This is a genomic window from Pelatocladus sp. (assembly GCF_059505505.1).
On the sequence record NZ_JCACKS010000119.1, the window covers coordinates 1 to 57671 of the forward strand.

Annotated in this window: 56 protein-coding genes, 1 tRNA gene and 1 other annotated feature (1 of these 58 running past the window's edge); of the genes, 32 read left to right on the plus strand and 25 right to left on the minus strand. The window is 40.3% G+C overall.

Features of this window, described 5'->3' with window-relative positions:
• Positions 1 to 542: 542 nt before the first annotated feature.
• Complete coding sequence (locus AC5JMK_RS10815) at positions 543 to 1964, plus strand: NADP-dependent isocitrate dehydrogenase (protein ID WP_096673993.1); 1422 nt, start codon at positions 543 to 545, stop codon at positions 1962 to 1964.
• A gap of 156 nt (positions 1965 to 2120) precedes the next feature.
• On the opposite strand, the gene AC5JMK_RS10820 is transcribed toward AC5JMK_RS10815, so the two are convergent.
• Entirely contained in the window at positions 2121 to 2378 is a 258-nt protein-coding gene (locus tag AC5JMK_RS10820; RefSeq protein WP_096673995.1) for a type II toxin-antitoxin system RelE family toxin, read from the minus strand.
• A complete protein-coding gene (locus AC5JMK_RS10825; RefSeq protein WP_096673997.1) occupies positions 2371 to 2601 on the minus strand; it encodes a hypothetical protein in 231 nt (76 codons plus the stop codon). The genes AC5JMK_RS10820 and AC5JMK_RS10825 overlap by 8 nt, the downstream gene beginning before the upstream one ends.
• A gap of 957 nt (positions 2602 to 3558) precedes the next feature.
• Here AC5JMK_RS10825 and AC5JMK_RS10830 point away from each other — a divergent pair.
• Positions 3559 to 3924 (plus strand): response regulator, encoded by a 366-nt coding sequence (locus tag AC5JMK_RS10830; protein ID WP_495910067.1) that lies wholly within the window; start codon positions 3559 to 3561, stop codon positions 3922 to 3924.
• Between the two features lie 93 nt (positions 3925 to 4017).
• On the opposite strand, the gene AC5JMK_RS10835 is transcribed toward AC5JMK_RS10830, so the two are convergent.
• The gene (locus tag AC5JMK_RS10835; protein ID WP_495910068.1) at positions 4018 to 4995 is read right to left on the minus strand and encodes a tetratricopeptide repeat protein; all 978 of its coding nucleotides are present in this window, start codon (positions 4993 to 4995) and stop codon (positions 4018 to 4020) included.
• Positions 4996 to 5272: 277 nt separating this feature from the next.
• On the opposite strand from AC5JMK_RS10835, the gene AC5JMK_RS10840 reads away from it, so the two are divergent.
• The 6 genes from AC5JMK_RS10840 (at position 5273) to AC5JMK_RS10865 (ending at position 10366) form a co-directional block, all read left to right on the plus strand.
• Positions 5273 to 7321 (plus strand): elongation factor G, encoded by a 2049-nt coding sequence (locus tag AC5JMK_RS10840; protein ID WP_096674001.1) that lies wholly within the window; start codon positions 5273 to 5275, stop codon positions 7319 to 7321.
• A 183-nt stretch (positions 7322 to 7504) separates the two neighbouring features.
• Positions 7505 to 7918 (plus strand): secondary thiamine-phosphate synthase enzyme YjbQ, encoded by a 414-nt coding sequence (locus tag AC5JMK_RS10845; protein WP_096674003.1) that lies wholly within the window; start codon positions 7505 to 7507, stop codon positions 7916 to 7918.
• Between the two features lie 232 nt (positions 7919 to 8150).
• The gene (locus AC5JMK_RS10850; RefSeq protein WP_096674005.1) at positions 8151 to 8954 is read left to right on the plus strand and encodes a Nif3-like dinuclear metal center hexameric protein; all 804 of its coding nucleotides are present in this window, start codon (positions 8151 to 8153) and stop codon (positions 8952 to 8954) included.
• Between the two features lie 355 nt (positions 8955 to 9309).
• On the plus strand, positions 9310 to 9525 hold the full coding sequence (locus AC5JMK_RS10855; protein WP_096674007.1) for a hypothetical protein: 216 nt from the start codon (positions 9310 to 9312) through the stop codon (positions 9523 to 9525).
• Between the two features lie 489 nt (positions 9526 to 10014).
• Positions 10015 to 10137 carry a hypothetical protein gene (locus AC5JMK_RS10860; RefSeq protein WP_268743774.1) on the plus strand — a complete coding sequence of 41 codons (123 nt, stop codon included), beginning with the start codon at positions 10015 to 10017 and terminating at the stop codon, positions 10135 to 10137.
• Complete coding sequence (locus AC5JMK_RS10865; RefSeq protein WP_374869404.1) at positions 10106 to 10366, plus strand: DUF6679 family protein; 261 nt, start codon at positions 10106 to 10108, stop codon at positions 10364 to 10366. Before AC5JMK_RS10860 ends, AC5JMK_RS10865 begins: the two co-directional genes overlap by 32 nt.
• A 60-nt stretch (positions 10367 to 10426) precedes the next feature.
• Here AC5JMK_RS10865 and AC5JMK_RS10870 read toward each other — a convergent pair whose 3' ends face one another.
• The 3 genes from AC5JMK_RS10870 to aroA form a co-directional block, all read right to left on the minus strand.
• On the minus strand, positions 10427 to 12106 hold the full coding sequence (locus AC5JMK_RS10870; RefSeq protein ID WP_495910069.1) for an MBL fold metallo-hydrolase: 1680 nt from the start codon (positions 12104 to 12106) through the stop codon (positions 10427 to 10429).
• A 359-nt stretch (positions 12107 to 12465) separates the two neighbouring features.
• Entirely contained in the window at positions 12466 to 12588 is a 123-nt protein-coding gene (locus tag AC5JMK_RS10875; RefSeq protein ID WP_033377436.1) for a DUF8629 family protein, read from the minus strand.
• 205 nt (positions 12589 to 12793) lie between these two features.
• The gene (aroA, locus tag AC5JMK_RS10880) at positions 12794 to 14146 is read right to left on the minus strand and encodes a 3-phosphoshikimate 1-carboxyvinyltransferase (protein WP_495910070.1); all 1353 of its coding nucleotides are present in this window, start codon (positions 14144 to 14146) and stop codon (positions 12794 to 12796) included.
• Positions 14147 to 14677: 531 nt separating this feature from the next.
• Between aroA and AC5JMK_RS10885 the strand changes: the two genes are divergently transcribed.
• Positions 14678 to 15142 (plus strand): hypothetical protein, encoded by a 465-nt coding sequence (locus tag AC5JMK_RS10885; protein ID WP_096674015.1) that lies wholly within the window; start codon positions 14678 to 14680, stop codon positions 15140 to 15142.
• A gap of 119 nt (positions 15143 to 15261) precedes the next feature.
• Here the strand turns inward: AC5JMK_RS10885 and AC5JMK_RS10890 are convergent, their stop codons facing one another.
• The 4 genes from AC5JMK_RS10890 to AC5JMK_RS10905 form a co-directional block, all read right to left on the minus strand.
• A complete protein-coding gene (locus AC5JMK_RS10890; protein ID WP_096678722.1) occupies positions 15262 to 15933 on the minus strand; it encodes a response regulator transcription factor in 672 nt (223 codons plus the stop codon).
• A gap of 171 nt (positions 15934 to 16104) precedes the next feature.
• Complete coding sequence (era, locus tag AC5JMK_RS10895; protein ID WP_096674017.1) at positions 16105 to 17016, minus strand: GTPase Era; 912 nt, start codon at positions 17014 to 17016, stop codon at positions 16105 to 16107.
• Positions 17017 to 17449: 433 nt separating this feature from the next.
• On the minus strand, positions 17450 to 18577 hold the full coding sequence (locus tag AC5JMK_RS10900; RefSeq protein WP_495910071.1) for a succinylglutamate desuccinylase/aspartoacylase family protein: 1128 nt from the start codon (positions 18575 to 18577) through the stop codon (positions 17450 to 17452).
• A 115-nt stretch (positions 18578 to 18692) separates the two neighbouring features.
• The gene (locus AC5JMK_RS10905) at positions 18693 to 18914 is read right to left on the minus strand and encodes a hypothetical protein (protein WP_495910072.1); all 222 of its coding nucleotides are present in this window, start codon (positions 18912 to 18914) and stop codon (positions 18693 to 18695) included.
• A gap of 491 nt (positions 18915 to 19405) precedes the next feature.
• Here AC5JMK_RS10905 and AC5JMK_RS10910 point away from each other — a divergent pair, with 491 nt between their 5' ends.
• Together AC5JMK_RS10910 and AC5JMK_RS10915 are read left to right on the plus strand one after the other, a co-directional pair.
• Positions 19406 to 20365 carry a S66 peptidase family protein gene (locus tag AC5JMK_RS10910; protein ID WP_495910073.1) on the plus strand — a complete coding sequence of 320 codons (960 nt, stop codon included), beginning with the start codon at positions 19406 to 19408 and terminating at the stop codon, positions 20363 to 20365.
• Positions 20366 to 20446: 81 nt separating this feature from the next.
• Positions 20447 to 21553 (plus strand): methyltransferase domain-containing protein, encoded by a 1107-nt coding sequence (locus AC5JMK_RS10915; RefSeq protein WP_096674025.1) that lies wholly within the window; start codon positions 20447 to 20449, stop codon positions 21551 to 21553.
• A 2-nt stretch (positions 21554 to 21555) separates the two neighbouring features.
• Here AC5JMK_RS10915 and AC5JMK_RS10920 read toward each other — a convergent pair whose 3' ends face one another.
• Complete coding sequence (locus tag AC5JMK_RS10920; protein WP_096674027.1) at positions 21556 to 22299, minus strand: class I SAM-dependent methyltransferase; 744 nt, start codon at positions 22297 to 22299, stop codon at positions 21556 to 21558.
• 160 nt (positions 22300 to 22459) lie between these two features.
• Between AC5JMK_RS10920 and AC5JMK_RS10925 the strand changes: the two genes are divergently transcribed.
• Positions 22460 to 22876 (plus strand): element excision factor XisH family protein, encoded by a 417-nt coding sequence (locus tag AC5JMK_RS10925; protein ID WP_096674029.1) that lies wholly within the window; start codon positions 22460 to 22462, stop codon positions 22874 to 22876.
• The gene (locus AC5JMK_RS10930; protein ID WP_096674031.1) at positions 22864 to 23199 is read left to right on the plus strand and encodes a XisI protein; all 336 of its coding nucleotides are present in this window, start codon (positions 22864 to 22866) and stop codon (positions 23197 to 23199) included. The genes AC5JMK_RS10925 and AC5JMK_RS10930 overlap by 13 nt, the downstream gene beginning before the upstream one ends.
• Before the next feature lie 8 nt (positions 23200 to 23207).
• Here the strand turns inward: AC5JMK_RS10930 and AC5JMK_RS10935 are convergent, their stop codons facing one another.
• Positions 23208 to 24464, minus strand: a complete 1257-nt coding sequence (locus AC5JMK_RS10935) for a glycosyltransferase (protein ID WP_096674033.1) — start codon at positions 24462 to 24464, stop codon at positions 23208 to 23210.
• A 273-nt stretch (positions 24465 to 24737) separates the two neighbouring features.
• Between AC5JMK_RS10935 and AC5JMK_RS10940 the strand changes: the two genes are divergently transcribed.
• Together AC5JMK_RS10940 and AC5JMK_RS10945 are read left to right on the plus strand one after the other, a co-directional pair.
• Entirely contained in the window at positions 24738 to 25400 is a 663-nt protein-coding gene (locus tag AC5JMK_RS10940) for a glycosyltransferase family 2 protein (RefSeq protein ID WP_096674036.1), read from the plus strand.
• A 199-nt stretch (positions 25401 to 25599) separates the two neighbouring features.
• Entirely contained in the window at positions 25600 to 26913 is a 1314-nt protein-coding gene (locus AC5JMK_RS10945; protein WP_096674038.1) for an ABC transporter substrate-binding protein, read from the plus strand.
• Positions 26914 to 27032: 119 nt separating this feature from the next.
• Here AC5JMK_RS10945 and AC5JMK_RS10950 read toward each other — a convergent pair whose 3' ends face one another.
• Positions 27033 to 29102, minus strand: coding sequence for a S9 family peptidase (locus AC5JMK_RS10950; protein WP_495910074.1), 2070 nt, complete (start codon positions 29100 to 29102; stop codon positions 27033 to 27035).
• Positions 29103 to 29217: 115 nt separating this feature from the next.
• A complete protein-coding gene (locus AC5JMK_RS10955; RefSeq protein WP_096678724.1) occupies positions 29218 to 29853 on the minus strand; it encodes a hypothetical protein in 636 nt (211 codons plus the stop codon).
• A 342-nt stretch (positions 29854 to 30195) separates the two neighbouring features.
• Between AC5JMK_RS10955 and hemE the strand changes: the two genes are divergently transcribed.
• The 4 genes from hemE (at position 30196) to mtnA (ending at position 35640) form a co-directional block, all read left to right on the plus strand.
• Entirely contained in the window at positions 30196 to 31251 is a 1056-nt protein-coding gene (gene hemE / locus AC5JMK_RS10960) for a uroporphyrinogen decarboxylase (RefSeq protein ID WP_096674042.1), read from the plus strand.
• Between the two features lie 134 nt (positions 31252 to 31385).
• The gene (locus AC5JMK_RS10965) at positions 31386 to 32342 is read left to right on the plus strand and encodes an NAD-dependent epimerase/dehydratase family protein (RefSeq protein WP_096674044.1); all 957 of its coding nucleotides are present in this window, start codon (positions 31386 to 31388) and stop codon (positions 32340 to 32342) included.
• Positions 32343 to 32552: 210 nt separating this feature from the next.
• Positions 32553 to 34460: a 1-deoxy-D-xylulose-5-phosphate synthase gene (gene dxs, locus AC5JMK_RS10970; protein WP_096674046.1), complete on the plus strand. Its 1908-nt coding sequence runs from the start codon at positions 32553 to 32555 to the stop codon at positions 34458 to 34460.
• 121 nt (positions 34461 to 34581) lie between these two features.
• Positions 34582 to 35640 (plus strand): S-methyl-5-thioribose-1-phosphate isomerase, encoded by a 1059-nt coding sequence (gene mtnA, locus AC5JMK_RS10975; RefSeq protein WP_096674048.1) that lies wholly within the window; start codon positions 34582 to 34584, stop codon positions 35638 to 35640.
• 404 nt (positions 35641 to 36044) lie between these two features.
• Here the strand turns inward: mtnA and AC5JMK_RS10980 are convergent, their stop codons facing one another.
• The 3 genes from AC5JMK_RS10980 to AC5JMK_RS10990 are packed head-to-tail and all read right to left on the minus strand — an operon-like array spanning position 36045 to position 37155.
• A complete protein-coding gene (locus AC5JMK_RS10980) occupies positions 36045 to 36386 on the minus strand; it encodes a HepT-like ribonuclease domain-containing protein (protein WP_096674050.1) in 342 nt (113 codons plus the stop codon).
• Positions 36383 to 36676 (minus strand): nucleotidyltransferase family protein, encoded by a 294-nt coding sequence (locus AC5JMK_RS10985; protein ID WP_495910085.1) that lies wholly within the window; start codon positions 36674 to 36676, stop codon positions 36383 to 36385. Before AC5JMK_RS10985 ends, AC5JMK_RS10980 begins: the two co-directional genes overlap by 4 nt.
• 14 nt (positions 36677 to 36690) lie before the next feature.
• On the minus strand, positions 36691 to 37155 hold the full coding sequence (locus tag AC5JMK_RS10990; RefSeq protein ID WP_495910075.1) for a GNAT family N-acetyltransferase: 465 nt from the start codon (positions 37153 to 37155) through the stop codon (positions 36691 to 36693).
• Positions 37156 to 37361: 206 nt separating this feature from the next.
• On the opposite strand from AC5JMK_RS10990, the gene AC5JMK_RS10995 reads away from it, so the two are divergent.
• Complete coding sequence (locus AC5JMK_RS10995; RefSeq protein WP_495910076.1) at positions 37362 to 39194, plus strand: protein kinase domain-containing protein; 1833 nt, start codon at positions 37362 to 37364, stop codon at positions 39192 to 39194.
• 269 nt (positions 39195 to 39463) lie between these two features.
• The gene (locus AC5JMK_RS11000) at positions 39464 to 41248 is read left to right on the plus strand and encodes a serine/threonine protein kinase (protein ID WP_495910077.1); all 1785 of its coding nucleotides are present in this window, start codon (positions 39464 to 39466) and stop codon (positions 41246 to 41248) included.
• An 84-nt stretch (positions 41249 to 41332) separates the two neighbouring features.
• Here the strand turns inward: AC5JMK_RS11000 and rplL are convergent, their stop codons facing one another.
• The 8 genes from rplL to rplS all read right to left on the minus strand — a co-directional run bounded on the left by rplL (position 41333) and on the right by rplS (position 45710).
• Positions 41333 to 41728: a 50S ribosomal protein L7/L12 gene (gene rplL / locus AC5JMK_RS11005; RefSeq protein WP_096674056.1), complete on the minus strand. Its 396-nt coding sequence runs from the start codon at positions 41726 to 41728 to the stop codon at positions 41333 to 41335.
• A gap of 56 nt (positions 41729 to 41784) precedes the next feature.
• Positions 41785 to 42330 carry a 50S ribosomal protein L10 gene (rplJ, locus tag AC5JMK_RS11010; RefSeq protein WP_096674058.1) on the minus strand — a complete coding sequence of 182 codons (546 nt, stop codon included), beginning with the start codon at positions 42328 to 42330 and terminating at the stop codon, positions 41785 to 41787.
• A gap of 186 nt (positions 42331 to 42516) precedes the next feature.
• Positions 42517 to 42703, minus strand: a sequence feature (ribosomal protein L10 leader region).
• Between the two features lie 118 nt (positions 42704 to 42821).
• Positions 42822 to 43535 carry a 50S ribosomal protein L1 gene (gene rplA / locus AC5JMK_RS11015; protein ID WP_096674060.1) on the minus strand — a complete coding sequence of 238 codons (714 nt, stop codon included), beginning with the start codon at positions 43533 to 43535 and terminating at the stop codon, positions 42822 to 42824.
• 105 nt (positions 43536 to 43640) lie between these two features.
• Entirely contained in the window at positions 43641 to 44066 is a 426-nt protein-coding gene (gene rplK, locus AC5JMK_RS11020) for a 50S ribosomal protein L11 (protein ID WP_096674062.1), read from the minus strand.
• Positions 44067 to 44072: 6 nt separating this feature from the next.
• Positions 44073 to 44711: a transcription termination/antitermination protein NusG gene (gene nusG, locus AC5JMK_RS11025; RefSeq protein WP_096674064.1), complete on the minus strand. Its 639-nt coding sequence runs from the start codon at positions 44709 to 44711 to the stop codon at positions 44073 to 44075.
• Entirely contained in the window at positions 44708 to 44932 is a 225-nt protein-coding gene (secE, locus tag AC5JMK_RS11030; protein ID WP_096674065.1) for a preprotein translocase subunit SecE, read from the minus strand. The genes nusG and secE overlap by 4 nt, the downstream gene beginning before the upstream one ends.
• Positions 44933 to 45127: 195 nt before the next feature.
• Positions 45128 to 45200 (minus strand) — tRNA-Trp (locus AC5JMK_RS11035).
• 147 nt (positions 45201 to 45347) lie between these two features.
• Positions 45348 to 45710, minus strand: coding sequence for a 50S ribosomal protein L19 (gene rplS, locus AC5JMK_RS11040; RefSeq protein WP_096674067.1), 363 nt, complete (start codon positions 45708 to 45710; stop codon positions 45348 to 45350).
• A 258-nt stretch (positions 45711 to 45968) separates the two neighbouring features.
• On the opposite strand from rplS, the gene AC5JMK_RS11045 reads away from it, so the two are divergent.
• The 11 genes from AC5JMK_RS11045 to AC5JMK_RS11095 form a co-directional block, all read left to right on the plus strand.
• The gene (locus AC5JMK_RS11045; RefSeq protein WP_096674070.1) at positions 45969 to 46937 is read left to right on the plus strand and encodes a glycosyltransferase family 2 protein; all 969 of its coding nucleotides are present in this window, start codon (positions 45969 to 45971) and stop codon (positions 46935 to 46937) included.
• Between the two features lie 90 nt (positions 46938 to 47027).
• On the plus strand, positions 47028 to 48098 hold the full coding sequence (locus AC5JMK_RS11050; protein WP_495910078.1) for a glycosyltransferase family 4 protein: 1071 nt from the start codon (positions 47028 to 47030) through the stop codon (positions 48096 to 48098).
• A 161-nt stretch (positions 48099 to 48259) separates the two neighbouring features.
• Positions 48260 to 50050 (plus strand): translational GTPase TypA, encoded by a 1791-nt coding sequence (typA, locus tag AC5JMK_RS11055; RefSeq protein ID WP_096674074.1) that lies wholly within the window; start codon positions 48260 to 48262, stop codon positions 50048 to 50050.
• A gap of 98 nt (positions 50051 to 50148) precedes the next feature.
• Positions 50149 to 50277, plus strand: coding sequence for a Uma2 family endonuclease (locus AC5JMK_RS11060; protein WP_495910079.1), 129 nt, complete (start codon positions 50149 to 50151; stop codon positions 50275 to 50277).
• 173 nt (positions 50278 to 50450) lie between these two features.
• Positions 50451 to 51155 carry a serine/threonine protein kinase gene (locus tag AC5JMK_RS11065; protein ID WP_495910086.1) on the plus strand — a complete coding sequence of 235 codons (705 nt, stop codon included), beginning with the start codon at positions 50451 to 50453 and terminating at the stop codon, positions 51153 to 51155.
• A gap of 158 nt (positions 51156 to 51313) precedes the next feature.
• Positions 51314 to 51526: an NAD(P)H-quinone oxidoreductase subunit L gene (gene ndhL, locus AC5JMK_RS11070; protein ID WP_495910087.1), complete on the plus strand. Its 213-nt coding sequence runs from the start codon at positions 51314 to 51316 to the stop codon at positions 51524 to 51526.
• A 23-nt stretch (positions 51527 to 51549) separates the two neighbouring features.
• Entirely contained in the window at positions 51550 to 51861 is a 312-nt protein-coding gene (locus AC5JMK_RS11075) for a DUF3007 family protein (protein ID WP_096674078.1), read from the plus strand.
• 93 nt (positions 51862 to 51954) lie between these two features.
• Positions 51955 to 52755: a tryptophan synthase subunit alpha gene (trpA, locus tag AC5JMK_RS11080; protein WP_096674080.1), complete on the plus strand. Its 801-nt coding sequence runs from the start codon at positions 51955 to 51957 to the stop codon at positions 52753 to 52755.
• Positions 52756 to 53426: 671 nt separating this feature from the next.
• Positions 53427 to 54080, plus strand: coding sequence for a heterocyst differentiation related protein (locus AC5JMK_RS11085; protein WP_096674082.1), 654 nt, complete (start codon positions 53427 to 53429; stop codon positions 54078 to 54080).
• A 1663-nt stretch (positions 54081 to 55743) separates the two neighbouring features.
• Positions 55744 to 56682, plus strand: a complete 939-nt coding sequence (locus AC5JMK_RS11090) for a CLIPPER-2 domain-containing protein (protein ID WP_096674084.1) — start codon at positions 55744 to 55746, stop codon at positions 56680 to 56682.
• On the plus strand, positions 56679 to 57671 hold the 5' end (the start) of the coding sequence (locus AC5JMK_RS11095; RefSeq protein ID WP_495910080.1) for a hypothetical protein. 2619 nt of this gene lie beyond the right edge of the window; 993 of the gene's 3612 nt are visible here — the first part of the coding sequence; it begins with the start codon at positions 56679 to 56681; its stop codon lies off the right edge, out of view. Before AC5JMK_RS11090 ends, AC5JMK_RS11095 begins: the two co-directional genes overlap by 4 nt.

Genomic DNA, 57671 nt, shown 5'->3' on the forward strand with positions numbered 1-57671 from the left:
CCTCTCACCACTGACCTTTCAGGTACAGTGGGAGCCTCCTTGCGGCAATAGGTGATCTCTGTTTTATTCTTCATTCCTAGCTTTTTGCTGTATATTCCCAGAGTATACCAATTACGCCTCTAGGCGGTAAGATAGCATCGAAAGGGATTGGGAATTGGGGATCTGGAATCGGGGATTGGGGATTGGGAATCGGGGAACGGGGATTGGGGATTGGGAATCGGGGAACGGGGATCAGGGATTGGGGACAACATGGACAAATAAAGTAATTTTTCTCCCTACACTCCCTACACTCCCCACACTTCCCACACTCCCCACAAAGTACGGAAAATAATTTGGTTCCTCGTCTTCAGTCGCTTATACTCTTCTCCAGAGGGGAAAAACTCTGTTTGTTGGCTTGCTCGATTACAAAGTACAGCAAAATATGTGATTGCTGTTTGTTGTTGATTGCTTTGAAGAATGATCTAGCAACAAACAACGATCAACTACCAATTATCAACAAATATGGCAGCTGACGTCGCTGCTTCACAATCAGGAGTGTGTGAATGTACGAAAAAATTACTCCCCCCTCAACCGGAGCAAAAATTACTTTCAAAAATGGTGAACCAACTGTTCCTGACAATCCAATCATCCCCTTTATTCGGGGTGATGGTACTGGGATCGATATCTGGCCAGCAGCCCAAAAAGTTTTTGATGCTGCCGTAGAGGTAGCATACAAAGGCAAACGAAAAATTAGCTGGTTCAAGGTATATGCTGGCGATGAAGCTTGCGAATTATACGGTATATATCAGTATTTACCCCAAGATACTCTGACAGCAATTCAGGAATATGGTGTTGCGATTAAAGGGCCATTAACCACTCCTGTCGGCGGTGGTATCCGCTCGCTTAATGTTGCTTTACGGCAAATTTTTGACCTTTATGCTTGTGTGCGTCCTTGTCGGTACTATGCAGGTACACCTTCTCCTCACAAAAGTCCCGAAAAACTCGATGTGATTGTTTATCGGGAAAATACCGAAGATATTTATTTGGGGATCGAGTGGAAACAAGGTAGTGAAATTGGCGATCGCCTCATTTCATACCTCAACAAAGAACTTATCCCCGCAACACCAGAACACGGCAAAAAACAAATTCCCCTCGACTCTGGTATTGGTATTAAACCAATCAGTAAAACTGGTTCCCAGCGCTTGGTTCGACGCGCCATCAAACACGCCCTGCAACTACCAAAACACAAACAAATGGTGACTTTGGTGCATAAGGGTAATATTATGAAGTATACCGAAGGCGCTTTTCGTGATTGGGGTTACGAACTCGCAACTAGTGAATTTCGCGTCAGTTGTATCACTGAACGAGAATCTTGGATTTTAGGCAACAAAGAGAAAAACCCCAACCTCACCGCAGAAGAAAACGCCCGGATGGTTGATCCTGGTTTTGATGCTTTGACCGCAGAGAAGAAAGAGCAAATTGTCAAGGAAGTAGAAACTGTTCTTAACTCAATTTGGTCAACTCACGGTAATGGTAAATGGAAAGACAAGGTGATGGTCAATGACCGCATCGCTGATAGTATTTTCCAACAAATTCAAACTCGACCAGATGAGTATTCGATTCTGGCGACAATGAACTTGAATGGCGATTATTTGTCTGATGCAGCCGCCGCCATTGTCGGTGGACTGGGAATGGGGCCAGGAGCAAATATTGGCGATGAATGCGCGGTTTTTGAAGCTACCCACGGTACAGCACCCAAACACGCTGGCTTGGATCGGATTAATCCTGGTTCGGTGATTTTGTCCGGTGTAATGATGCTGGAGTATCTAGGATGGCAAGAAGCAGCAGACTTAATCAAAAAAGGTCTTGGAGATGCGATCGCCAACCGTCAAGTTACCTACGATTTAGCCCGGTTAATGGAACCACCTGTTGAACCTTTGAAGTGTTCCGAATTTGCGGAAGCAATTATCAAACACTTTAGTTAGATATTCAGCTTCAGTAGCGTGCGTTATGGCAAAGCCTAACGCACCTTTTTGATCAAACACAGTAATTATTTTTGATTTTGATTACAGAACCCCGACTTTTTAGAAAAGTCGGGGTTCTTGTTGTTCATGAATAATTTAGGACTACTACATACTCGATTAATAAGCATCACGTCTATGAACAATAGTAGTAATCATAACTTGACTGTTATTATCATCAACCTGATAAACCACTCGATAATAACCTATACGATAGCGATAGTAACCAATCAAATCACCCTTTAAGGCTTTAATATTGGGATGAAAACGCGGATTTTGTTCCAAATATGCAAAACATTTTGCTATTTTCTTTGCTAAAGCTTGATCAGCCGAAGCATAAACTTCCTGTGCTTCAGTTGATAAAACAACTTCATACATCTGAGCGGATATTTCTCCAGTTAGTTACATTACCTGCTGCAACATCTTTTTTATCACGCTCGAAGGATTCTATAAAGCCAGGTATATCAAGTAATTCCTGGGTTGCTTCTTCGCTTTCCTTCTCAGATAAATATGCAATAAATTCAGCTACCATTTGTAAGCGATCAGATGATAATCCATCTAAATATTGATTGATTTGCTGACGAATTGTGGTAATGTTCATAGTCTTTCTGGCATTCGGTTATCAACTATGATAGCGTTCGTAGAGTTACGACTGTGCCGAAAGAAGGCGGACAGAAAGTTAAATAAGTTTATTGTCAGTAAAATTGCTAACATACTTTCATCTTTTGAGGAAGATGCTAAAGCAATTTTAAAACCACATCCTAACTCAATATCTACTTCTGTATAAACTCAACATGAAAATTGTATTGAGAATACATCTGGTTTTGCTCGTGTCGGCTGTACTGAACGAGAAGAAGGGATTTTGGGGTTTTGGATTGCGGGGTATTTGTAGGTGTTATAAGTATTGTTTACTACCCCTTCATTCTTACAAATAGCTCCAAGCTCCAAACGGCTTTCAGGACAGTTCTTTATTTCCTGTGCATACGCAACTTCAGAAGTGCAACACAGGAGTAGCAAACCAAAAGTACAAAGAATGCTTTTGTTTATTTTCACTGCTGCTACCCTTGTCTGTAGTAAGCTGCTTTTGCTGATACCAATATCTTTACACCATTTTCCAAGTATAATAAACTACCCAGTCAGAGCATATAGCAACATTGTGCTTCTATAGTAATTATGTACTTAAACTTAGAATAAAATTGCTATTAACTACACTTTGACACCCAGGCGATCGCATTTTTTTAGTTTTTAGCTTAATCAAATAACAGTTATTTTGTATTATTGACAGCAAAAAGTAATTTACACTACATTACTTAGTCTTACTTTTAATCATAGATAGACACTGTATTAGTTAATTTTCAATTACTTTGATTCTTTTTAATATTTCTTTAGATATGTTTATATTCCTACTATAGCCAGAGGTAGATAACACCAAAATAAGAGGAAATATAGAAGAAAAAGGTTTTGTTTTGGAAGAGCCTTATTTTTTGAGTATTTTCTCATAAAATGACACATTTAATAAATATTTTGTTGTATGAATTGTTTATTTTCTGAAGAAAATTTGAATAAAACACAAATTCTTGTCGTTGACGATGTGATCGATAATTCTTTGCTACTGGCTACAATACTAGAGTCCGAGGGCTATCAAGTTGACATTGCTTCTGGTGGATACACAGCAATCGCCAAAATAGAAGCGAATCCACCAAAATTAGTATTGTTAGATTTAATGATGCCAGAACTCGATGGTTATGAGGTCGCCAAATGGATTCGACAGAACCAGCCTTCTGTTGCGATTGTCATAGTAACAGCCTATGATGAATTGCCAACATTTGAACAGCAGCAATTACAAGTAAATGGATTTCTACACAAGCCAATCAATATTGATGAATTATTGACACAAGTGCAAGCTCTCCTTGAGCCTGAATGAAGACAAGGGAGACATATCAGTGATCAGTTATCAGTTATCAAATTAAACTGGTCATTGTTAACTGATTAATCCCCAATCCCCAATCCCTAATTCCTAATTCCGTCTTTGTTGCGCTTGTTGTAATAATTGTTCAGCTTTATTTGTCCATTCGGGATTATTCTGAATTTTGTATAAATCTCTCGCGAATTGCAATACTTGTACTGCATCTGCGTACTGCTGTAATTGTATAAAAGCTAGTCCTGCACCATAATAAGCGTTGGGATAATTGGAATTAGCTTCCGCAGATTTTCTAAAGGCTTCTAGAGCTTCTTTTGACTTACCTTGGTTATACAAAACTGAACCAAGACTATAATAAGCTTCTGGATATTTTGGATTTATTTGTATGGCTTTACGAAAGGCATCTTTGGCTTGATCAATTTTGTTTTGTTGAAGATAAGATATGCCTAGATGATAGGCTGGTTCTGGTGCATTTTTGCTATATTCCATTGCTTTTTTAAAAGATGCGATCGCTTGATCCCAATTTTGTTGTTCCTCTCTGACCAACCCCAAGTTATAGTGAGCTACCCCCAGTTTGGGATCAAGTTCTATGGCTCTTTGTAAATAATCATTTGCTTGTTGTAAATTCTTGCCTTCTAACAATGCACCACCCAAATTCGCATAAGCTAAAGCAAACTGGGGATCGGCTTGGGTAGCGCGATAAAATGCATCCGCAGCAGATTGTAAATGTCCAGCTTGTCGTAGTGCTAAACCCAAATTGTAATGCGCTGGAGCGAGGCTGGGATCTAATCGGGTAGCTTGTTGAAAAGCTGCGATCGCATCTTGTATTCTCCCTGTTTGCACAGCTTGCAATCCCTGATTTAAATAGTCTGTAGCCTTGCTGGGAGCATTCTGTGCCAGTAAAGAACAAGGTAAAAATATCAAACTCACCAAAAAAGGCAAAAGAAAGAAAAAGAAAATATTGGGTTTGAAGCCCCTAAATTTATTTATGGGGATTTTCTTTTTACTTTTAACTTTTATCTTTTTACTTTTTAAGAATGTCCGAAGGCGATATTTATAGACTAATGCCTGCATATACTTTACTATCTTGCAACTACATTTAGTTACGTTCTATTAACAAAGATTTGGTAAGGATGGCAATATTTTTACTAAAGTACAAGTTTATATAAAAAAATTTATAGATTGTAATTATTAATGACCAAAATCTTACAACAAAATACGATTCTTTGCCGCTCGGTTAAAGGCGAGTTAATGTCAAATTAAAGACGGGATAATTTTCTAAATAACGGTTTTGAACTCTTCATAACTCAACTATTAGGCGGTTAGAAACATAGGCCGCAAAGGAGTTTTTATGAACGAAAAAGTAAAATCGGGTTCGCGAAATGTCGCAATTGTCGGCCCTTATTTGAGTGGAAAAACTACCTTACTCGAAAGCTTGTTATTTGTAACAGGCGCTATTTCCCGCAAAGGCAGCGTTAAGGATAGTAACACAGTCGGCGATAGCTCTCAAGAAGCACGCGATCGCCAAATGAGCGTAGAAGTCAGCACTGCTAACACTGAATATAATGATATCCGCTTCACCTTTATTGACTGTCCCGGCAGTGTAGAATTTGCTCAAGAAACTTATAACGCTCTCATAGGAGTCGATGCAGCAATTGTAGTTTGCGAACCAATCAACGAGCGCGTTCTCACTCTTGCACCTCTATTTAAATTCTTGGATGACTGGGAAATTCCCCACCTAGTCTTTGTTAACAAAATGGATCGGGCGAATATTCATGTTTTGGAAACACTGCACGCCCTCAAAGCTGTTTCTAGTCGTCCCCTAGTTGCCCATCAATACCCAATTATGCGGGGAGAACAGCTAATTGGTTTTATTGACTTAGTTACCGAACAAGCATATCACTATCATTCCGGCGCACCTGCTGATCCTGTTCCTTTTCCTGAAGAATTAAAAGAAGAAGAACATATCGCACGAGCAGAAATGCTCGAAGCTTTAGCAAATTTTGACGACCACTTACTAGAAGAACTTTTAGAAGACATTGAACCGCCCCAAGAGGAAATTCTCAAAGACTTAAAAATGGAATTAGGGGCAGATTTGGTAGTTCCAGTGTTCTTTGGTGTCGCCGAACAAGATTATGGAGTCAGACCCCTACTAGAAGCTTTAGTGCGGGAAGCACCAGAACCAGAAACTACAGCCGAACGTCGCTTAAGTAGCAGCAAAAAAAATGATGCTACTATTGCCCAAGTCTTAAAAACTTATTACACTCCCCAAGGTGGTAAACTTTCCTTAGTTCGGGTTTGGCAAGGTAAACTCACCGATGGTATTGTCCTCAATGGTGTTCGTGCTGGTGGTATTTATCATTTGATAGGACAACAGCTACACCAAATTAATCAAGTTGGGGCTGGAGAAATTGTAGCTTTAAGCCGGATGGAAGGTATCAAGACAGGAGATACATTATCTAGCGCTACTGCCAAAGAATTACCCAAAACTGGAAAACTTGAACCAGTTTATGCCCTCGCCATTATTCCCGAAAAACGCAACGATGAAGTTAAACTGAGTGGCGCTGTCACCAAATTATTAGAAGAAGACCCATCACTGGCTTGGGAACAACACGGCGATACCCACGAAGTTATCCTTTGGGGTCAAGGCGAGATTCATTTACAAGTGGCACTAGATCGCCTGCGCCGCAAGTATAATCTACCGATGACCACCCACTTACCGCAAATACCTTATAAAGAAACCATCCGCAAACCAGCTTCATCGGTTCATGGACGCTACAAACACCAAAGTGGTGGTCACGGTCAGTTTGGTGATGTTTATCTCGACATCCAACCTCTATCACGGGGCGAAGGCTTTAACTTCAAGGAAACCATTGTTGGTGGCGTAGTTCCCAAACAGTATATTCCCGGTGTAGAAATGGGTGTGCGGGAATTTTTAGCACATGGGCCTTTAGGTTTCCCGGTTGTAGATGTGGCGGTAACTTTAACTAACGGTTCTTATCACAGTGTTGACAGTTCCGAACAAGCATTTAAGCAAGCTGCCCGTGTAGCAATGCAAACCGGAATTACTCAGTGTCAGCCCACTCTCCTAGAACCAATTCTGCGAGTGCAAGTGACAGCTCCTACCGAATTCACCTCCAAAGTAATGCAGTTGGTAACTGGTAGACGTGGACAAATATTAGGTTACGAAGCTATCCATGACTGGCAAGGTTGGGATAGTGTTACAGCCTACTTACCACAAGCCGAGATGCATAATTTTATCGTTGAATTGCGATCGCAAACTCTCGGCGTCGGTTCGTTCCATTGGGAATTCGACCATCTCCAAGAAGTTCCTGATAAACTTGCTGAACGCATTTTAACTACTAATGGTAGTAATGGAGGTAATGGTAATGGTAAATAGTTTCGGATTTTAGATTTTGAATGAGTCTAAAATTCACGCCCTGTACTCCAAAAGTACAGGGCTATTTTTGCGACTATGCCGCAGTGGTCAATATCTTGTACTCTTATATCTAATGGTGAAGCTGTCATGCTTCAAAAATACAATAATTTGCGATCGCACCTGCGGAATGTGGGCTAAAATCGAATGACTCACTATCAAAAGCTGCTTAGGATTTCCACTACAGGTAAATTTTTGCACAACATCACTGCCAAAATTGAAGCAATAGTTGCAGAGTCAGGAGTTGAAACGGGACTTTGCACTTTATTTTTGCGTCACACTTCTGCTAGTTTGCTGATTCAAGAAAACGCCGATCCAGATGTACTCAGAGATTTGACAAATTTTATGGCCAAAATTGTCCCAGAATCAGCCCAGTATATTCACGATACTGAAGGACCGGATGATATGCCAGCACATATACGTACCGCCCTCACCCACACATCAGAAACCATCCCTATTAACAGAGGTCACTTAGTTTTGGGAACTTGGCAAGGAATTTACGTTTGGGAACATCGCCAGCATAGTCATCATAGAGAATTGGTTGTTCATATTTCTGGGTAGTTGGGGGTTGAGGGTAATACGGTTCCGGATAAGACCAAAAACCTTGTGTAGAGACGCGAAATTTCGCGTCTCTACATGACAAAATTATGACGAAAAATCTTTAACCGAACCGTATTGGGGTTGAAAAGACAAGGGAATGTGGGAAGTATGGGGAGACAAATAGTTGTTTTTCTCTATCCAGAGTGATGAAAGAGCGCTAATGACCATTGGCTATTGATCAACAAACAAGAAAATGAAAATTGCTGATTTAATCGCTTGGTTTGAAGAATGGGCAAATCCAGCTTGGCAAGAAAGCTGGGATAATTGTGGTTGGCAGATTGAACCGGGTATTTTAAAGGAACAAGCAAGGATTCTGATTTGTCTAACACCAACTTTGGCGGTAATGCACGAAGCGATCGCTTATCAAAAAGCTGGTATCCCTGTAAATCTAATTTTTGCCCACCATCCCCTGATTTTTAGTCCGCCTAAGTCTTTGTGTAGTGGAAACCCAATTGCGGAAATGGTGCGGTTAGCTTTTAGCCACAATATTGGAATTTACACTGCTCACACTAATTTTGATCAAGTTCAAGATGGTACTGCTGATGTTTTGGCTCAAATTTTGGAACTTCAACAAGTTTCTCCCATAGTACCCACGCAAGCAGGTTTGGGATACGGACGTGTAGGTGTTCTCCAACCTGCTTTAGTGTTGCAGGATTTACTAACAACAATTAAAGATAGACTACATCCTCCCTCTGTAATTTTCTCTCCCACGGCAGATTTACAGCAAAAAATTGACAGAGTAGCCGTTTTGGGAGGTTCGGGGGCTAGTTTGATTTCGGCGGTAGCCAAAACTGGCGCTCAAGTCTATCTAACTTCTGATTGTAAGTTTCATCAGTTTCAAGAAAGTCGCGATCGCGGTTTAGTTTTAGTTGATGCTGGTCATTATGCCACCGAACGTCCTGCTTGCGATCGCCTGGTGCATAAATTCCGTGCTTTAAATCTCGATTGGGTAGAGTTAAGTCAACAAGATGAGGATTTTCGTTTATTTATGTGCTAGCACTCTATGAATTTCGCTGATTAAGTATATGTAAAGTTTTTAATAAAAACTAATTTTTTTTACGTAATTTTACAGTTTTTATTGTATCGTTAATCAGAATGTATTATTTTGGAATTCCTTGCTTTATAGGCATAGATTATGATTTCAACTAACATAAATTTAAATTGTATTGAGGTCGTGCTTACATCTTCAAAGTATAAAAAATGAAAAACACTCAGTACTTGAATAATACTGTGATTTTAATCACCTTAAATCTAAACTCTAATCACTCTTACTTGCTGATCTCTATCAACTCAACAAAGATGAATATATTCCACAGTAGAAGAAATAATCGCCATATTATGACCTAATCACAATGATCCGCGCCCTTATTAAATCTGCCTTTCAAACAGGATATCTGAGTGTTGAATCCGAGGGTCTTCTTCATCAAATGCTGGCGACGAAAAGCTATAAACCAGAAGATTTAGCTGCTCTGTCAACATTACTAGATGCTGTTCATGCAGGTCGAATTAAGCGAGAGGCTTCTTCAAATTTGGTCATGGAATGTCCTAAATACAATAAAAAAAATTAAAAAACTAAGCATTGAGTAACGATTGACTAAGAAGATGCATGATTTTTTCAGCATTAGTTGTTTAAAAGCATGAAGGTTACTAGAGAATAAGCTAAGATCAATTACGTAGGGGTAAAAGTAAAGCCGAGTCCCTAGACTTCCCAGCAATACCAATGAATACAAGTAGGCAACTTCAACAACCGCAACCTAAGCTTGTTTTTGAGTATCTTTTATTACATAATGGTACTAAGGAATTACCAGCAAATACTATCAACCTGTTCAGGTTAACTCCTGAATTATGTAACTTCTATGAAGTTAACATTCCCTGAATGGCCCTAATAGGTGAGGGTGAGTTGGTGAATTTAATACAAGCCAACTTTAATTAATGATCCAAAATTCTTATTGGCTGATAACCATAAACAAATCTTGAGTTTGGATCACACAGAGCATTTTTGAGGGTTAATTTCATCAACCCAGAAAGATTGCTATTAATTGGGGAATAAAACCCACATGTTAACAGATTTAACTAGAAAAAAGGCAGAAGCAGTAGATGCTACACCGCAAGATTTATCAACTGTGTTGCGATGGACGGGAGGTATGTGTGTTCTTGCGGGACCAGCAACGCTGGATTGAACGCGCCCGCATCATCGACATAGAGGGAGATTTAGTGACCCTACGCTATGAGACAGAAGAGGAAGATGAAGTTTGCTCTTGGGAGGAGATGATTCGTCTCGAAAGTATTGGTGCCATAAACCAAAAATTAGCTTCCGTGCCACGTGGCAATGTTGAACCTCTATTAACTGAAGACTGTCCAGAGGTAGAACGTATCCGCAATCGGTACACAGATTCTAATCCAGACTAAGTAGTTATTAGTTATTGGTCATTTGTCATTTGTCATTCGCTTTCGACAAAAAACAAATGACTAAGGACTATTGTGACTATCATTTGGACGCTCAAAAGCCGGACAGTAACCATCAAGAGTTACTTTGAAATTATACAAAGGGGACGCGGGATTCCAGCACCGTTGTCCCCTTTGATGTCGGCAGGTTCCACAGCAGTCAACATCAGACCAAACATAGCGATCGCTACTTTGATTGAGAAGTTCTCGTTGCGATAATCCGCGTAATACCAGTTCTTCTCCTTGCCAACGAGCTTCGATTAAACCTGTATCAGCAAATTGTTGCCAACGGGGGTCGGCTGTAATCACATCAGGAAGCGCAATCGTTACAACCGTCTCTAACTCCGTCAGTTCGCCTTCATAATTTGTTTCCGGTGCTGCTGGTTGCAAAAAGGTTTCGCCAATCAGTAGTTCTACTATTGTACCTACTGCCGGAGAATGTACATGATAGCGATTTTGCAACTCCTCCAAGCTAGTCAAATCTGCCAAGTAGGTAGGAGTAGCATGAAAAAAGATCACATGCTGTGGTCGCAAATTATGAATTAATTGGGTTGTACCAGGACCATCACTGTGCTGGGCAAGTAAATAGTTTTCAATAGTAACTATTCCTGGAAAATGCTCATGATTAATATTTATATCAGTTTTTTCTGGTAACAGAATGAGCCAGGGTCCCGTATCAGGTTGCATATAATGACTCAGGTCAGTTGTAGAGTCAGTGACGATAATACAGGGATACTTACCAACAGTTGCACGTTTTTCTGGCTGCAAACGCCGGACACGAGGGCGTATCCGTTCATCCCAAAATAATGGTTGATGACGGGCAAAATTCTGTACTGAGGGCGGGAAGTGGGACAATAATTCTAAGTAAGTATCGCAGCCACTAGCAACAGCACCGTTAACCCAAATATCAAGGTCACGACCTGTAAAATGATGATGGCTGCGTAAAAGCATTAATAGTTCTTGACCCAATCCTAAAGCAGGTGTGGGCATGAGTACAGAATAGCGGTCAGCGATCGCACGATTAATTCTTTCTGCAAGTTGATTTTCTTGGTTGCGACGGTGAGGGTGGCGAGAAGTACCATAAGTTCCTTCAATAATTAGCACATCTAACTCTAAACCCCGCAATTCTTCTAAGCGCAAACCCTCCACTAAGCGTGAGTTAGACAAAAAAAAGTCACCAGTATAAAGTAATTTGTAAGTACGCTGTGGGGTAACGTAGGTAAATAAAATTGCTACAGCCCCTGGTAAATGTCCAGCAGGAAATAGTTCCACCACCAGACCATCTTTGAGTTCCAGTGGCGATCGCAAAGGTAAAGCCTGGCAAAATTGTGACAGTTGTTGACCTTCTTGATCAAGCCAATTTAACGGCAGTAACTTACTAGTGACTTCACTGGCGTAGATCGGTAACAAAGGAAAAGCCTGATGTAGCGTCAGCAAACCTCTGGCGTGATCTGGGTGAGCATGACTGACAAAAACAAAGTCAGCAGGTAGAGGTGAACTACCTCGACGTGCTGACTTTGTCACCCCTTTGAGTATTGGCGAAATATCTGCTAAACCGCAGTCCAGTAAAAAGCGGTGTGGTCCCATCCGTACCAAGAGACACACACCTTCTTCGGTATGGTTGACACCATAGGGTATACATTCCAATTCACTGGCTGTTTCCCCTGGATCAATACGAGAGGATGCTGAGTTGCGATCGCTCATGCTTTCCTCCCCATTGAACTTATTTTGATGAATATTTCCGACAAGCCAAGAACTGTTATAAGGATATTTATCACTTTATAGAGGGGCTAATTTACTAACTTGCGCCCCTACGCCCTTGGAAAGCGGATTTGCTATTGGGGAGGAAGTCTTCACAGAACCTATTTAACAGTTATCAGTTATCAGTTATTAGTCTTATGATGTGGGTTAAATTTACCACAAAAGCGTGGAGTGGAGAGCGTTGGTGGTACTTATAAGTTCCGCACCATAGCCTGATAACTGTTTACTGATTTCAAAAAATTTGAGTCATCAAAAGTTCTGATCAGACAGATTAGGGGCCGATTCCTTTAACTGTATTTCTATCAATGTGCAGAGCCATTGCCATGGTAGTTGTCAGAATCGTAGAAACCGTTTTTAGTTCCAAAGAACAAGCATGATACAGTAAAAATTGCTGTCAGTGCGATTAATATTACCTTTACATCCATTTTGCTTGTTGTCCTCTACTAAAATACTCTCTTCTATTATGTAAGTGATTTCGCAAGCGAAGTTAATTACAGGACAATCTCTACCATGTTTATGCTAATAATACAATGAGTTAATTTACTACAATCTTACTAATTGTAGAATTTTTCTTGCAGGCTGTCTATATATTTGGGGATTGGGGATTCTCCTCTGGAGAATCCCCAATGACTAATGACTAATGACACTTTGTAGTGTGGAAATAAAATTTGGATAAGAGACACTTGCTGCTTCTGCGCGGTGGATGGTAGTTTTACCAGTGGCAACTAAAGCAGCGATCGCCAAACTCATGGCTATCCGATGATCTGTATAACTATCTAAATCTGTAGCGACTAGGGGAGTACCACCTGTGATTTCCATTCCGTCAGGTAGTTCGGTAACTTTTGCTCCCATTTTATTTAGTTGCTGTGCCATCACAGCAATGCGATCGCTCTCTTTCACCCGTAATTCGGCAGCATCTTTAATTACAGTCGTACCTGCGGCAAATACTGCTGCTACTGCCAAAATTGGAATTTCATCAATCAGTCTGGGTATAATCTCCCCTGCGATCGTACAGCTTTGTAGGCGACCGGAGCGCACCCGCAAATCCGCGACTGGTTCGCCAGCAACTTCCCGTTCATTCAACAGTTGAATGTCTGCCCCCATCATGGCTAAAGCTTCTAAAATGCCTGTACGGGTGGAATTAACGCCGACATTCTCAATCACTAAATCTGAATTTGGTACGATCGCCCCAGCTACTAACCAAAAGGCGGCGGAACTGATATCACCAGGGACAACTACTGTTTGTCCAACCAGTTGAGCAGGGCCTGTAATTGTGACACTATTAGTTTGGGGGTCAATATCTAATTTTGCCCCAAACGTCCTCAGCATTCTTTCACTATGGTCACGGGAAAGGGCTGGTTCTGTGACGGTGGTTTGTCCTTCTGTTAACAAACCTGCTAGCAAAATACAGGATTTGACTTGAGCAGAAGCAATGGGAGAATGGTAGTGAATAGGTTTGAGAGCCTGTCCAGAAATTGCCAAGGGTGCTAAAGAAGTACCTTGACGTCCCCAAATTTGCGCCCCCATTTGTTGGAGTGGCTTCACTACACGCGACATAGGACGCGATCGCAAAGAACTATCACCTGTAACAGTAAAAAAGCGTCCTGGATGGGATGCTAATAATCCCAACATTAATCGCATTGTTGTACCGGAATTACCAGCATTCAACACATCTGCTGGTTCTTGCAAATTTCCCAGACTAATACCTGTAACTGTTACTAATTCACTATTCAACTCGGAAATTTCAGCCCCCATCGCTTGGAAACAGCTAGCGGTGCTACAAGGATCTTCACCCAAAAGTAAGCCTTTGATTTGGGTTTGACCTTGAGCGATCGCACCCAACATCAAAGCACGATGAGAAATAGATTTATCTCCTGGAATTTGAATCCGACCTTGTAAAGATAATCCAGAAGCAGGTGGCTGAATGACTAAGTTTTGCGAAACGTTTTCTTTAGTTTCTACGGTTATAACAGAAGGTGACATTAGGATAAACTGGCTTGTGACTGTATAGGAAGTTGATCAATAGCAAAAGTATTAACAGTGATCAGTGATCACTGATCAGTTATCAGTTGTCAACTAGTAACTGTTCACTGTTAACTGTCCACTGTCCACTGTTAACTGTTCACTTGTCAGTAATTCGACAAAACAGTAATAGTTTACGTGTTTATGGATAGTAGCATTTGAATACTTCAGGAAGTCACGCTTTGCGCTTCTACAACTACTCTCACTTCCTTATAATGTAACCAGCAAGTTTCCCTGAGCTGAAAACAGCTCAAGCACAAGTGTGTTTACTTTGATTACAGCACATTGCAACTACGTAAACTATCATTGCTGAAGCTAAATTTAGAAAAAGCCTGATGAAGGCTTTATAGATTGGTATCTTACTTGTTTTAAGCCCGATTTGTCCAGCCTATCAAAGCCTAGCTAAAGAACATTCAGTTGCTTACCATTAATTGCCGATCCCCTGATTATTGATTTCGTTTTACTCCTTAGCTTTTAGCCTCTATCGCTCCCATGCTGACACATCACCGCAAGCCCGTGTGCTTATCACTGATTTCTACAGATCTGCCATTTTGGTCTGTTGTTGAAACTGCCGCAACGTTGTATCAAAAAGATCGCGATCGCTTTCATTTACTATTGACAGCACCGACTGTCACTAACAGTAAAGAAGCACTGAATCCCAGTAGTCCGAGAGTGTTATGGCTAGAGATTTCTCCCTACCGAGTAACCATGACTATGCAAGGAAATGCTCAGTTGAGCTATCGGCATTTTTGGGAACGAGGTGTATATGGGATTACTCGCTACTGGTTGCCGACTGAGTCCCTACAACCTCATAAACCAATTCGTCTACGTAATTTTACTCGTAGTCTAGTTCTGAATGGACACCCATTGCCGGAACATTTACGGCTAGAGTATGAGTTATGGGCAGGAAAAGTTCAACTGGGATGCTACATTCTCAATTTGGAAATACATCATTAATTTGTTTGTTGTTGGTTAGTGGTTAGTGGTAAAAACAACTACTAACTACTAACTAATATCAACAGACGTGTAGACGCTCGTAAGAGTATAATCGCGTCTCTAGCTAACTGATAACTTATTCAAACTAATCCAGAACGCAAGGCTACAACTGCTGCTTTTACGCGATCGTCAACTGATAATTTATTCATAATTCCCCGGACATGGGTTTTCACTGTATTGGGACTGAGGTAGAGTTTTTCGGCAATTTCTGGGTTACTACAACCTTCTACTATCAGTTTCAATACTTCTAATTCGCGTTCAGAAAGGTTAGCAATATTTCCTTTAGGGGAAGGTGGTTTGAGATTTTCGATGACTTGTCTAGCAATTTGAGGATCAAGGTAAGTTGCACCTTCAACAGCAGCTGCGATCGCACTTAAAAGTCGCTCTACACTTGCTCCTTTAATACAATATGCATCAGCACCACTAGATAAAGCAGCAATAATTTCTGTTTCTGTTTTGTGAGACGTTAGCATCACCACGTGAGTGTTGGGTAATGCAGCTTTAATTTGTTGTGTCGCCGCAATCCCATCTAAACGGGGTAAGCCAATATCCATCACCACCACATCTGGTTTAAGTTTCAGCGCTGTTTGTACACCCAAATAACCATCTTCAGCTTGTCCGACAATTTCCAATTGGGGATGCGCCATCAGTGACTGTTCTAAACCCAATTGCATCATCGGATCATCTTCAACTATTAAAATCCGCAATGGTGCAGCATCTGGAGACAGATTAATAGAATTATCAATAGACATTTTTATCAATTTTGAATTTGCCATTTACTAATGACGATTGACCAATGACAAATGACCGAACAAGGCAAAAGTCACTTCCTAAGAAAAAGAATAATGGTCACAAGCCCCTAAATTTATTTATGGGGATTATCTTTTTACTTTTTACTTTTTACTTTTTACTTCTTAATAACTTTATTCTTCCACGCGATATCCCAACTCAGCCAAACGGATACGAGACTGACGCCATTTTGGTTGCACTTTCACAAATAATTCTAAATAAACTTTGCCTGCAATTAACTTTTGAATTTGTTCTCTGGCGGCGCTACCAACAGCTTTCAACATCGATCCACCTTTACCAATGAGAATTCCTTTTTGAGAATCACGTTCGACATGAATTGTGGCGAGTACGCGGGTAATAGTTGTTGTTTCTTCGACTTTATCTATAGATATCGCCACAGAATGAGGAATTTCTTCACGCGTTAACAACAAAATTTGTTCTCGAATCAACTCGCCCATAATAAAGCGTTCTGGTTGATCGGTTACTAAATCAGGAGGATAGTAGTAAGGGCCTGGTTCTATATTGTGAATCAGTAATTGCTGTAGTTTGCCCAATCCTATACCTGCTTTGGCAGAAAATTTTACTGTTTGCCATTGATAAGCATTTGCCAATTGCGTGTAACTTTCATCTATATCCAGAGAATCTGCTGTTTGTTGATCGATTTTGTTTAAACCCAAAATTACGGGTGTACTGCTGCGACTCAGCAAATCAGCAATGTAGCGATCGCCTGCACCACAATTTGTCGTAGCATCAACCACAAACAGCACTACATCCACAGATTCAATCGCTATTTTGGCATTCTGCACCAGCACTTCACCCAATTGATGATGAGGTTTATGAATTCCTGGTGTGTCCACAAAAATTAATTGTGCCTCTTTTGTGGTTAAAATGCCCCGCAATCGATTGCGTGTAGTTTGGGCTACTGGTGAAGTGATGGCTATTTTTTGTCCTACCAATTGATTCATCAACGTAGATTTACCGACATTAGGACGACCGACAATACCGATAAAACCTGATTTGAAACCAGGAGGAGCCTGTGGAATCATTACTTCCCTTGCAAAAGAGAAGATGTCATTATTATTACTAGTCACTTGTGACTCCATTTACTCTACGTTTGTAATTAGTAATTTGGTGTGTAGAGACAAAAGAAACATAGAATCACCCTGAAGTTTTTAGCTATTGCCTTTGCTTTAGTTTAATCCACTACTAAATATATTTAACTACCAAATAAATTTCACACACCAAATATCAAAACTTATAGCCCAGTCAATGTTAAGATTCACTAACAAAGCCAAATTAAATAATACCCTAGTTCTAATTACCTATAAAGTAGATATTTATTTATGAGTATATATATTTGTGTATATTTGTTGAATTATGTCCAAATATAGTAATACGTGTAAAAATTAGATCCCCGACTTCGCAAAAGTTGTCGGGGATCTTTTTGTCCACGAATAATTTAGGAATGCTATTGCAGTTCTAAATTATTCCCAGTACAAACTCCCCTTCATTCACAGCTTGATTTGTTGCCACATCATACACTAGTCCATTTTGCTCAGAATAAATATCAATTACTTGAGGTAGCTTACCTGCTTTATTGAAACTCAGAATTTGATAAAGTTTCTGTCCAGCTTTAATTTCACTTCCTAATTCAACTCTCGATTGAATCATTCCACCTGCTGAAGCATAATATTTCTGAATCTGACTTCTGGCTTTAAAAGTCATTTCGTGATTTTCACTATTTGCTAAAGGAAAGTCAGTGATTTTTAGCACTCCTTTAGAGGCTAAATAGTTTTTGATTCCTAAAATTCCCTTAGCCACAGAATCAGGATTCATTTGCATACCCATACCTAATTCCAGTGTCCAGGCCTCCACATCAAACTTGATATCTCTTCCTAGTTGTTGAAAAGTTTTTTCTAATGCTAACCAAGGTTTAATAAATGCTTCATCAAAAGCATCACCGTCATATTGATCAAGCACGACCCCTAAATTGAGCAAAAAATATTTTGCACTATCTTCTCGATTTGGGAAGTAATAAAGGTAATTTAAACCTTGATTGGTAGAACTATGTAAATCAATTAAGTAATTAGCATCTAAACTCAGAGATTGTAGTTTGTAGCGAAAAATCTCAGTATAGGGTACACCACTAGGAGAATTAATTTTTTCTAAAAGTTCTGTGAATCTTTGCTGAATTAAGGCAAGATAATTTTGTTTGACGACCTCCCATTTTACATGAAGTTGAGATTTAGCAAACACCGCTAAATCATCAGCTTCTTTTTCATAATCCCAGAAGATACGGTTCCAATCCTTAGCCTCATAAACACAGTATCTACCGGGAGAAAAATGATGCACACGAGTATTCGTTCCCATTGGATTACAGACAGGAACTAAGCAAATTTCTCCCACTAAATCAGTATCATTGAGCGTCAGTAAAAACTCAATTAACTGATAAATTACTGCATTACCAGCGATTTCTGCACCGTGTAAATTAGATTGAATGTAAACTTTTTTGCCTGGATAAGCACCAACAAATTTATATACTTGTAGTGATAAAACATCGCCAGAAGCCATTTGGCGTAGAGGAATTGTAGAAATATTTGGAAGCATTTTAGGGAAATTGGGGTTCGGGGATCGAGGACAAGGGAGTGTGGGGAGACAAAGGGGAAGGGGATCGGGGATTGGCTTTTGTGTGTCTACATGGATGGTCGATTTTTTTATATCCTTATTGGTTCAAGCTTGGATTTTCCTGTTTGAAACCAGAAGTTTCCTGTTTCAAGCTCGGATTTTCTTGTTTGAAACCTGAAGTTTCTCGTTTCAAGCTCGGAGTTTTTTGTTTGAAACCAGAAGTTTCCTGTTTCAAGCTCGGAGTTTTTTGTTTGAAACCCGAAGTTTCTCGTTTCAAGCTTGGATTTTCTTGTTTGAAACCCGAAGTTTCCTGTTTCAAGCTTGGATTTTCTTGTTTGAAACCAGAAGTTTATCGTTTCAAGCTAGTCTCTCACCGGAAAATCCCACAACCTTTGCACGAAAATATGACTCCTCCTATACTCCTACACGGGAGCATCCTAAATGTTCAAAAAACCCTAAGATTGAAATCGCTGAAGCAGACTACTTAATTTATTTGAGTCGTATAAAGACGAGTTGTGCTATTAACTAAGGGTTTAAACCCCAATACGGTTCAGTTAAGGATTTTTGGTACAGAAAATTGGTGTTAGAGACGCGAAATTTCGCGTCTCTACAAAGAATTGTGGGCTTAACTGAATCGTATTGGTTTAAACCCTTAGCTGTATATTGAAAAATTGGGATACTCTCCCCCCTACACTCCCACACAAATTTTCAAGCTAGACGGTCATATGATAAATCACACAACCAAGACATGAAAATCTAATCCCCAATCCCCAATCCCCAACAATAAACATTAATTTTTGCTCTAAACCAATGCAATCTCAAATCATTATTCCACAACCTCTCCAACCTGGCGATTTACTACGAGTCATAGCGCCTAGCGGTGCTTTGCGAGAACTGACGACATTTGAACGGGGAGTAGAAATTTGGCGATCGCGCGGTTATCGAGTAGAAATAATCCCAGAGATAGATGACAGATGGGGCTATCTAGCTGGTAACGACGAAAACCGTCGTCATCACCTAGCATCAGCATGGCAAGATCCCGAATGTCGTGGTATTCTCTGCGCCAGAGGTGGTTTTGGTAGTACCCGGATTTTGGAAAATTGGAATTGGGAAGATGTGGGACAGGGGGGACAAGGGGGACAAAGTGCTTCGTTTTCTTCCTACACTTCCCACACTCCCCACACTCCCAAATGGATCATTGGCTTTTCCGACATCACTGCTTTACTCTGGAGTCTTTATAAAATCGGGATTTCAGGTGTACATGCGCCTTTGTTAACCACCATCGCTGATGAACCAGAGTGGTCAATTCAACGCTTATTTGATTGGGTAGAAGGACGTTTTGTTAATGCTTTAAAAGGTTGTGGTTGGGGAGGTGGTGTCGCTAATGGTATCCTCTTACCAGCAAATCTCACTGTAGCAACTCATCTGATGTGTACACCCATTCAACCGAATTTAGATGGTGTCATCCTGGCTTTTGAGGATGTGACAGAAGCGCCTTACCGTATCGATAGAATGCTGACACAATGGCGGATGAGTGGTGCTTTGTCTAAAGTTCGTGGTATTGCTTTGGGTAGCTTTACTAAATGTGAACCACCAGCAGGTGTTTTTAGTTTTAGTGTGGAAGAAGTTTTGCGCGATCGCTTGGGTGATTTAGGAATTCCCGTTGTCTCTGATTTACCCTTTGGTCATGAAGCACCAAATGCAGCTTTACCCGTCGGTGTGGAAGTAACTTTAGATGCAGATCAAGGAATATTAGAAATTGTCAATTAAACTATTGCCAACAGCGATCCAGAAATAGCTTATAATACCCAAGTTGTCCTCAAGTGATAAATTTTTTGAGGAATTAATTGCATGGCTAAACAATATGTATCTACCGGATATTTACAACAGCATGACAGCAAGCTATATGCTATTTTTGCTTGGAGTCAAAGACAAGCGGAAATAGTTCCAGCAAAATCATGGCTGACTGTAATGGAGATATTTGTTCACGAACATTCTCTGGAAAAAGCCTATAAAATATTTCAAAAAATTAAATTAGCTCCAACTCTCAATAAAGTTATAGAAGAAATAGATAAATATAAAGATTTACTTGCCAATGCCATAGTATTTATAGCAGATAGCCAAATTACAATTTATGGCAAAGGATTTCGGAGTTTTATCGAAAAAGATATGCAGTTTGAACTTGGTTCATTAAGTCAAGAAACTTACCAAGTTCTCCCGCAATTATTTGCTCATCTACAATTAGAAGATGACCTGGAAAAAATTGAGAATATAGAAGACTTTTCTAAATTAGTTGAAAAGCTAGAAAATCTAGGTTTATTATCTCCTGCTACAGGCTCTATTGATTGGGGAGATTTGAAAAAGACAGTTCCTATTTGTCAAGCATTTGGGTTAACAAGAGGTACTCCTGTTGATCGCTACTATCTCAGTAAATTTATTGATGATGTTCATGCACAAGTAATTGGCAATATTTTAGAAGTAGGTGGTATTCCCAAAGATAAAGATTTTTATCAAATGAATCCAGGTAGTTCCTATCGAATTCTCAATTTAGAATCAGGTCCAGGGGTAGATATAGTCGGGGATGTTCATGATGTATCTGCGATCGAACCACAGTCTTTAGATTCAGTAATTATTTTCAATGTTTTAGAGCATTGTTACGCACCGTGGATTGCTATTGAAAATATCTATACTTGGCTAAAAGATGGTGGAAAATGTTTTGCAATGGTTCCAAGTTCGATTCGAGTTCATGCGACCCCGGTTGATTATTGGCGACCTTTACCAGATGCTTTCGCTTGGATGTTTAGAAATTTCTCCCAACAGAAATTGTATGTTTACGGCAATCCAATTACTGTCATAGCTAGTTATCATGGAATTGCTGTCGAAGAATTAACCCCAGAAGAACTAGATGCTTTTCATCCAGATTATCCCGTCGCAACTTGTATAGTAGCTGAAAAGTAAATTTAATTCCATTTTCGATAGCAACGTGCAAATGTGTCATAAGGTTGAAAAATTTCAATAAAATTGCTCTGAAGATTACGGAAAAAAGCATCTACTAGCTGAGGATCATCTAAATGAAAAGGATGTTCTTGATTGAAACCTTTAGAGAAAAACCAGTTGAGAATCATCTTACCCTCAGATGTGAGAATTTGATGAAACTTTAGTAACTGCTGACTTGGGTCTGGTAAATGTTCTAAAACATCAAAGCAAAGAATCGTTGTAAAAGTTTCGTTAGCAGGTATTTCTGAACAAAAGCGGATTTTGTCACTTAGTCCCAATTGAGTAGTTCGATAACGCACAAAATCAAGATTTATCGGATTAATATCACAATAAATTACTTCTGTAACTTGAGGACAACAAGCAGCAGCAATCGCATGAGTACCAATTCCACCCCCAAAATCCAACACTTTACCTTGAGCATGATCTGCAATTAGCCGTAGCATATTACCAAGACGTTCATGAATTGATAAATGCCATGCTCCTAAATCAAATAAATAAAGCTCTTTAACTTTATCTTGATAAAAAGCCGTTGCTTGTTCCCAATCAAAATCTTTATGACCTAAATCAGCCATTTGTTGTTGACCAGCTGCTAACTTACTCTCCAGTATTTCTGCATCTATATCTAGAAATTCTTGGAGATGTTGTTTTAAGCTAAATGAATCTTGCCAATAACGATTTAAAAAAGGTAAAACAGGTTGTTGAATCATAGTGTAAATATTTTTCCTTGTGAGCAATGATTTTAAGAAAATGTTTTTAATTTTATTGACAATACTAATTCTTTTTATTAATTTTGACTATTGATTATTAATCCAGATTTATCAGAATTGATAATCCGAGTCAAGAGTATTTTAATTAAAATATTTATATATGCCTGCAAGAGATATTTATCATGATGCTGTTAAGAATGCCTTAATTCAAGAAGGCTGGATAATTACAGATGATCCCTTACATTTAAAGTGGGGTCAAAAAGATATGTATGTAGATTTAGGAGCCAAACAACTTTTAGCCGCAGAACAAGGAACGAAAAAAATAGCTGTAGAAATTAAAAGTTTTGTCAGTCCTTCAGAAATGGCAGACCTTAAAGAAGCCATAGGAGGATTTATTATGTATCGTGCTGTTATCCAACGCTTGGAGCCAGAAAGAACATTATATTTAGCAGTGCGCGATAGTGTATTTACAGCTTTGTTCTCTGAACCAATTGGTACACTTTTAATAGAAACTGAGAATCTCAATTTGCTCGTTTTTAATCCAGAGACTGAGAGGATTATTCAATGGATATCTTAGATAAATATCGACACATTATCAAAGAGGTATTAGTACCCTACACACAAATACCTTATTCCTACGGGGATATTAAATGTAAAGCAGTTTTTGATAGTGATTCGGACAGTTATTTACTAATAACTCTAGGCTGGGATGGTGTCCAGCGAATTCACGGTTGCTTAGTTCATATTGACATTATTGATGGCAAAATTTGGGTGCAACGAGATGACACAGAAGATGGTGTTACCTATGAACTAGTAGCAGCAGGTATTCCCAAAGATAAAATTGTCTTGGGATTTCACCCGCCTAATGTCAGACAACATACGGGATATGCTGTTGCCTAAGTTTAAAATTAAGATACTACGTGTTCAATAATATCAACAGCACGAGTCACTCCTCCTGCTTGTTTAATTGCAGTTTGTAATCTTAAAGCATTTTGTTGATAAGATTTCTGCGTCAACACTGCTTGAATAGTTTGACGCAATCTAGCAGTAGTCAAATTAGAAGTATAAATAAATTTTCCTACACCAGTCCAAGCAATACGTGCTGCTACTCCTGGCTGGTCATTAGTGATAGGAATAGCAACTAAAGGTACACCATTAGATAAAGATTCCAAGGTCGTATTTAGTCCTGCATGAGTAATAGTCAGACTAGCTTTTTGTAGCAGTTCTAGCTGTGGTGCATATTTCACAACTAAAGGTTTTCCTGGTAAGTTTGGTAATGCTTCTGGTTCTAATCCACCACCAAGAGAAATCACCAGTTGAACATCTAACCCCATACATGCTTCTGCAATTTTGTAAAAAATATGATTGAGGCGATTTTGTAGTGTTCCCATTGAAGCATAAATTAGGGGTTGATCATTCAATTTTTCAAAGGGAAAATCAACAGGTTTTCTAGCTGTATGGTCAAAGTGGGGGCCTGTGAAGTGGAGTAACCTGGTCAATTTAGGTCTTGGATATTCAAACTCTGCGGGTTGCTGACTTACTATTGCTAACTTTGAGACAGAGTAAAAATCATTAATATTAGAGCAAGCAGGTAACTTCCATTGACGACGACATTCTGAAATTATTTCATGGATAGATTTTGCAGAGTTAAGCATTAATTTATAACCAGCAGCGTTACGAAGTTGCGCCCACCAAGATGGGTTATATTTCCAAGTTGTAAACACTGGAGGAATACAATTATCAAAACCATTTACTAGTGCAGAACAAGCTGTAACAAAGGGAATATTTGAAAAGTCGGCTACAGTACTTCCTCCAAATAGACATTCATCAATTATTAACGCTTCTATTCCAGCTTCTCTAATAACTTGTGGTGCATCTTGTAAAAATAAAGCAGTTGTTTTTTGAGATAAGCTAGTAGTGTAGCGCAAAGCAGCCAACCCGTTTAGTTCTCCCAATCGCTCATAAAATTTGGCTGTTGTACCTACAGGAAACTCAGAACCTGATATAGCGCGAAATTCTAAACCCGCAGCTTGAGCATAAAGTTCTGCATCAGGCATACCCAAAACAGTAACACGATGACCACGCCTTTTTAGTTCACGCCCTAAAGCTGTCATGGAATTAAGATGTCCAGTTGCAGTAGGGCAAATAGTGCCAAAATGAATCATACAAAATAGAAGTACTGAGCTTTATATAGCAGTCCGAACTGAATTGTGAGAAAACATGTAGGTTGGATATCAAATCTAAAAATAAAATTTTATTCAGCCCTGGCGATTATAAATCGCGGCTACACAAACCAAACCCGCCTGCGCGGGTTATTTTGTTTATTCCACTTATACCATTTATTTATATACATCTTCATAAAGAAATGGTATAAGTCCTAAAAAAGTAGAAATTTGATAGCATATTTCTAAGTAAAAAATAGTTAGAGTTTCTTAAGAATGAGTAATGTGCTTTTTGATTTCACTCCTGAAATATCAGTCATTCTTTGTACTTATAACAGAGAAAAATACTTAAATAATTGTATTAATAGTGTTATTGCTCAGACCTTTAAAGATTGGGAACTGATTATAGTGGATGATGGTAGTCAAGACAATAGTTTTGATATAGTCAATATCTATCTACAAAAATTTAGACAGATTCGTTATATTAAACATCAAAATCGGAAACTTGCATATTCTAAAAATATCGGAATTCAAAGCTCATTTGGCAAATATATAACATTCATTGATAGCGATGATGTCTACAAACCAAATCATTTAGAGTCAAGGCTAGAATTTATGAAAGCTAATCCCGATGTTGATTTGATTGAAGGGGGATTTTTTACAGAAGAAGAAATTTTTGTTGCAGATTATTTTCAACCAGGAAAAACAATTAATTTGCGTGAATGTGTTCTCGGCCCGACATTTTTTGGAAAAAGACAAGTATTTTTGGAGTTACAGGGATTTGAAAATATTGCTTATGGCGAAGATACAGATTTTTGGCATCGAGCGGTAAAATTATTTAAAACTCGAAAAGTCACTCAACCAGAAACTTACGTTTATACAAGAGCTGAAACTAGTATTACCAAGAGTGTTATAGAAAAATTTTCTTCATCTAGCTAAGTAAGCTCGCACAAATAATACTAACTAGTTCAAAAAACACCTGCGATTGAAATCGCAGTCTGATAGTTCAAGTCTGCTTCAGCAGACTGTTTGATTTTATGAAGTCGTCTTGAGACGACTTGCGCTATTAGCAAAGAGTTTAAACCCTTTGCTTTACGATATTTTGAAAAAATTGGGATGCTCCCCTTAAATACTTGGCATGGATATTATCATTTTGCTTTGGCGATCGCACATCAAAAAACTTTTTCATTACTTTACCAGCTACACTAAGCAAGCTCTCGTTTTGGGGTTGATCCTGAGTTTGTGTCTGGTATTATCTAGCTGCGAGAAACCAGCACCTCAAGACAACGGAGTCATTCATCTGACATTATGGCAGTCAATCAATCCCCCTACAAATCGTGATGTTTTTCAAAAGCTGGTAAACAAATTTAATCAGATTCATACTACTATCAAAGTCGAATCTGTCTATGCAGAAGGATTACCAAAAGTATTGACAGCAGTTGTTGGTAATGTACCTCCAGATATTCTGACATTTTACCCCCAAGTGACAGGTCAGTTCGTAGAATTAGGAGCAATTCAACCCTTAGATGAATGGCTAGAAAAATCGCCTGTAAAATCTCAAGTTGTCCCCAATTTATTTGAAGAATTGCGCTTAGATGGTCAAACTTGGTCAATCCCTTTGTATACTAGCAATATGGGGATTTTTTATCGACCAGATTTATTTAAAGCTGCGGGAATAACTGAACTACCAAAGACTTGGGAAGAGTTACGACAAGTTGCGAAAAAATTAACTATAGATCGTAATAGTGACAATCGCCCCGAACAATACGGAATGTTATTACCCTTGGGAAAAGGAGAATGGAGTGTATTTAGCTGGTTCCCGTTTTTATTGGGTGCGGGGGGAGAGATTGTCAAAGATAATCAACCAGATTTGATGAACAAAGGAGCGATCGCAGCTTTGCAATTCTGGCAAGATTTAATTAAAGATGGTTCAGCCAAATTATCTGCACCAGAACGAGGATATGAGGAAGATAATTTTATCGCTGGTAAAGTAGCGATGCAGATTACTGGCCCTTGGACTTACATTATGAAATCTGATGTTGATTTTGATGTATTTCCCATACCTGGAAAAGTTGAGCAAGCTACAGTCACAGGTACGGGAAATATGTTTGTAATGAAAACTACGCCAGAAAGAGAGCAAGCTGCATTTAAGTTTTTGGAATACGTCTTGAGTGAAGAATTTCAAACAGAGTGGAGTATTGGCACAGGTTTTTTACCAGTAAACATTAAATCTGCTCAAAGTCAAGCTTTTCAAGAATTTATCAGCCAAAAACCAGTGTTAAAAATGTTTTTAGAGCAAGTGTCTGTAGCACGCGCTCGACCAATTATTGCTGGTTACAGTCGTCTTTCTGATAATCTGGGGAGAGCGATCGAGGCTACTTTGTTGGGTGAGTCTCCTGAAAAAGCTCTCAAAACTGCTCAAGAGCGTTTGGATATGATTTGGGGGAAGTAAGGGATCGGGGATTGGGGATTGGGAAATAGGGGATCGGGGATCGGGGATTGGGAAATAGGGGATTGATTCTTCTACCAGCTCCAAGCTCCCTCGTTCCCCTTCTCCCGATCCCCGATCCCTTACACCCTTACACTCAATCTATCCAAGACAAAAGCGTACTCAAACGCCAGTTCTTTAAGACTTTCGTAACGTCCAGATGCGCCACTGTGTCCTGCACCCATATTAATTTTCAACAGGAGAATGTTGTCATCTGTTTTGAGTTCTCGTAGTTTTGCTGTCCATTTTGCAGGTTCCCAATACTTAACACGAGCATCGTTCAAACCTGCTGTAATTAACATATCTGGGTAAGTTTTCGCCTCGACATTATCGTAGGGCGAGTATGATTTCATGTAGTCGTAATAGACTTTATCGTTGGGATTTCCCCATTCTTCCCATTCCATTGCTGACAAAGGTAAAGAAGTATCAAGTATGGTTGTGACTACATCTACAAAAGGTACATCGGCAACTACAACTTTAAACAAATCAGGACGCATATTGACTACTGCTCCCATCAATAAACCGCCAGCGCTACCACCAGAAATAGCAAGTGCATTACTTGTTGTCCAGCCTTGGGAAATGAGATATTCTGCACAGGCAATAAAATCTGTAAAGGTGTTCTTTTTGTGCAAAAATTTGCCATCTTCATACCATTTGCGTCCCATTTCTGCACCACCACGAATATGAGCGATCGCAAATACAATTCCCCGCTCTAATAAAGATAGTCGAGTTGAAGAAAAATATGCTGGGGAATTTACTCCGTAAGCACCATATCCCGTCAGATACAAAGGATTGTTACCATCTTTTTTGATTCCTTTTTTATAAACAATAGATATGGGAATCTGTGTACCATCAGGAGCCAAAGCCATCAATTTTTCACTGTTATATAGAGTTCTGTCGTAGTCTCCCAAAACTTCTGTTTCTTTTTTCAATTCCCGCTCATTTGTTTCCATATCATAATCAAATACGGATGGCGGCGTAATTAAAGAAGTGTAGTGTATCCGCAAAATTGTAGTGTCAAATTCTGGATTACTACCTTCAAAAAATGAGTAGGTAGGTTCGGGAAAAGTAATATTATGTTCTTTTCCCTTCGTGAGGTTTTGTACCCTCGCAACTGGTAATCCATCCTTACGTTCGTAAATCACCAAGTGATTGGTAAACAAACTAATTCCTGATAACATCACATCTTCTCGATGAGGAATAATAGTTTGCCAATTTTCTTTACCGGGTGCATTTACAGGAGTTTTCATTAACTTAAAGTTAATTGCTTGCTCATTTGTGACTATATAAAAATAATCACTGTGATGATCAATGTCGTATTCTACTCCTGTAGTTCGAGGATGAAATAACTGAAATTTTCCCGTAGGATGATTAGCATCTAAATAGTGAACTTCTGAGGTGATTTGGCTCCCTAAGCTCAACAAAATATAAGCTTGGCTACGAGTTTTGCCTACTGCTAAAAAATAAGTATCGTCCGGTTCATGATAGATCAGAATGTCTTCATTAACATCTGTTGCTAATATATGTCTAAATAACTGATATGGACGATTAGCAGCATCTAATTTAGTGTAAAATACCGTCTGATTATCATTAGCCCAGGCGAAGGAAAAGTAGGTATCAGAGATACTTTCAGGATAAACTTGACGAGTATTTAAATCCAAAAAAAACAGTGTATATCTTTCAGAGCCAGTCGTATCTACTGAATAAGCTAAAATTTGATGATTGGGGCTAACTTGTAGTACTCCAATACTGAAAAACTCATGATCTTTGGCTAGTTGATTTTGATCTAGTAGTATTTCTTCAGAAGTATCAAGACTGCCTTTTTTGCGACAATAAATTGGATAGGCTTTACCTTCTTCTGTGCGGGAATAATAATAATATTCATCTTTACGATAAGGCACGGAAAGATCTGTTTCCTTAATTCGAGACAGCATTTCTTCGTATAGCTGTGTTTGGAAAGTTTCCGTGTGCTGCATCTTGGCTTGAGTGTAAGCATTTTCTGCTTCCAGGTAGGCGATCGTTTTCGGATCTTCGCGATCGCGCATCCAAAAGTAATTATCAATCCGCTTGTCGCCGTGTAACTCTAACACCTGCGATTGTTTTTCAGCGACGGGTGGAGTAACTGTCGTATGTGAGGAGTCAATTTTGTTCATATTAATCACCTGAGTTTGCTGCAACTATCTTGAAAATGGGTATAGGAGTGTAAGGGTGTAGGAGTGTAAGAAGAATCATATTTTTATTCACCCTGGTATACACAGTTCATGGAAGCTACCTTGATGCAAGGATACGGCGTGAGTAAATTTTCAACCTGCAAAAGCCGATGGCTGGAATAACTCCTAATATAATTGCCGTCAATGCTTGTCCACTTAAATACAATATCTGAGCGCGGCTGACTTCTGGAATTAGGTCTTGTAAAAAAGAAAGCAGCCAAACGAAAATACTGATGCACAAATACGAAAATGAAGGCAGAAAATTCCACCACCAAGCACGTGCTGTATGCCACCGTAATACTAGCCACTGGAGAAATCCTACCCAAATTCCAGATAAAACATAGGAGAGGGTTGATAAACCTCCAAAAAATATTACATCCTCAAAAGATAAAGTTTTATTCAAAGAGTCAGCGATAGATGAAATATAGTTAATCCATGCTGTAGAAACATGATTAGCAACCAACCAACCGACGCTGGTAGCAAGCACCCACAACCACCATGCAGATAAGTATCGGCGCAAGACAAGTGCTTGATCGGTGGCGAAAATTATTGCAAAAATAACACTACTCAGAAATTTTATCAATCCGTACCATGAAGGTTGCTGTTGGAGTACAGCAGCCGGGAGTGTTTGCAGAAGATATTTTTCTATGGCAATACTAGTAATTCCCCCTACAATCCATCCGGTAAAACTCATCACGGTAAATTGGATAAAAAACTTACGTCGCTGCGATCGCGGTATTAAAAACCTCAATCCTTTGCCAGTACTAGAGATAGAAGCTTCTCCAGAAGGTATATTCGATTGTGCTTGCATCCGTCTTTAAGTAAAAATATTTACGATAATAATCAAATACTGAAACAAGAATAAGGCAAAAATGTAAATATTGGGAATCAGGGAACAGGGAACAGGTAGAAGAATCAATCCCCAATCCCCGATCCCCTATTTCCCAATCCCCAATCCCCAACTCGCCTGAAAAACCACAAAGCAGAATGATAAGCTAAACAATGACATAAATAAAGAGTTTAGGATGAGTTGTTAATGGGTATTTCCTCTAGTGATCCTCTTCTCCTTAGAGCAGCTCGTGGTGAAGTTGTAGATCGTCCGCCAGTGTGGATGATGCGACAAGCGGGACGATATATGAAAGCTTATCGGGATTTAAGGGAGAAATACCCTTCGTTTCGTGAACGATCTGAAATTCCAGAAGTTGCGATCGAAGTTTCTTTGCAACCCTGGCGGGCTTTTCAACCAGATGGTGTAATTCTATTTTCTGATATCGTTACACCATTGCCTGGTTTGGGCATAGAGATGGATATTGCGGAAGGTAAAGGGCCAATTATTCAATCTCCCATCCGCACCCAAGCACAAGTTGACAACCTGCTTCCCTTAGAACCAGAAAAATCTCTGCCGTTTATCAAAACTATATTGCAAGCACTGCGCCAAGAAGTGGGCAATAAATCAACGGTGTTGGGGTTTGTCGGTGCGCCGTGGACTTTAGCAGCTTACGTCGTAGAAGGAAAAGGTTCTAAAACCTATTCCATTATTAAAAATATGGCGTTTTCTGATCCAAGCGTCCTGCATCAGTTTTTAGACAAACTTTCAGATGCGATCGCCACTTACGTCCGCTATCAAATTGACTGCGGCGCGCAAGTTGTGCAAATGTTTGATTCTTGGGCAGGACAATTAAGTCCCCAAGATTATGACACCTTTGCTTTACCTTATCAGCAAAAAGTTTTCCAAAAAGTTAAGGAAACTCACCCAGATACACCCCTAATTCTTTTAGTTAGTGGTAGTGCAGGTTTGCTAGAAAGAATGGCAAAATCCGGTGCAGATATTATTACTGTAGACTGGACAGTAGACATGGCAGATGCACGCGCCAGATTGGGCAAACACATGAAGGTACAAGGTAATCTTGATCCTGGTGTGTTGTTTGGATCTAAGGAATTTATTCGCGATCGCGTGATCGATACGGTTCGCAAAGCTGGTAACTGGGGTCACATTCTTAACCTTGGCCACGGAGTTCTCCCCGAAACCCCTGAAGAAAATGTCGCCTTCTTCTTTGAAACAGCCAAGCAACTTAATGCGGTTAGTTGTTAGGTATTGGTTGTTGGTTGTTGGTTGTTAGGTGTTAGGTGTTAGGTGTTGGTTATTCGGAAACAAATCTCCGTTAATAAACAACTATTCCAGTAAAATCCAAACAACAGACAACCAGCAACAAACAACAAATTTTTATGACCAAAAAGCGAATTTTTGTCACCGGCGCAAGTGGCTGTATTGGTCACTATCTTAGTGAAGCATTAATTCAACAAACAGACCACGAGCTATTTCTGCTGGTGAGGAACCCAGAGAAATTAAAAGTAGATACACAAGTTCGTCCTGATGTCAATGTTTTGCAAGGTGATATGCAAGACATTCGCCATTTTGCGGAGTTGTTGAAAACAATAGATGTCGCAGTATTAACCGCTACAGCGTGGGGTGGGGCGGGGACTTTTGATATTAATGTCGTCAAAACTCTAGAATTACTGAATTATTTAGATCCAGCGATCTGCGAACAGGTAATTTATTTTTCAACAGCTAGTGTTTTAGACAGCAAAAACAAACCACTCAAGGAAGCAGGAGAACTAGGTACAGATTATATCCGCTCTAAATATGATTGCTTGCAGAAAATCAGCAAATTAGCGATCGCACCTAAAATTACTGAAGTTTTCCCGACATTAGTTTTGGGCGGCGACGATCATAAACCCTATTCACATATAACACCCGGTATTCCTGAAATTACAAAATATATAGATTACATTCGTTTTTTGCAAGCAGACGGTAGCTTTCACTTTATTCATGCACGAGACATTGCTACAGTCGTACGATATTTAATCGACAATCCACCTCAAGAAAACGAAAGTAGGCAATTAGTTTTAGGTCAAGCACCATTAACAGCAAACCAAGCGATCGAAGAACTGTGTGCTTATCTTGGTAAAAAAATTCGCTTTCGTATCCCCCTGTCTTTCTCATTAGCTAACCTATTAATAGTCTTGTTTCGCATTAGGATGGCTGCTTGGGATAGATTTTGTATGAACTATCGGCATTTTACTTATTATAAGTTCGTGAATCCTGATAGTTTTGGCTTACCAAATTACTGTGCCACTGTTAGCGATGTTTTACGAATTAGTGGTGTGCAAGGTTCTCGGTAAGCTTTGGCAAATTATATTTTATGTTTGAGAAATCAAACACGGATAAACATGGATAATTGGTATTTTGTTTGCCAAAAACAAAGCTATAATCCCATCGATGACGAAATATGTTGAAAATATTAGATTTTTAAGAAAATTTGCTGAAAGTTGCTCATCACCCTAGCGTGAGAAAATCAGTATATAAGATCTAGAGAGGAAACCGCTATAAGTATGCATTTGAGTGAAATTACCCATCCCAATCAGTTGCACGGTTTATCGATTCGCCAGTTGCAACAAATTGCCCGTCAAATTCGGGATAAGCATCTGCAAACCGTAGCAGCAACTGGAGGACATCTAGGGCCAGGGTTGGGTGTTGTAGAGTTAACCTTGGGTCTATATCAAACACTAGACTTAGATTGCGATAAAGTCATTTGGGATGTCGGACATCAAGCATATCCCCACAAACTGATTACAGGACGCTACAGTCGTTTCGACAGTCTACGGCAAAAAGATGGAGTTGCTGGTTATCTCAAGCGCTGTGAAAGTAAGTTCGATCATTTTGGTGCTGGACACGCTTCTACCAGTATTTCCGCAGCTTTGGGTATGGCTTTAGCACGAGATACCAAAGGAGAAAAATTTAAAGTTGTTGCTATTATCGGTGATGGGGCGTTGACTGGCGGTATGGCATTGGAAGCCATCAACCATGCTGGACACCTACCTAAAACTAATTTATTAGTTGTCCTCAATGACAACGAAATGTCCATATCTCCCAACGTTGGTGCAATTCCCCGCTACCTTAACAAAATGCGTCTTAGCGGCCCGGTGCAATTTTTCAAAGATAGTTTTGAGGAACAATTTAAGCAAATTCCTTTTGTCGGTGAATCTCTGTCCCCAGAACTAGAACGCATCAAAGAAGGGATGAAACGCCTAGCGGTACCAAAGGTGGGTGCAGTTTTTGAAGAACTTGGCTTTACCTATATGGGGCCAGTAGATGGGCATAATTTACAAGAATTGATTGCTACTTTCCAACAAGCGCATCAAATTGTCGGGCCTGTGTTAGTGCATGTATCAACAACGAAGGGCAAAGGTTATGAAATTGCCGAAAAAGACCAAGTTGGTTATCATGCTCAAAACCCCTTCAACTTGTCTACTGGTAAAGCTGTCCCCTCTAGTAAACCTAAACCCCCTGCTTACTCAAAAGTATTTGCCCACACTTTAGTCAAACTCGCCGAACAAAACCCAAAAATCATCGGGATTACGGCTGCAATGGCCACGGGAACAGGCTTAGATAAATTACAAGCCAAGCTACCTAATCAATATATAGATGTAGGTATTGCTGAACAACATGCCGTCACCTTGGCTGCTGGGCTAGCTGCTGAAGGTATGCGTCCTGTTGCTGCTATTTATTCCACCTTCTTGCAACGTGCCTTCGATCAAATCATCCACGATGTTTGTATCCAAAACTTACCCGTATTCTTCTGTTTGGATCGTGCAGGAATTGTTGGTGCTGATGGCCCTACTCACCAAGGGATGTACGATATTGCCTATCTACGCTGCATTCCCAACATGGTACTAATGGCACCCAAAGATGAAGCCGAACTTCAGCGCATGATCGTTACAGGCGTTAATCATACTACTGGACCGATCGCCATGCGTTTTCCTCGTGGTAATGGCTATGGTGTGCCGTTAATGGAAGAAGGTTGGGAAGCTTTGGAAATCGGTAAAGCCGAAATTCTCCGTCAAGGAGATGATTTACTCATCTTGGGCTATGGCACAATGGTAAATCCAGCCATGCAAGTAGCTGAAATTCTCAGCGAACATGGCATAGAAGCAACTGTAGTAAATGCCCGCTTTGTCAAGCCTCTTGATACAGAATTAATTTTCCCTCTCGCCCAAACAATTGGACGTGTTGTCACCTTGGAAGAGGGTTGTGTAATGGGTGGCTTTGGTTCCGCAGTCGCCGAAGCACTGTTAGATGCTGATATTGTTGTGCCGATCAAGCGAATTGGTGTACCAGATATATTAGTAGATCATGCAGAACCAAATCAATCAAAGGCAGAATTAGGTTTAACAAGTCCACAAATTGCTGAAAAGGTTTTACAAGCTTACTTTACTCAACCAAAATCCGCAGTAGTGTAATAGAATTAACCACAAATACACAAGTAAGTAAGGGAAAAGGAAACGGTTTAAATTCTTTTCCCTTTTCTCTTGGCTCGATATTATTGTTTTTGTGGTTCCCAACTAATTTTCAAGGAATATGATGTTTCAAACTAACCAAGTGTATCCCGTGATCTGGCACAACGACTTGGTTTCGCTGATTGATCAAACTCGTCTGCCAAATGAGTATGCATTTGTAGAAATTAGTCGCAGTGAAGATATGGCAGTTGCCATCAAAACCATGATTGTCCGGGGTGCGCCTGCGATCGGTGTTGCTGCTGCTTATGGAATCTATCTTGGTGCTAGAGAAATTCACACAGACAATCGGGATGAGTTTTTAAATCACCTGGAAAATGTTGCCCAAATGCTACGTTCTACCCGTCCCACAGCAGTAAATTTATTCTGGGCAATTTCCCGGATGATGAAAGTAGCCTATGAAACTATTGGCACAGTGAATGAGATTAGAAAAACTCTCTTCCAAACAGCCCAAAATATCAATGCTGAAGATTTACAAACCTGCCAAGACATAGGTGACAACGGCTTAAAAGCTTTACCTACTCAACCAGGACAACTGACCTTACTCACTCACTGTAACGCTGGAGCATTAGCAACCGCAGGTTACGGTACTGCCTTGGGTGTAGTGCGTTCTGCTTGGCGAGAAGGACGTTTGGCACGAGTATTTGCCGATGAAACCAGACCAAGATTGCAAGGTGCAAAATTGACGGCTTGGGAATGTGTACAAGAAGGCATTCCAGTTACGGTAATTACTGATAGCATGGCTGCCCACTGCATGAAACAAGGCTTGATTCATGCTGTAGTTGTGGGTGCTGACAGAATTGCTGCCAATGGAGATACAGCCAACAAAATCGGGACGTATAGTTTAGCACTAGTATCCAAGGCGCATAATATTCCCTTCTTTGTTGCCGCACCCCTATCTACAATTGATTTTGACTTAACTGATGGTAGTCAAATCCCGATTGAAGAACGCGACCCAGGGGAAATATATCAAATCGGTGATACTATTTTGACACCCGATGGTGTGGAATTCTACAATCCCGCTTTTGATGTCACCCCAGCAGAATTAATTACAGCCATCATTACCGAGAATGGTGTGTTTGCTCCCAGTGAATTAAAACACCTAGAAGCCAGAAAAGTAGCTTAGGGACTTCTAAAATAAAATCCAATTGCAAGGGACAAGGTGAACTAAAAGCGATCGCCAGCTCATATGTCTTGCTAATAAAATTTAGATGCAGGCGATCGCTCCTTTATCCAGCCCTCTGACGTGAGTTGGTAGAATTGGATGAGATACTAACCCAACAGCAATTTATTTAAGGTTTTTTGTATGTACGCTCGTTTATACCACTTGGGTACAACAAACAAGAAAAGAACCCCAAAAAGTCGTCATATATAGCAACCCGATTTGATTTATGAATTACTCGTAGAGGTAGGCAATAGGCAATAGGCAATAGGGAAAGCAGGCGGTCATACTTCAGGTCAAAATGTACGGAATTTTTTCAAAAATCAAATAGGATTCCTATAGTAGTATGGCAACTTTTTCAATGTTGCCTAAACATTCCAAAACTCCTGAGCCATTGCATCAATTGTTCTTTCTAACTCTGCTAAATACTTTTCAATCACACTCCAAACAATATCAAGGTCTACATTCAAATATTCATGAGTTAATCTATTGCGAAACCCAGCAATATTACTCCATTCAATCTCAGAGTATGCATTTTTCCAATCACTAGGTAACTTTTGTACTGATTCACACATTACCTGAAGATTCCTTAAAACCGCATCTTGGGTTTTAATATCCTGAAAAAATACTTCTTTCCCATCGGCTGTATATTGCTTAATTCTGCTGATACAATCTCGAATGTGAATCAAATAAATCCGACTATCTTTCATAAAGGGACAGCGTCATGAAAAACTTTATCCCGAATTAAATCATGTAAAGATTGAGTTGTTACTACATCAACTTTTCGATTTAACAAAGTTTCTAAATCTAAAATTAACCCACCAGGAAACCAAGCCGAAATTTTCTCTAAATCGTAATCAATTAAAAAATCAATATCACTTGCTTCTGTTTCCTCACCTCTAGCCACACTGCCAAAAACTCTCAGGTTATAAGCTCCATGTTTAGCAGCAATGCTCAGGATCTCTTCTCGTTTTTCTTGCAGTAATTGTTTTAAACCCATGTTCATATCCGATTCTAGAGCTTTTTCGTCATAAATACGCTATTTGGGTCATCAATGTAGTCAGCAAAGGGGCCTCGGTACTCGAATCCATAACGTGTGTATAAGGCTCGTGCGGGTGCGAACTCAGCAAAAGACCCTGTTTCCAAATTCAAGCAATCGTAACCACGCCGCTCGGCTTCTTTGATGATGTGTTCAAGAATTTTAGAGGCGACACCCTTACGGTGGTGAGCCTTGGCGGTACGCATTGATTTGATTTCGCCACTTCTTGAATCTAGTTCTTTAAGGGCGCCGCATCCGAGTAATTCCGAACCCTCCCAAGCCGACCAAAAAGTAATATCAGGCGATCGCAGTGCCTCTAAATCAAGAGCATGAACACTTTGGGGCGGGGTAATCTCATGCATATTTTCGAGATGTTCGCGCAGAAGGTCAGCAATCTTTTTACCTGTTAGGTCATCTTCGCGAATTTGCACTCGACTCATCTCCTTGATTTGCGAAGGAATTCTCTTTGATCACAACACCATCAATGTCTACGCAAAAACCATAAGCATTCATCAATCTACATCAATATTCGCCATAAAAACAGCAATTTAGTCAACGCCAAAATTTTTGTTGGCATAATACCCCGCCTGTGATACGTCTATTACATCTAAGATAAATTTGTAAAGACGCTCACTTGCAATGGAGCATGACTATAACACAGTTAAATAACCGCTATAAAGTTATTCAAGTACTTGCTGCTGGTGGGTTTGGCGAAACATTTTTAGCAGAAGATACCCACATGCCTTCTCGACGTCGCTGCGTGATTAAGCAACTCAAACCAGTGACAAACGACCCGCAAACCTACAAAATGATCCAACAACGATTTGAACGGGAAGCAGCTACCTTAGAGTTGTTGGGTGAAAGCAGTGACCAAATACCTCAACTCTACGCTTACTTTTCTGAACATGGACAATTTTATCTTGTCCAAGAATGGATTCAAGGTCAAACCCTGACAAACCTTGTCGAAGCCCAAGGGCAAATCAGTGAAAATACAGTCAGAGAAATATTATTAAATCTTTTATCAGTCTTAAATTATGTCCATAGTAAAGGCATAATTCATCGGGATATCAAGCCTGATAATATTATTCTTCGCATTACCAATAATAAGCCTGTATTGATCGATTTTGGTGCAGTCAAAGAAACCATACGTTCCATTGTCGCTACACCAGGTTATCTTACTCAATCTCTGGTGATTGGCACACCAGGTTATATGCCTAGCGAACAAGCCGTAGGACGTCCAGTCTATAGTACTGATATCTATAGCTTGGGTTTAACAGCAATTTATCTGTTGACAGGTAAGCCGCCACACGAGTTACCGACTAACCAACAAACAGGGGAGGTAATTTGGCAGGATTTTGTCCCTGGGGTATCGCCAGAATTAGCAATGATTCTCAAACAAGCAACTCAACCCCAAGCAAGCGATCGCTACTCGACTGCTAGCAAAATGCTATATGCTTTGGAATCTGCAAACACAATTCCTCCACAACCATCATATTCAACAACTCAATCCACAGTTGCCCTGTCCCCTGCGGTTGCACATACGCAAGTAACTCAGCCTTTCGCTTCTGCACAAAAATCTGCTTTTATCCCGGCGTCTTCCAGTTCTAATAATTGGCAAAAACCTGCGGTGATTTTTGGTAGTTTGGTTTTCGGTGGTTTGATTGCTGGGATTGCGATCGCGAATATGACTCGCCAACCACAATTAGAAGCAACTGTTGATACAACTCCATTACCAGAAACTACACAAGCACCCAATACCACAAATCCAACTTCTACACCATCCTCCGTAGTTCCCACTACTGAACCCACCGATACACCTACTGCCTCCCAGTCGCCTTTAATACCCACTTCTCCACAGCAACCAGAAGCTTCTACTTCTAATACACCTCCAGTTGTATCTGCACCGCAGCAACAACCATCCACAGTTACACCAGCACCACCCCCAGAAGATTCTCAAACCGCAGCAGTCCCGACACCAGAACAGCAACAACCTGCTGAAAATCCTACTCCTGAGACACCGACACCACCCCCAGCGCAGGAAAAAGAACCAAAAGTTGCTACTGCAAATACTAATAGTCTAAGTGTTCCTGCTTATCCCACAGGGACTTCGGAAAAGACTGTGAAATCCTCACTAGGAAAACCCGCGAAAGTTTCTAGAGGTTTATGGAATACCCGCGCTTATCTTTATCGCTTACATCCAAATCAGGTCGATCTTGGTTATTTATTTGACCGAAAATCAGGAGCGTTACGGCAAACAGAAGTATCCTTTGCTCAATCTGTTTCACCCCAGGTGATGCAATCAACTTTGCAAGGAATGCTGGGAGGAAGTGCTTCTGGTGAAATTAATCAAGCACTGCAAAGAGTCTATCAGCGTCAAATTAACCAATACTCTTTTAGTGCTGGGGGAGTAGAAGGTGTGATTCAACGCAATTCAGAAGGTCAAATTTATATTGGTGTCTGGGATGCAGATTTGCATTAAAAAAAGCCCGCTTGTGCGGGCTTTAAAAGTCAAGAATTTGATTGTAATAATTAATTTGCTTGAATTTATTTAATTAATATCGAATTGATATTATCACTACATAAAATTTATATCCATAAATCTAGCTAATTATAGAATTTACAGAATACATAAATATATATTTTCTTCTCTATACTTTTTATTTCCTTGTCAGGAAGCTTTACCTCCAGGTATTTAGTCTACAGTTGAAGAGGGCGAGCCGGAGGAGTAATAAAAGCTTTTAAAGGAGCATGACAACGACGCTGTTGAACAATCGCTATCAAGTGATCCAGGTGCTGGCTGTTGGTGGGTTTAGCGAAACCTTTTTGGCAGAAGATACCTATCTGCCTTCTCGTCGTCGTTGCGTGATTAAGCAACTAAAACCGATCACAAATGACCCAAATATTTATCAGAAAATTCAACGACGCTTTGAACGGGAGGCGACTACCTTAGAGTTTTTGGGGGAAGGTAGTGACCAAATCCCTAAACTCTACGCTTACTTTTACGAGAACGGGCAGTTTTACTTAGTTCAAGAATGGATTCAAGGTCAAACCCTGTCAAATATAATTAAAACTCAAGGTTCACTTAGTGAAACAGCAGTCAGAGAAATTTTGTTGAGTCTGCTGTCAGTTTTGGACTATGTTCACAGCAAAGGCATTATCCATCGTGATATCAAGCCAGATAACATTATTCTCGACTCATCTAATCACAAGCCTGTATTGATTGATTTTGGTGCAGTCAAGGAAACAATAAGAACAGTGGTGAATTCTCCGGGATACACAACTCAATCGCTGGTGATGGGTACGCCTGGATATATGCCTAGTGAGCAATTCATAGGACGCGCAGTTTATGCCACTGACATTTATAGCTTAGGATTAACAGCAATTTATCTACTGAGTGGTAAACACCCCCGACAGTTACAAACTGAACCACGAACAGGAGAAATACTTTGGCAGTATTATGCTGCTGGGATATCACCCGAATTGGCAATGATCATTAGTCGTGCTATTAAGCCTCAAGCAGGCGATCGCTATACTACTGCAAGCCAAATGCTACATACTTTGCAATCTGCTGTTCATTCACAGCAATTACTTACTAACTCTTTTATCCCAACGACTACCACTCAACCCACGCTTTCCCCAGATATCACTACTATTACATCTACATCTGTACAAACTCAGTCATTGTCTTCTGATTCCAGCGCTCTAGCTACCCTTACCTATTCAATTCCTAGAAACTGGCAAAAGCCGACTTGGATTATTGGTAGCTTGGTTGTGGCAGGCTTAATTGGTACAGTAGCGATTATTGGTATTACTCACAAGCCAGAGTCTTTAGACTCAGCCACATCAAGACCTACACCCATTTCAAAATCTGAAACCACAAATCCTACAGATTCGCCAAAACCCACAGGTTCTACTGTTAAACAAAGTAATACACCTGTAGCTTCGCAATCATCGCCGAAGCAGCCTGTTTCTTCACCTTCTCCCTTCTCAGTTGCACCTACGCCACCAGAACCTGAAGATGCTCTTAATACCCCTGTGGTTTCTAAACCAGAAAACAACACGCCTCGTAATCAATCATCTAAAACAACCAACAAACGCAAAGTTCCGGGATTCCCCACAGGTACACCAAGAAGTAATGTAAGAGCAGTTCTTGGTAAGCCAGATCAAGATTCAAGGGGTGTTTGGGGTAATACTCGTGCTGCCAGTTACATCTTAGTGCCAAATCAAATTCAGCTTGGCTACTTATTTGACCGCAATTCTGGAAGAATTCGACAAACTGAGATCGCTTTTGCCCAATCTGTAGATATTCAGCTAATACAAACAACTTTTGAAGAAATGTTAGGCGGTAAGCTAACTGAAGAAATTAAGCAGGGACTACTGCAAGTTTTACAGCGACGTTTGGATCATTTCCGTTTTAGCGTAGGTTTCCTCAAAGGTCAGATTGTACGTCAAAATTGTGGTCTGATTTATATCAGTATATGGGATGGCGATTTACATGATTTTGTAAATCCTAGTGAGGCTAAAAAGTGTTAAAAAAGGAGCCTGTATTAGGCTCCCTTGAAATTTGGAATTCGCAATTAATTTATTAGGATAATGCCAAATTCCAATTGGTAATTACTACTTCACACTTACTTTACCGCCAGCTTCTTCGATGCGTTTTTTAGCATCTTCAGCTGCTTCCTTGGCCATACCTTCTTTAATTGCTTTAGGTGCAGATTCTACTAAGTCTTTTGCTTCTTTGAGACCCAAACCAGTCAATTCACGTACAACCTTAAGAATAGCAATCTTCTTATCGGCTGGAACATCTTCGAGAATCACGTCAAACTCAGTCTTCTCTTCTACGGGTTCAGCAGCCGCAGCACCAGCACCGGGAGCAGCCATCATCATCATGCCACCAGCAGGTGCAGCAGCACTCACACCGAAAGCATCTTCAATTTGCTTAACTAACTCAGCTGCTTCCAGCAAACTTAGGGATTTTAATTTTTCCAAAATTTCATCAGTTGCAACAGACATTGATTAACTCCTGTAATTTAAATTTGTTGTTGGTGGTTGGAGTAAATAACTAACAACTAATCACTAACTTCTTCGCCACCTTTTTCTTTATCGGCATAGGCCTGCAAAGCACGAGCCAGCGAACTGGGAACCTCGTTGATACCAACAGCAACTTTGGTAGCCAAAGCGTTGATTGCTCCAGCAATTTGTGCCATGAGTTGCTCTTTGGATGGCAAATCGCCTAGCGCCTTAACATCCGGTTCTTTTAGCAGGCGACCTTCCATAACGCCGCCGCGCATTTCTGTCTTTTTGGTGACTTTTTGGAAGTCTTGATAAGCCTTAATTGCAGCAGAGAAGTCCTCTTGAACCAACAAAAAAGCAGAAGAACCTTTGAGCAATTCTGATAAAGGTTGCCATTTTTCATCATCTTGAATGGCAATCCCCATCAGGGTATTTTTTGTTACCTTACATGTTGCTCCTGTAGGACGCAGTCGTCGCCGCAGGTCTGTAATTTCGGCAACTGTTAGCCCTTGATAATCAATCACAAGTGCTAATTGCGACTGACTCAAACTTTCTTTGAGTTCAGCAACAATCTCTTGTTTGTTTTCTATGGTTCTACCCATATTTGTTTCACCTCCTTTAAAGGATTTGTTGTTAGTGGTTAATAGTTAGTAGTTAGTAGGGACGAATGCTCGTACGTCCGTACAGTAGTTAGTGGTAAATAATTGATTGTTAAAGTAAGCAAAAAGATAAAATAATTTATTCTAACTTTTAACTTTTTCCCACTAATCACTATCTACATAACCAACAACGAAAACAATAAACCCCAGCTGCAAAAGCCGGGGTTTTAGTTGAAAGGTAGATTTAAACTACCCTTCTCCTTATGCCAGAAATACCACACCAAAGAAGGATGGAACTTCAAGCAATTTGGATTAAACCTCGGCAGGATATTAAGCCAACGGCACCTGCTGTCTCCGGCTTTGCTATTTAATTGGAATTGGAGATTGGGGATTGGGTATCAGGGATCGGGAATTTGTGTATTTTAAGCACTAGAGAGAAGAATTATTGGGAAAATTCTCTTCCCGATTCTTGATCGCTCATCCCCAATAACCGTTTATACTGCTTCAGCTTTTAGGTCGCGTAAGGCGGTGACATCGACTTTAATCGATGGTCCCATTGTGGCAGAGACGTACATTGTGCGCCAATAACGACCCTTGGCTCCTGAAGGACGGTTACGGTCAATTGTTTCTTGCAAGGCCTTCAAGTTTACCAGTAAATCTTCTGGTGAGAATGACGCCTTACCAAACATAACATGGACAATACCTGTACGATCAGCACGAAATTCTAATTTACCTGCTTTGAATTCTGCGATCGCACTTGCCAGGTCAAATGTTACTGTACCACCTTTAGGCGACGGCATCAAACCGCGTGGACCAAGCAATTTACCAAGCTTCGCTACCTGTGGCATGACATCAGGTGTGGCGATTAGCTTGTCAAAGTTCATCATTCCTTTTTGAATTTCTTCTATCAGTTCTTCTGAACCGACGAGATCAGCTCCTGCGTTGGTTGCTTCTGTTACTTTTTCGCCTCTGGCTATTACTGCAACTCGGACTTCTTGTCCTGTACCTTTAGGCAGTACAACCGTTGTCCGCAATTGTTGATCGGTATACTTCGGGTCAATCCCCAAGCGAATATGTGCTTCTGCTGCTTCGGGAAATTTTGCTGTTGCTGTCTGTTTTAAAAGACTTAAAGCATCTAAGGGATCATACTCCCTATCTTCTACTTTTTCTAATAGCGCCTGTAAACGACGCGATACTCTTTTTGTCATTTTTTCTCTCCTGGGGTCGTTAACGAGGTTAATTCTCTCCCCCAAAACAATTTTGGATTTTAGATTTTGGATTTTGTCTTGAGTATTTTGACTCTTAGCCAATGACTAATCTGTGACTGTCACACCCATATTTTTGGCAGTGCCTGCAATGATCTTCATTGCTGCTTCAACATCATTAGCGTTGAGATCAGGCATTTTTGTTTGAGCTATCTGCCGCAGCTGCTCTTGTGTAATTGAACCAACTTTTCTCTTGTTGGGTTCGCTAGAGCCTCTGTCGATTTTTGCTGCTTTGGTAATCAATACCGATGCGGGTGGAGTCTTGAGTACAAAAGTGAAACTCCGGTCTTCATATACCGAAATTTCTACTGGTATCACCGTCCCAGCTTGATCTGCTGTTTTGGCGTTGTACTCTTTGCAGAACATCATAATATTAACGCCATGCTGACCCAAGGCGGGTCCAACTGGCGGTGCTGGGTTGGCTTTCCCAGCATTCAGGGCCAATTTAATGACCGCTACTACTTTTTTCGCCATTTGTAATTAGCTCTGTTTTTGAACCTGATTAAATTCCAATTCTACTGGTGTATCTCGTCCAAATATCGACAGCAAGGCTTTGAGTTTACTCCGTTCTGGACTTACCTCTATGACCTCACCTTCAAAATCTTTAAACGGACCAGTAAGCACGACTATCTTATCACCAGTAGCCATGTCAATTTTGACAATTGGCTCTTGTTCGGTGGTCTGTTTGAAGATTCTTTCTACTTCTGTATGACTTAATGGCATTGGTTTAACGTGACCACGACCTTTACCGGTACCACGTCTTTGTTCTGCTCCCACAAAATTAATCACGTGGGAGGTGTTTCGTACCACTTGCCAGGTGTCATCGTCCATGAACATTTTTACCAGTACATAACCAGGGAATACTTTTTCCTCGGTGTGCTGACGGCTACCATCCTTGCGGATTTTCACTGCTGGTGTATGTGGGATCTCCACCCGAACAATTTTTTCAGCTACATCAAAGGTTTGGATGCGCTGTTCTAGGTTTGTCTTAACACGCTTTTCACAGCCAGAGGCTACTTGTACTGCATACCAGCGGGCTTCTTGCTGTTTTACCGCAGGTTCTGAGTTATCATCTGACTGCAAAGCCAAATTGTGACCTTCGTCTGTTGCAGAAGTCATCCGAATACCTGTTGTGCTGCCCAAGTAAAGAATTTATCGACCAAAAAAATTATCGCTGCGGAGAGTGAAACCATTAACAATACTGCTGCTGACTCACTCACTAGTTGCTTCCGACTGGGCCAAACTACTTTTTCAAACTCTTCTTTAGTTCCTTGAAAGAAGTTGCCAAAGCTGAAACCATTGCTAGTTTCTGGCATTTCTGCTTCATTTTTCTTGGCCACGGTCGCTTACTCCCCCATTGCCTGATAGCTATTAACTGGTAGTTTTCTATTTATAACTGTACCTTGTACTCAAACTAAAACAGCTTGAGGCTTGAGGCTACAAGTATAGATTTAATTATACCCAAAATCAAATATTATCACCGCTATTATAATGGCGATCGCATTTCTTTTGGGTTTATTTCTTCTCAGTTACAGCGCGCCCTGGAGGACTTGAACCCCCGACATCAGGTTTTGGAGACCTGCGTTCTACCAACTGAACTAAGAGCGCATGTGCTGCTTTTGATTCAGCTATTGCGTTTCACTTTTACTAGTTTAACGCAATTTGGCATTTTTTGTTAACTTTTTTTGATCGGGGGGCAAATAGCGGCTGATGCCGCTTGATAGTTGATTTTTCTCCCATATCTTAACTTATCTATCACAAAGGGCGGTCAAAGCGTTGCTTAATCCGGGTAGCCTTGCCGACACGATTGCGTAGATAGTAAAGCTTCGCACGCCGCACTCTACCGCGACGTATGACTTTAATGGTGTCGATACGGGGAGAGTGAATCAAAAACACTCGCTCGACTCCAACACCTTGAAATACACGACGGACTGTGATTGTTTCATTAATTCCGCCGTTGCGCTTGGCAATTACAACTCCTTCGTAGGGTTGTACGCGGTATTTTTCTCCTTCTTTAATTTTGACTCCGACTTTCACGGTGTCACCGACATATATATCGGGCAGATTGGATTTTAGTTGTTCCGCTTCGATCGAGCGGATGATCTCTTGAGCGTTCATAGTCAATCAAAAACTCACAATCATCCATAATAAATCTACTTTTGCTTTTCAGTCTAGTAAATTTTAATCGCCTTAGAGTCGAGGGCAGTCCTAATGCATGAAAAAATTTTTTTCTACACCCTTACACCCCCATACCCTTACACCCTTTTTATCGAAACAATCCAAAATCTAAAATCTTGTTAGAGGGTGACGTTTGTGGGACTTGTGTCGTCAAATAGAAGATGTATTTAAGATGACCTTGCCACAGGTGTGAGTGTTATGAAATTTAGTGTGGTCATCACGACCTACAACCGCTTAGACTTGCTCAAAAGAGCAATCAACTCTGCTTTGAATCAGACCATTGCCACTGAAGTAGTTGTAGCTGATGATTGTTCTTCTGATGGTACGCAAGAGTATGTCAATAGCTTAATCAAAAAGTTGTCACAAAGTGGAGACTCACAACTGATCTATTATCGCAATGAGGTAAACTCTGGTCATTCAGTAACAGTGAATGCTGGTATTGGTAAAGCTAGCGGTGAATGGATTAAGTTTTTGGATGATGATGACTACTTAGCTGTAAATTGTCTAGAAGAAATGGCAAGGGCGATCGCACTCCAACCTCAAGCAGCTATTTGTTCCTGTATTGCTATTCAGGTAAATGAAAAAGAAGTTGAACTCTCTCGCACGCCGCAAGTAGGGCCTGGTCTAGCTTTTTATGTCCCCCAAGCTGATATTCACTATGGTATGTTGCTAGAACTTCTCCCTTTTGGTACACCTGTACAAGTAGCTTGCCGTCGTGATGTTTTATTGCAAACAGGAGGTTGGGATTCTAAATTTGATGCTAATTGTGATGATATTGATTGTTGGATTAATGTTGTCAAGTTTGGAGACGCGATTTTTCTCAATCAATCCCTTGCTTACCGCACCATTTGGTCTGGTGCTTATAATCACAAGTTTTCTCCTTATCGGCGCTTACATACAAATATTTTAATTAAAGAAAAAATTTATGCTTTAGTTGATGAAATGCATCATTCTCATATTCCTCATTTTGAAGATATTAAAAATTATTTGAAATTACATTGGTTTATAGTAGCTATTAAACAAAAAAACTTTCATAATTTATTCAATATTATCTTTCCCTCTATTTTTTCTTGGAAAGCTTGGCAGCTTTTGTTTCAGGCTGTAGCATTACGTCGTTTTTATTACCAAAACAATCATATTCGTAAATGCGTATTGATTGAGTTATGATTTTTTGGCGCTACCTAATTACAAATGACGACCCCAACTAAATTAGCTTTATCTGTCCCAACTTACTTGTATAAAAAAAGATGATTGATTATGCGAATTATACATATATTAAATGAAGTTCAGGAAATTGGTAACGGAATTGTCAATGTAGCTGTTGATCTGGCTTGTTTACAAGCAAAAGATGGTCATGAGGTAGCAGTAATCTCTGGTGGTGGGGGATACGAAAATTTACTAGCAAGTTATGGTGTTAAACACTATCTTTTAGATCAAACACGTAAACCAATAAATCTCATCAAAGCTGCTATTGGTTATCAGGCAATTGTCAAAGAATTTCAGCCAGATATCGTTCATGCTCATATGATGACAGGAGTGATACTAGCAGCTTTGCTGAGAAATAAAGGTAAAAATAGATATGGTTTAGTTTCCACTGTACATAACGAATTTCAACGCAGCAGTATATTTATGGGTCTAGCTGATCGAGTAATTGCTGTTAGTAAAGCAGTTTCCGAGGCTATGCTGCGGCGTGGGATCTCTAAAGATAAATTGCGGGTAGTGTGTAATGGTACGTTGGGAAGTCCACGCAATCGTCCATTACAGGAGTATGAAGCTTTACCTTTACAACATCCAGCGATCGCTACTGTGGCAGGAATGTATTATCGTAAAGGTATAGCCGAGTTAATCGCAGCTTTTGAGCAAATAGCTTCAGATTATCCCGCAGCAAATTTATATTTGATTGGAAACGGGCCTAATCGCCATGAATTTGAGGAACAAGCAAACAAAACAGTAGTCAGTTCGCGTATCCATTTTGAAGGCTTTCAACCAGAACCCCAGCGTTATCTACTAGCTTGTGATATATTTGTCCTCGCTTCTCACCGCGAACCTTTCGGTCTTGTCCTGTCAGAAGCCCGTGAAGCTAGTTGCGCTATTGTTGCCACTGAAGTAGACGGAATTCCTGAAGCATTGGATAATGGAAAAGCTGGTATTTTAGTACCAGCTAAAGATTCTAATTCCTTAGCAGCAGCATTGGTGAAATTGCTAAGTAATCCAGATACGCTACAAGAGTGGAAAACAAAGGCGCATCAAAACCTAGAGTGGTTGAATATTGGCCGCGTTCATCAAGAAACGCTAGCGGTGTACGATGAGTTAGTGCAAGGGTACTAGCTTGAAGCTTTTTCGTTGCCTTGGAATAATTTAGATTACGATAGAATTGTAGAATTGTTAAGGCTTATTTACAGAATCTGTATTTTCCCTCAAATTCTGTTAAAGCAGTCCACCACTATATATAAACTGTAACCCCTTTAAAGTACTGGAACGCCCTTATTATGACGCTCCCAATCCGTAACGTCGCTATTATCGCCCACGTAGATCACGGCAAAACAACCCTCGTTGATGCTCTTCTCAAACAATCCGGCATTTTCCGTGAAGGGGAAGACGTTCCGGATTGTGTCATGGACTCGAACGCTCTGGAAAGGGAACGAGGTATTACTATTCTTTCAAAGAATACGGCTGTTAAATACAAAGAAACACTGATTAATATTGTTGACACTCCCGGACACGCTGACTTTGGTGGCGAAGTGGAACGGGTTCTTGGCATGGTTGACGGTTGCATCCTGATTGTAGATGCCAATGAAGGCCCAATGCCACAAACCCGCTTTGTATTGAAGAAAGCTTTAGAAAAGGGACTCCGCCCGATTGTCGTTGTCAATAAAATTGACCGTCCACAAGCAGATCCTTACGGCGCAATCGATAAAGTCTTAGACCTGTTCCTAGAACTGGGTGCAGACGAAGACCAATGTGATTTTCCCTATTTGTTCGCCTCTGGTTTAAGTGGTTACGCTAAAGACGACTTGGATGACGAACCCAAGGACATGCAACCCTTATTTGATGCTATTTTGCGTCATGTTCCACCACCAGTAGGGGATGTCAACAAACCATTACAATTACAAGTTACTACCCTTGATTATTCTGAATATTTGGGACGAATTGTCATTGGTAGAATCCACAACGGTGTAATCCGTATGGGACAGCAAGCGGCTTTGGTTACAGAAAGTGGTAACATTGTCAAGGCTAAAATCAGTAAATTGATGGGCTTTGAAGGTTTGAAGCGAGTCGAAATGGAAGAAGCCTCTGCTGGTTATATTGTGGCTGTAGCTGGTTTTGCTGATGCGAATATCGGTGAAACAATCACTGATCCCAACGAACCCCAAGCTTTACCATTGATCAAAGTTGATGAACCAACATTACAAATGACCTTCTGGGTGAATGATTCACCTTTTGCTGGTCAAGAAGGTAAGTTGGTGACATCTCGACAAGTACGCGATCGCCTTTTCCGCGAACTAGAAACCAACGTCGCCCTCCGCGTTGAAGAAACCGACTCTCCCGACAAATTCTTGGTTTCCGGTCGTGGTGAATTACATTTGGGTATCTTAATCGAAACCATGCGCCGTGAAGGCTACGAGTTCCAAGTGTCTCAGCCACAGGTAATTTACCGCGAAGTTAATGGTCAACCCTGTGAACCTTACGAACTTCTAGTATTGGATGTTCCTGAAGATGGTGTTGGTAGCTGTATTGAACGCCTCGGACAACGTCGCGGTGAAATGCAAGATATGCAAGTCGGTGGTAACGGACGCACTCAACTAGAGTTTGTCATTCCCGCCCGTGGTTTAATAGGATTCCGGGGTGAATTCATGCGGATGACACGGGGGGAAGGGATTATGAACCACAGTTTCTTAGATTACCGCCAACTCAGTGGAGATATTGAAGCTCGTAATAAAGGTGTGCTGATTGCCTTTGAAGAAGGGGTTTCTACCTTCTACGCCATGAGAAATGCTGAAGATAGAGGTGTATTCTTTATTATACCTGGTACAAAAGTCTACAAGGGTATGATTGTTGGTGAACACAACCGTCCCCAAGATTTAGATTTGAATGTCTGCAAAACCAAGCAGCTTACCAACCATCGCGCCGCTAGTGGTGACGAGTTAGTACAGTTGCAAGCACCAGTAGAAATGAGCTTAGAGCGTGCTTTGGAATACATCGGTCCTGATGAATTGGTGGAAGTTACACCTCAATCAATTCGTCTGCGGAAGATGGCGAAGAAGTTAGCTAAAAGGTAGGCAATAGAATAGTAAGTTATCTTTAGAGACGTGCCATTGGTACGTCTCTGCTTTTTTGTGCGATCAGAACTTGTACAATAACAACTGAAAATCTTGAGGTGTTTGTATATCTGCCAGATCAACCAACAACTTTTTATGATCAACGAGAGATACAATTACCAGTACCAGGATTTGCCAAAGATTTGAGTTTGACGGTGGAAAACTTATTTAGTTGGTTACGAGACTAAGAAATTATCTAGGGCGATCGCTACGTCTTTACCGCATAAGTGATCCAATACGTCTAATGTGACGTGAAGCATTGTTCATCTCCAGACAACTAAGTGAAAACACTCACTTACAAGAAATAATTTAGCATTAATGTATAATATCTAACATTTTAAATATTCTCATGGGACTCAGTATGGATAGATCGCTCATAAATCAGCTGATAGAGACTGTTCACCAAGAGTTAATTCCCAAATTACAGATTGAGAGCATAGATCCCCATGACCCAGTAAAAATCAGCTATCTTCCCCATCCTTGGCAAAAACTGGGAGCAGGAAATTACGCCGCAGTAATCTACCATCCAGACTACCCAAACTGGGTGGTAAAAATTTATGCCCCTGGACGTTCGGGTTTTGAGGAAGAGGTAGAAGTCTATTGTCGTCTAGGTTCTCACCCCGCTTTCTCTGAATGTCTATATGCTAAAGAAGGCTTTTTAATCTTGAAGCGATTACATGGAGTTACCCTTTATGACTGTATTGAACGTGGTCTGCGTATCCCCAAGCAAGTTATAAAAGACATTGACCAGGCCCTAGACTATGCACGTAGGCGGGGACTATATCCTCATGATGTACATGGGCGTAATGTCATGATGCATCAAGGTAGGGGATTTGTCGTAGATATTTCAGATTTTCTTCATGAAGAAAAATGCTCCAAATGGAACAACCTCAAAAGAGCATACTATTGGTTATATCGCCCCATATTCTCGCCATTGCGGCTCAGACTTCCTTACTTTTTCCTAGATATTGTTCGCAAGAGTTATCGCTTCTTGTCTAAGTTAAAGAATTTTTGCGATCGCATATTTTATAAAATTTATCGAAGACACAACAAGACACATTCATAAACAAATAAAATAATAATGCTTGAAAAGGACGTATTTTTAATCGCGCAGCAAAAGTCAATATAACCCACAAGTAGGAGTGCAAGGAAGTACTATGATGAAAGCAGATGCACCCTTTGGCCATTTTTGCGAAAAGAGGAAAACTAATGATTGAAGAAGTAATTATAGTACCTTTGCTTTATTTGGTTTTGGCCGGAGCTTATTTGTTAGTCATACCCGTAGCTGTGCTGTTCTATCTGAATCAGCGTTGGTATGTAGTTAGCTCTCTGGAACGCGCATTTATGTATTTTCTAGTCTTCTTCTTCTTTCCGGGTTTGTTAGTTCTGTCACCATTTGTAAATTTACGACCAAAACGGCGACAAGTTGAAGCGTAATTAACTTGGTAGGTCATATACTTATGCGACGTCTTGACGCTTTAGGAATTGTTTTTGGCGTTTTTCTTGCAGGTGGCTTGGCATATCTTGTGCTGCAATTGGCAGGGCTAGATAATTTAGAAGCAGGTATCTGGAGTCAAGTCTTGCTAGTAGGTGGGTTAATAGGCTGGTTGATGACTTATATTTTCCGGGCTGTTAACCACAAAATGACCTACCATCAACAGCGCGATAAATACGAAGAAGCTTATTTCCAAAAGCGCTTAGACGAACTCTCGCCCGAAGAACTTGCAAAAATTCAAGCCGAGATCGAACAAGAAAAGGATTCACAGGTGTAAAATTGTCATTGGTCATTAGTCATTGGTCATTGGTCATTAACTTGAGGACAAATGACCAATGACTAATGACCAATGACTAATGACTCTTGAGCAATGACAGTAATTTCTGACTGCTTTGAAACCCTCAAACAAAATCGCAAGTGCGCCTTAATTCCATTTATTACTGCTGGCGATCCAGATTTAGAAACAACCGCAGCTGCTTTGCAAACTCTCGATCGCAGTGGTGCGGACATCATTGAGTTGGGTGTTCCCTACTCTGATCCTCTGGCGGATGGTCCAGTGATTCAAGCCGCAGCTACCCGTGCTTTAGAACGGGGAATAACTTTAGATAAAGTACTAGAAATGGTGAAAGCAACTACTCCTAGTTTGCGATCGCCGATTATTCTCTTCACTTACTACAACCCTATTCTCAACCGAGGTATAGAAAATTTTCTCCAACAAATCACAACTGCTGGCGTAGCTGGTTTAGTCGTCCCAGATTTACCTTTAGAAGAAGCTGCTAATTTACTCGAACCAGCAGCAAAAATTGGCATTGATGTAATTTTACTAGTAGCTCCCACCAGTTCTGCTGAACGCATTGCAGCAATTGCCCACGCCTCCCAAGGATTTATATATTTAGTTAGTGTCACAGGTGTCACGGGAATGCGATCGCAAATGGAATCGCGAGTGTCAGATTTGCTCCAACAAATTCGTAGTGTGACAGATAAACCCATAGGTGTTGGTTTTGGTATTTCCCAACCAGAACAGGCTCAACAAGTCAAAAATTGGGGTGCAGATGCAGCTATTGTTGGTAGTGCGTTTGTCAAACGACTTAGCGAAGGTACATCCCAACAGGGATTAGATGAAATCGCCTCGTTTTGTCAAAGTCTGAAGCAGGCGATCGTTAGTTCATAAATCAGCTTAGAGACAGATACAGAAATATTACTGAGAAATTGGTTAAAAATATAATAAGTATATGGATATACTGAAACGTCAGTCATAAACCAGTAAAACTCTCGCATAGAGAAACTTTTCTCTTTTCTCTTCTTTTTTTGACTTTTTTCTCCTGTCTCTATTTATCAAGTTTTGCCCCTAAGCTTGGTAGACAATTTGACAAATATAGTCTTGAATATATAAAGCAGATATGCGGCATTAAAAAATAGAGTATTATTTTGTAGTTTAGTATCGAGTGTAATGTAAATTTCAGTAGAGTGTACATTTATGTCAACGACCCAGGTCTAAAGACACGCTTGTTTCCAGCCTAAGACTGAGATCATAGTTGACCAGACTAAGTACTCCCTTGTACTACGTTATTGGCAAGAGTTAAAAACCTACCAGGGGATGCGTAGCCAGTCCCTTGCTCTAGAACTAAAGGATTAAACAGATTCCCAAGGGTTAAGTCAGTGTCCTTTGGATAGTACCAACCAATAACATTGTCGAGGCTAACTTAACCGCTTTCAGCGAGGCTCTTTTGAGCAAAACGAACTAAAGTAACTGAGTTTCCCACCTACCGCGTATTCTTATGAGTGTGAGAGTGTCTAAATTCCAAAAAACCTTGGTGACGTCGCTGTATAGGGGTAAAGGCGATGAGTGAAAGTATGGCATTTATCGGCGGCGTTGCTGTTGCTGGGCTAGCGGCTATCCTGTTGCTAAAGGGGACAGGAGGATCTCTGCAACAGCCAAACATTGCAATTCCTCAAATACCAAATTTAGTGCCGCAACAACAAACACCTTACTACCAACCTTACCCAGCACTCCCCCAACCTTCACCCGTAAGCCCGAATGCTGATGAACGTGTCGCCATCGAACGAGTAAAGATGGAAAATGACATACTCAAGCGGGAAAACGACCAACTCAAAGCCCAAGTTCAGCAGATGCAAGCTCAAATGCAGCAGGCTGCTTACAACTATCAGATGCAATTCCAACAAAATCAAAACGCCGCAGCACAGTTGCAGCAGCAACAGCAGCAACAGCAGCAACAGCAATCTCAAAATCGCTGGTGGTCTTCACCTATAGTTTGGGCTGTGGGAGGTATGTCCCTCACCATTGGTGGTGGTATTGTCGTAGCTGGAGTATTATCTTTATTCTCTCCTAAACAACGTTCTCCTCGTACAGTTCAGGTGATTCATCCCTACAACGGCCCCACACCACCTTTAGCTCCTGTACGTCGAGCTGAATTCCTACCACCCCGTAGCGAAGCAAGACGAGTTGACGCACCAGAATATGACGACACCTATTAGATTAGTTGTCTAGAAGAATAAAGTACAGAACTTGTGGTTTTAAATAAACTACAGTGTCGTCGGTGTGCATTCGTGTACCCTGCAAAAATTTGCCTGCGCTTCTAAATTTTTTTATTTTTTTCCTGTACTAAATCTAATTGCAAACAAAAATTCCCGTGTATGCACCACCGGGGAGTGTCGATACAAGACGCTTCATAAGAATATAAGTGTTGTTTTCGTGAATGACAATATTTTTTGATATAATCACACTCTGACTCAATACTTATTCTATAAATAGGCTTTGAATTTGAAATCGAAAAACCAAGCCTGTCATTAGTGAATTTGTGTTTCCTTACAAAATAACTTTTATAGATATTTTTTTGTAAATATTTATTAATCATTTTGGATTGCCAAAAAGCATTAGTTTTTATAATCTTATTTCTCTAGCAAGAGAAATACATAAAAATGTCTGTATATATAAGTGGACAGTTTCACAATTGTCTGTCCTAACTTAGTTATGGCTAATTCAGTATTGAGCATTATTACTATTACTTTTTCTTACATTGTATACGGAGAAAAAAACTGGACTACACATTGTATAGAAAATTAAGTAACTGTAAATTAAAATACCAAAGCGTAAATAAAAATTATGATATGAAATTTATAGAATTAGATTAAACATTTTCTGAATAAAGATATATCAAGAATTTGGTAACTTATATATAGTCTGTTTTGAATATTAAATCCATTAAAACCACAGTATTTTATTTAACGTTTATTCAATTTTCTCAGGAAATGTTCGGATACGCATAAGATTCCTTTTGTAAAGATAAGAAAAAATACTGAAGAAATTTTTATAACCCTGATTGCTAATAATTCATTTGTGGGTAATATTACTGAAGTGCGATTTTAAAAATAAAATTTAGCTTGGCTGATTGAGAACAGCGTTTTTGAGATTTTGCATCCGAAACGTATTAACTTAAGTGCCAGGTTGAATAACTATCGTTACTGTGTGACCATCAATTAGGTTGATAGCGGAATTCTCCCATCACCTAATTCATGATCTCTGTATTTGCCAATCAATTTAATGAAAGTTCTCCCTAGTTGTGACTTCGTAAGAGTTCAGTGCTGTAAAGACAAAACTTTAAAATAAGTTTGTGCTTTATTTAATAGAGCTAATTATTGCTTTATTCCTTCGTTGCTGGCATATCTTCGCTGCAACGATAGTGCTGTAATAGCTATGCTATTTAATCAGAGTAAGGTTATCAGTGGTGTTATCTCATGACAATACAGTTTACAAACAGTATTTGTCAGTTTATTTAAACATCTGCGTTATTTACAGTCACAAATCTGGGATAATTAGACTCCCATCACAAAAAAATAATCTTACTCAAGGGCGGTGAAATTGCGATTCCATCATCAAATAAACAATTCAGTCTGTTGTCTTTCTATCCTACTCGCAAGATTTATTTTGCAAGCCAATAGAGAAGAAGTTCCTAGCCACTAGCAAGCTTGAGTGACTTCAAAATAATTTGTGGTTTAACTGAATTATTCTCCAACGCTGTTATACGTAAGCTATTTAACAGACGTAGTTGAGATTGTTTGAAAATCACAATAATTGTGGTTTTTTTGATTAAAAACCCTAAATATTGGAAAAACTGCTGTTATTAATTAATGCCTTCCAATGACTTCTAAAATTTCAGGGTTGAGGCATTGGAGCCTCTTTTGTCCTTTTTACATTTTTAGTATTTTTACTTTCGGGATTTTCCCAGCTTTTTCTCAAACAAGCGTCATCACAAATACTGCTCGTGGTAGTGCGGATAATCTTCCTGATAGTCCCACAGGAAGGGTTGTTAACTCCAATGAAGTGACTTTGAGCGCTAGTCAAGCAGCGCTAGAAATCATCAAAACAGCAGACAGAGCAGCTGCCGAACCGGGTGACACAGTCATCTATACTCTGACGATTCGCAATACTGGGAACTCCGCAACCAACCAAATATCAATTACAGATAGATTACCCTTGGGAATGCGCTTTATTTCCAAATCGCTCAAGGGTTCGATAGGAAATAGATCTGTAAGCTTGAGTGCAACAAATGGTTCTAGTCGCACAGTAACCATCAACTCCAATGAAGGACTCCAACCCAATCAAAGCTTGATAGTCAACTATGCTGCTGAGGTTACACCAGATGCAATTCGGGGGGATGGTAGAAACACAGCCCAAGCTAGAGCAGGTAATCTTACCAGTAATCAAGCCAGTTATGTTTTACGAATTCGACCAGGTATCTTGTCTGACTGTGGCACCTTAATTGGACGTGTATTTGTCGATAAAAACTTTGACGGTGAACAGCAGCCGAACGAGCCAGGTATACCGAATGCTGTGATTTATCTGGATGATGGCAACCGGATTGTTACCGATGCCAATGGTTTATTCTCCTTAGCCAATGTCATTGCTGGTTATCGGACAGCAGCCCTAGATTTGACTAGCTTACCTGGGTATGCACTGGCACCGAATAAATACTTTATCGAAAGCAACAGCCAGTCTCGCTTGGTCAAACTAGCACCCAGTGGCTTGGCAAGAGTCAATTTTGGGGTTACGCCTGCGTTCTCAGGGGGGAAACGATGAAAAAAATAAAAAAGCTTTGCCAAAATCAAAATTCTTTCTTTTACCTTTTTGGTCTTTCCTTACTATTTGTTTCTCCCAACGCAGTTTTTGCCAGTGTAGTCTCTGGAAAACAGGGAGACACTTCGACACGGGGACGTGAAGACACAGAGAAACAAATATCCACGTCTTCCCCTCTCCTGATTGCCCAGAATTCTCCATCTTCCGGTGATCCTAACTCGGTATTTCAGCAAGAGCCGACAACTGAATTTCAACAAAACCCCAATTCGCCACTTCAACAACAACCAACTTCTCCAGCACCACAGACAACACCACCACCAACTGATAATTCACCAATAACTACTCCTGCGACGACTCCAGACAAATCAAAAGTCACACTGGAAATCGCACCTGTAGGCGATCCACGTGTGCAAGCCGATGGACGTTCCACAATTAAACTGCAAGGAAGAATAATTGATGAAAAAGGTGAGATTATCCGCAAAGATGCGATCGCGACCTTAACCACTAGTGCCGGGAAATTTGTTGGTGCAGACCAAGACAAAGACCAGGGCGGGTTTCAGGTGCGTGTGATTGATGGGGAATTCATCGCCACCTTACAATCAGACATCAAACCCCAACAAGTCCGGATTCGAGCCGCGATCGACAAGATCAAAAAACAATCGCTCAATGTTCCGAGAGAATTGGGTGATATCAAAAATCCTAGTTTTCCCCAACAGACAGATAATTCCTGGCTAGAGGAATTTGCCCAAGTACCCATAGAAGCCTACACTCAAGTTGAATTCAGTACCTATCTTCGTCCTTCCCTAGTGACAGGAGTACTGAATTTGCGGATTGGGCCAGGAGGAACAAACTATTGGGGAAGCTTGCAAGAATTTCTCAATCCGGACGAGATAGACAAAGGCACAACCGTAGATTTTTATGGGGCTGCTTTTGCTACAGGAAAAATCGGAGATTGGTTATTTACGGGTGCATTCAATAGCGATCGCGCCATC

Excerpts from the sequence above, each read along its gene's own strand:
- AC5JMK_RS10815 (WP_096673993.1), top strand. The coding sequence starts at position 543 with ATGTACGAAAAAATTACTCCCCCCTCAACCGGAGCAAAAATTACTTTC.
- AC5JMK_RS10820 (WP_096673995.1), bottom strand. The coding sequence starts at position 2,378 with ATGTATGAAGTTGTTTTATCAACTGAAGCACAGGAAGTTTATGCTTCG.
- AC5JMK_RS10825 (WP_096673997.1), bottom strand. The coding sequence starts at position 2,601 with ATGAACATTACCACAATTCGTCAGCAAATCAATCAATATTTAGATGGA.
- AC5JMK_RS10835 (WP_495910068.1), bottom strand. The coding sequence starts at position 4,995 with ATGCAGGCATTAGTCTATAAATATCGCCTTCGGACATTCTTAAAAAGT.
- AC5JMK_RS10840 (WP_096674001.1), top strand. The coding sequence starts at position 5,273 with ATGAACGAAAAAGTAAAATCGGGTTCGCGAAATGTCGCAATTGTCGGC.
- AC5JMK_RS10845 (WP_096674003.1), top strand. The coding sequence starts at position 7,505 with ATGACTCACTATCAAAAGCTGCTTAGGATTTCCACTACAGGTAAATTT.
- AC5JMK_RS10850 (WP_096674005.1), top strand. The coding sequence starts at position 8,151 with ATGAAAATTGCTGATTTAATCGCTTGGTTTGAAGAATGGGCAAATCCA.
- AC5JMK_RS10855 (WP_096674007.1), top strand. The coding sequence starts at position 9,310 with ATGATCCGCGCCCTTATTAAATCTGCCTTTCAAACAGGATATCTGAGT.
- AC5JMK_RS10860 (WP_268743774.1), top strand. The coding sequence starts at position 10,015 with ATGTTAACAGATTTAACTAGAAAAAAGGCAGAAGCAGTAGATGCTACA.
- AC5JMK_RS10870 (WP_495910069.1), bottom strand. The coding sequence starts at position 12,106 with ATGAGCGATCGCAACTCAGCATCCTCTCGTATTGATCCAGGGGAAACA.
- AC5JMK_RS10875 (WP_033377436.1), bottom strand. The coding sequence starts at position 12,588 with ATGGATGTAAAGGTAATATTAATCGCACTGACAGCAATTTTTACTGTA.
- aroA (WP_495910070.1), bottom strand. The coding sequence starts at position 14,146 with ATGTCACCTTCTGTTATAACCGTAGAAACTAAAGAAAACGTTTCGCAA.
- AC5JMK_RS10885 (WP_096674015.1), top strand. The coding sequence starts at position 14,678 with ATGCTGACACATCACCGCAAGCCCGTGTGCTTATCACTGATTTCTACA.
- AC5JMK_RS10890 (WP_096678722.1), bottom strand. The coding sequence starts at position 15,933 with ATGTCTATTGATAATTCTATTAATCTGTCTCCAGATGCTGCACCATTG.
- era (WP_096674017.1), bottom strand. The coding sequence starts at position 17,016 with ATGATTCCACAGGCTCCTCCTGGTTTCAAATCAGGTTTTATCGGTATT.
- AC5JMK_RS10900 (WP_495910071.1), bottom strand. The coding sequence starts at position 18,577 with ATGCTTCCAAATATTTCTACAATTCCTCTACGCCAAATGGCTTCTGGC.
- AC5JMK_RS10910 (WP_495910073.1), top strand. The coding sequence starts at position 19,406 with ATGCAATCTCAAATCATTATTCCACAACCTCTCCAACCTGGCGATTTA.
- AC5JMK_RS10915 (WP_096674025.1), top strand. The coding sequence starts at position 20,447 with ATGGCTAAACAATATGTATCTACCGGATATTTACAACAGCATGACAGC.
- AC5JMK_RS10920 (WP_096674027.1), bottom strand. The coding sequence starts at position 22,299 with ATGATTCAACAACCTGTTTTACCTTTTTTAAATCGTTATTGGCAAGAT.
- AC5JMK_RS10925 (WP_096674029.1), top strand. The coding sequence starts at position 22,460 with ATGCCTGCAAGAGATATTTATCATGATGCTGTTAAGAATGCCTTAATT.
- AC5JMK_RS10930 (WP_096674031.1), top strand. The coding sequence starts at position 22,864 with ATGGATATCTTAGATAAATATCGACACATTATCAAAGAGGTATTAGTA.
- AC5JMK_RS10935 (WP_096674033.1), bottom strand. The coding sequence starts at position 24,464 with ATGATTCATTTTGGCACTATTTGCCCTACTGCAACTGGACATCTTAAT.
- AC5JMK_RS10940 (WP_096674036.1), top strand. The coding sequence starts at position 24,738 with ATGAGTAATGTGCTTTTTGATTTCACTCCTGAAATATCAGTCATTCTT.
- AC5JMK_RS10945 (WP_096674038.1), top strand. The coding sequence starts at position 25,600 with ATGGATATTATCATTTTGCTTTGGCGATCGCACATCAAAAAACTTTTT.
- AC5JMK_RS10950 (WP_495910074.1), bottom strand. The coding sequence starts at position 29,102 with ATGAACAAAATTGACTCCTCACATACGACAGTTACTCCACCCGTCGCT.
- AC5JMK_RS10955 (WP_096678724.1), bottom strand. The coding sequence starts at position 29,853 with ATGAGTTTTACCGGATGGATTGTAGGGGGAATTACTAGTATTGCCATA.
- hemE (WP_096674042.1), top strand. The coding sequence starts at position 30,196 with ATGGGTATTTCCTCTAGTGATCCTCTTCTCCTTAGAGCAGCTCGTGGT.
- AC5JMK_RS10965 (WP_096674044.1), top strand. The coding sequence starts at position 31,386 with ATGACCAAAAAGCGAATTTTTGTCACCGGCGCAAGTGGCTGTATTGGT.
- dxs (WP_096674046.1), top strand. The coding sequence starts at position 32,553 with ATGCATTTGAGTGAAATTACCCATCCCAATCAGTTGCACGGTTTATCG.
- mtnA (WP_096674048.1), top strand. The coding sequence starts at position 34,582 with ATGTTTCAAACTAACCAAGTGTATCCCGTGATCTGGCACAACGACTTG.
- AC5JMK_RS10980 (WP_096674050.1), bottom strand. The coding sequence starts at position 36,386 with ATGAAAGATAGTCGGATTTATTTGATTCACATTCGAGATTGTATCAGC.
- AC5JMK_RS10985 (WP_495910085.1), bottom strand. The coding sequence starts at position 36,676 with ATGGGTTTAAAACAATTACTGCAAGAAAAACGAGAAGAGATCCTGAGC.
- AC5JMK_RS10990 (WP_495910075.1), bottom strand. The coding sequence starts at position 37,155 with ATGAGTCGAGTGCAAATTCGCGAAGATGACCTAACAGGTAAAAAGATT.
- AC5JMK_RS10995 (WP_495910076.1), top strand. The coding sequence starts at position 37,362 with ATGACTATAACACAGTTAAATAACCGCTATAAAGTTATTCAAGTACTT.
- AC5JMK_RS11000 (WP_495910077.1), top strand. The coding sequence starts at position 39,464 with ATGACAACGACGCTGTTGAACAATCGCTATCAAGTGATCCAGGTGCTG.
- rplL (WP_096674056.1), bottom strand. The coding sequence starts at position 41,728 with ATGTCTGTTGCAACTGATGAAATTTTGGAAAAATTAAAATCCCTAAGT.
- rplJ (WP_096674058.1), bottom strand. The coding sequence starts at position 42,330 with ATGGGTAGAACCATAGAAAACAAACAAGAGATTGTTGCTGAACTCAAA.
- rplA (WP_096674060.1), bottom strand. The coding sequence starts at position 43,535 with ATGACAAAAAGAGTATCGCGTCGTTTACAGGCGCTATTAGAAAAAGTA.
- rplK (WP_096674062.1), bottom strand. The coding sequence starts at position 44,066 with ATGGCGAAAAAAGTAGTAGCGGTCATTAAATTGGCCCTGAATGCTGGG.
- nusG (WP_096674064.1), bottom strand. The coding sequence starts at position 44,711 with ATGACTTCTGCAACAGACGAAGGTCACAATTTGGCTTTGCAGTCAGAT.
- rplS (WP_096674067.1), bottom strand. The coding sequence starts at position 45,710 with ATGAACGCTCAAGAGATCATCCGCTCGATCGAAGCGGAACAACTAAAA.
- AC5JMK_RS11045 (WP_096674070.1), top strand. The coding sequence starts at position 45,969 with ATGAAATTTAGTGTGGTCATCACGACCTACAACCGCTTAGACTTGCTC.
- AC5JMK_RS11050 (WP_495910078.1), top strand. The coding sequence starts at position 47,028 with ATGCGAATTATACATATATTAAATGAAGTTCAGGAAATTGGTAACGGA.
- typA (WP_096674074.1), top strand. The coding sequence starts at position 48,260 with ATGACGCTCCCAATCCGTAACGTCGCTATTATCGCCCACGTAGATCAC.
- AC5JMK_RS11065 (WP_495910086.1), top strand. The coding sequence starts at position 50,451 with ATGGATAGATCGCTCATAAATCAGCTGATAGAGACTGTTCACCAAGAG.
- AC5JMK_RS11075 (WP_096674078.1), top strand. The coding sequence starts at position 51,550 with ATGCGACGTCTTGACGCTTTAGGAATTGTTTTTGGCGTTTTTCTTGCA.
- trpA (WP_096674080.1), top strand. The coding sequence starts at position 51,955 with ATGACAGTAATTTCTGACTGCTTTGAAACCCTCAAACAAAATCGCAAG.
- AC5JMK_RS11085 (WP_096674082.1), top strand. The coding sequence starts at position 53,427 with ATGAGTGAAAGTATGGCATTTATCGGCGGCGTTGCTGTTGCTGGGCTA.
- AC5JMK_RS11090 (WP_096674084.1), top strand. The coding sequence starts at position 55,744 with ATGACTTCTAAAATTTCAGGGTTGAGGCATTGGAGCCTCTTTTGTCCT.